The sequence below is a fragment of the Gottfriedia luciferensis genome (assembly GCF_001712755.1).
In the GTDB taxonomy this organism is placed as follows: Bacteria; Bacillota; Bacilli; order Bacillales; family Bacillaceae_G; genus Gottfriedia; species Gottfriedia luciferensis_B.
This window is the reverse complement of sequence record NZ_MDKC01000013.1, coordinates 57,672-115,342: the sequence shown is the minus strand read 5'-3', so window position 1 is coordinate 115,342 and position 57,671 is coordinate 57,672. Positions and strand designations below refer to the sequence as shown.

Here is a 57,671-nt window from a genome sequence, read left to right as displayed (position 1 = left end):
TGGAATTAATGGTGAAAAGATTTCCGCTAAGTGAGCAAGTAGTCTTTGAATCCATGTCATATTTTGCCTAGCAGCTATTTTAGCTTCATCTTTTGAAGTTTCCTCTACCCCAGCTAATTTTACAAATTCATTATAAAAAATAGATACTTCATTACCGATAATTACTTGAAATTGCCCGGCTTGCGTAAAAGTACCTTTAACTATTTTAATTTCTTGAATCATTTTTTCATCAGCTTTTTTAACGTCTTTCAGCACAAAACGCATTCGTGTTGCACAATGAGTTACTGTAGCGATATTTTCTTTACCACCAATGTACTGAAGTAATTGTTTTGCTTCATCACTAAATCGGCTCATGCTATCCCCTCCTCGAGCATCTATTATTTATTTATAAATTTTAAATTTATCCTGTACGTACAAGATTAGTATATTCTTGTACGTACAGGATTGCAAGCGTTTTTTGTAAACGTTCTCAAATCTTAATAATTTCCATGGAAATCGCAAATCAGTTTACTAGTTTAATGAAAACGGTATGATTGCTAACACATACGGATTAAAATTTCATTTATATAAAAATATAAAAGTTGATAAAAAAACCGTTAACCTCTATCTGTTCCCAGGTAGAGCATTAACGGTTTTTAGCTTTTATTACATAGTTTCCTCTGTAAAGTGATCAAATACAATACATCCAGCTCCTTGTGCAACGATATTATACGCTGTTGATGATTTAATGATTTGAACAGGACTGTTTGGGTAATTTTTCAATCTTCCTTGTGCAGTTTCGCATGCTACATCAAAGAATAATGGCTTTGGAACTAATGTACCTCCACAAATTACAATATCAGGGCGTACGATATAAATTAGATTTGTCAGTCCCATTCCAAAGTAATTAGCCGCCTCTTTTATGACCTCTAAACAAAGTGGATCTTCCTTCTCTAAAGCTTCAAGAATTTGATGATAGCTAATATTTTCGACATCGTTTAATTCACCCATCAAAGAAGTAATCTCGCCGCGCTTAACACGTTTGATCACCTCTTCTCGAATCGCAGGTAAACTACTGTACGCTTGTAGACAACCATATGAACCACATGAACAAAGTTTTCCATGAATATCAATGATCATATGTCCAAATGCATCGTCCATTTCGTTCTTGTTACTTATTAATTTACCTTGTTGAATAATTCCACAACGTATTCCCATATCACTCGAAACAAAAACAATATTTTCGTTTTCTTTACTGAAATTTAGTCTGTACTCTGCTAGGGCGGCTAAATTTGTGCCGTTATTTAGGAATACTGGGCAATGATTGGCCTTTTCTAAGTGCCTAACAATATTTAAATCGTCCCATCCATCTGCTAAAAATGATCCCGATTTAATCATTACGCCCTTTTCTTGATCAATTGGGTCTAACACTCCAATGCCTATTCCTAATAATTGGTCTTTATTAATCTTATTTTGATCTAATAATTCTCTTACACTTTTGGTTACAAAATTTAAAGTATATTCTCCAGTACTTACGTTGCTCATTTTTAATTTTTTTGATTCGACAATTGTTAGTTTTAAATCAAGCAGTAGAACTGTTGTAAATAAATTCGTGATTTCGACACCGATTAAATAGAATGCAGTTGGGTTAATTACATACATTGCTGGTCTCCTTCCACCGCTAGAGACCCCTAATCCACTGTCGTATATAAGTCCTTCCTGTACTAATTCATCTAATAACCGAACACAAGTAGTATGCTTATACCCTGTCATTTCAGTTAATGTACTAACTTTAATTGGTCCTAATTTTCGTACTAAGCTATATAAAAGCTTTAAACTTTTGATTTTAGGCGACTGATAGCCTATAAATTGCCTGATCATTGACTCCTCCAAAACCCTAATCATATTTTACTTCCACTTAACTTTTTATATTTTATGAATTAAGTATAGCGATTTATACACTATATTTATAGCTTTTTTATAAAAAAGAACAAACTTTTTACCAAAATGATTTTTAGTCTGTTTACAAGTAAGGATTTATCCTTTAGACTTATGGTGAAAGCACTATTATTAATTAGAATTCTTATCACAATCCCTATCGCTCATTTTAGGAGGAAAAATAAATGCATAAAACTGAACATATTTTAGAAACAAGAGATTTTATATTAAGTAAAACAAACTACCGTCCAACGGTTGGATTAATATTAGGTTCTGGCTTAGGTACTCTTGCAGATGAAATCGAAAACTCTGTTGTAATTCCTTACAGTGAAATTCCTCATTTTGCAAAGTCTGAAGCAGTTGGACACGCAAATGAATTAGTAATCGGTGAATTAAAAGGCCAAGCTGTGGTAGCAATGAAAGGCCGTTTCCATTATTATGAAGGCTTTACTTTAGATGAGGTAACGTTCCCTGTCCGTGTAATGAAAGCACTTGGAGTAGAAAAATTAATCGTAACAAACGCTTGTGGCGCTGTTAACACTAGCTTTAATCCAGGCGATTTAATGTTAATTACAGATCATATTAATTTAGTTGGAACAAATCCTTTAATTGGACCAAATAACCCAGAATTAGGAACTCGCTTCCCTGATGTTTCTGAAGTATATAACAAAGAATTACGTAGCCTTGCATTAAATGTTGCTGCGAAACAAGATCTAAAATTACAACAAGGTGTATATGCTTGGTGGAGTGGCCCTTCATACGAAACACCTGCTGAAATCCGTATGATCCGTACACTTGGTGCTGATTCTGTTGGGATGTCAACAGTTCCGGAAGCAATCGTAGCTGTTCACGGAAGTATGAAAGTTTTAGGAATCTCTTGCCTAACAAACATGGCTTGTGGCATCCTAGACCAACCATTAAACCACGAAGAAGTAATCGAAGTAGCAAGCATGGTTAGAACGAAATTCGTTAACTTAGTTAAGGGCATTTTAGAAGAAATGTAATTTGAAATACGGAGTAACGTGTGAGTAGCTCTGGGGGGAGTTATTACCGGAGAAATATCTCACCGAACTAGTCCGTGCAAAATATGAAATTAGATATGAGTAAAGAGGTCTTTCCTCTTTACTTCTTTTTATTAGGAAGAGGTGTTATTTTGAAAGGCATACTCTATATTATTATCGGTTCTGTTTGTTATGGCGTTTTGTCTACCTTTGTAAAATTGGCTTATGGTGATGGTTTTATTGTAAATGATGTAGTTGGTATGCAAATGTTTGTTGGAGCTATATTGTTATGGTCCATCGTACTTTTTAATAAAAGTAGATCCGCTAAATCAAACAATGAACAATATTTAAAGCCTACAAAGAAGGATGTTTTATTACTTGTTGTATTAGGGTCTACTACTGGTTTAACAGGGATGTTTTATTATTTGGCTTTACAATATATTACTGCATCATTAGCAATCGTGCTGTTGTTCCAATTCACTTGGATTGGCGTTTTATTAGAATCAGTAGTCAATCGAAAACTTCCTGAAAAAAGTAAATTGCTCTCATTGATTCCTCTCGTTATCGGCACGATCTTTGCGACAAATGTTTTAACCGATGGTATTGGTTCATTGAATTGGTTAGGAGTTTTATTTGGGGCGTTGTCCGCGGTTTCGTACAGTACTTTTATATTACTTAGCGGTAGAATCGCTTTAAAAGCAAACCCAATAACAAAAACAGCATTAATGATTACTGGCGGGTTTATAATTTGTGCTATCTTCCTCCCACCTACATTTTTCACAAATTGGCACTTATTTGCAGAACTTTCATTAAAGTACGGACTGATCCTTGGCTTTCTAGGTCCATTTTTCTCTACTTTAATGTTTTCAAAAGGCGTTCCTTTAACTGGTTCTGGTCTTGCCTCTATCTTAGGGGCAGCAGAGTTACCGACAGCTACATTAATGTCAGCGATTGTATTAAAGGAAACGGTTGGAGCTCCACAATATTTTGGCATCATTTTAATTTTAATCGGTATCGTTTTACCTGAATTCCTTAAAAGAAAGTCACTTCAATCAGCATAAAAAAATTATTCTTACATTAAACTCGTAAAAATACATTATGCAACATATATCTGCTAATGCTCCGAATAATTAAATGGATATTTCAAATAATATTTCAGATGGCTCGCAAATCGCTTGCAATTGAAAATCGATTTTTTGGATTTGTCTACAAACAAAGATATTCACAGTAATATCTTTGTTATTTTTATGGAGGTGTTTTTATGAAAGTAAGAGACGTAATGTCAAGTAATGTTGAATGTTGTTCAAATCAAGATTCTTTACAATCAGTAGCAAGTAAAATGGAAAGCTTAAATGTTGGAGCAATTCCAGTTGTTGAAAATGGACAAGTAGTTGGAATGATTACAGATCGTGACTTAGCTTTACGTGGAATTGGTCAAAATGGCAACGCAAATGCTTCTCAAGTAATGTCCAATGACATTGTGACGATTGATTGTAATGCCAGTCTTCAAGAAGCGTCGAGTTTAATGGCACAGCATCAAATTAGAAGATTGCCAGTCGTAGAAAACGGCAACCTTGTTGGAATGCTTTCACTTGGAGATTTAGCTGTACAAGAACAATCAGACGAAAGTGCTGGCGAAGCATTGTCACAAATCTCTCAGAACGATATTAAATAATTAAAAATGAACAAAGGGACCGTATCTACTCGGTCCCTTTTATGATTTCTTATTTATTCATTTGTGAAAGAAAATCTCCGAGGAGACTATCCATATCTTCCTCTTCTATTTCTTCTTCAGCTGCAGAGATTTCATTTTTGCTTGCAACTTCCCAATTAAAGTTATCTAAATCATCATCACGATCGGCTTTTCTTCCAATATTACCTAATTTTGTTGCATTCCGTTCGCTTGTACGTATTTCTGTCTGAACGGGTTCCAATTCTGGCTCTAGCTCATTTATTTCTTCTTGAAGATATAGAGCTTCTTCAATCGCTAGACTATTACTATTTAACGATGTAATCAGAGAAGCAGTTCGAATTGGATTGGATAATAGTTGGTACACAATACTTCCTAATAATGCCTCAGAATGTTCATGTTTTAACCAATCTCTTTGAGCTTTATCTAGGCTTTTAGGAAGTGGAATCGTTATTGTTTGCCTTTGCTTTGATAACGAGTCATTAATTCCGCTTATTACGTACTCAGCAATCTTACTTGAAAAGTTTCGCCTTTCGCTTTGCTTAAGCTGTTGCAAATGTTTTATGATCTGATCAGGCGTATCGGAAGGGATACGAAATGTAATAGGTTGTCCCCTCGTCAATTCTTTTTCCTTCATGGAATCACCTTATTTTACTTTAGACATTTTTTGTTCTTCTTTTTGAGTTTGTTGTGCTTCCCTTTGATTTTGATTTTGATTTGCTTCTCTACGGGATTCTCTTATTCTTTTTATTTCAAAATCGGCAATTAGTTTATAATAAGCATTCGCCATCATCCAGATACTTTCCTTCTCATCTTCAAAGAAATCAATATTATAACCATCTAAGTTGTTATTTAGTGTCTTAAGATAATCCTTTAAGATTAGGGAACCTCCACCGATGAAATAGCATATTTCAGTTTGAGAGTTTTTCTGCCAAATATTTCTTAAATGACGATACTGTTTTTTTGCTAATTCCAATAAAATTCGGTCTACAATATCATGAACGCTTGTCCGACTACCTTTAACATAAATATGATTTCGGTCACTTTTCTTAGTAATAATTTCTACTACATCTCTACGGCTATCGAGTTCAACGCCATGTCTAGAACGAATCTCTTCACGAATTGCTTCTAGTGATTCTGCTACTCCAAGATTAAAGCCTTGAGCTTTATCGTCATCTACCTTCCTATTTCTAATGACAGCGATATCAGTTGATAATCCACCGATGTCTTGAATAAGGATTTTTTTATCAATAAGATCTTTGTTAATTATGTTTAAATGATTATCCATAACTAGATTGATAAAAGCGGCAAATCCTTCAGGGTAAACTTTAACATCTTCAAATTTAATATTAACTTTTAATCCTTGATATCTAGGCGTTACTAAAAACTCTACTTGGTGAACTGAACCTAGTAAACGCGATCGATAACCGACATCCTTCCCTTCCTTTACTTCTCTAAGTGGAAGGCCAGTTCCTAGTACGTATGTTACCTCAATTACATTGTTAGAGTTCTTTACTACTTGTTTATTTTCTTCTCTTGCTGCATCTAATGCTAACGCTGCAAATAACATAATAAGTGTTTGATCTTCTTCAGACTTATTACTTCCAGGATCTAATTCAGTTGCATTACTACTTTTTGTTGCTAAGTTACCTACTCGGTAAACAGTATTATTCTCTTTTAACGTAGGAGAGTGAACGCGAATATGTATTCCATCAACTGGATCTTGGTTGTCTAGTTCCTCTATACCAATGATTGGACGATCTTCTGTATCCCTAGCAATAATATTAGGAATATTAATCTCAGCTTCCATCTTCCCAAAAATTCCTTTGAGTGAATCGTTTCCAACATCAATAGCAGCTATACGAGCATTTACCATATAAATCATCCCTTTCATTATTAATAGATTTATAGTCTTACTTGTAGTTCTACTAAAATCGTATCTAACTTTAGATAACCGGTCAATCATCATTTGTAAGTATTATATAAATGTAAACGAATTGTCATCTTGTATACAAAATCGTAAACACATTATTCGTTTACACAAATGTATACATGTTTACAAATCTGTATACATTTGTGTACAAAAACGTGTACTTGTATACAAAAATGTATACAACTCTCTCTTTTCTAAACTTATTTTAGGACGATTGTTTTCTACCTCTGAGAACTATAAAAATTAGATATTTTAAACCAATAAGATGAGCTATATTAGAGCAAATATTGAAGGTAAGAACACTAAGAGAACTTCTTTGATTAAGTAGTGATTTTTGTTGGTAATATTTTTTTGAACAACATACTGAAATTAAATTCTCAAACTAAATGCAAACATAACTGCCGGCGCCTTTTCCAGAGCCTCAAAATATTAACATGTTTACTATGCTTGTATAGATGTGTGATGTGTAACTCGAGATCGAATATTAAGTGTGCTTCGTTTATTAAAAGGCAATTCTTCATAGTTATAATTATTTTAGATGTTTTTTTAAATTAAATTTTTTTATGAAGAAGTTCATGCTCAGCCAAGAGTACTCGAATCCTTTAGGGAATGCGGTAAAGTTGAGATCCATTTCAGTCTCTGGTTAATGTGACGGTAAGGCTCAAGTCTCCCCCCACAGAAGACACTCATCCTTTATATAAAAAATAATGAAGAAATATTAGATAGGTATCCTTTTTTCGACAGAATGTAAAGTTTACTTTTTTGTGTACAACTGTTTACATAAATGTGTACATGAGTACAGTTATGTCTACATTTCGTTTTCTCTAGAATTATTTTTAAAATGCGTGTTTCCTACTTCTGAGATTTTTTAAGAAATAAAAGTGTACAACTTTGTGGACAAGTATACTTAATCGTATACAATTGTTTACAAAATGTATTCTTGTGTACAAACTTGTGTACAACTCTCTATAAACGGTTTTCCTCTAAAAATTAAAAAACAGGCAGATTACTTCTACCTGTCAGTTTGTGGATAAGTCCCTTGATTAAAAATATCCACATGTGGATTACTTATTTTTATTCTGATTAACTAACCCTTGAATAGGATTTTTCTCAAAGATGATAATTTTTGAATTCTGTAATTTATTGTAATCCTCTTCGGACATAAGCTTTAAATTTAATAAGTCCTCCTTTGTTGTAAATTTTGGATATGACCTTCTTCGTAATGATCCAAATCTTTTTAGATTATAAAATTTCCAACTTAAAAGACCAAAATAAAAAACGATCCACAAAAGGATTGTAAATAAAATAAAAAAACGTATGTCATGATTTGTCATTTTAAAATAGGACTTTATTATATTTATATATCGATTATTGTAATTTGTTAGCGAACTAATGAAAAAAGCAATTACAATTATGCAATAGATCCAAACTACCAATGTTGTAATTGTAATCATTACTTCACTCAGCCAATTTTTCTTTGAATGAACGATTACTCCAGTTTCCTGTTTCCCCTGTCTGGGCTTGTCCATGTTGCATAACCACCTTTTATTCTTGATTTAATTGCTTTAGGTAATGCAAACATTACAATCATTGCATTTAAAACCCAATAAATAACTGGATACCATGCGGCCCACAAGTAATATTTTTTTATGTTATCGTATGTTGAATCTAATCTTATCGACATCCAAAGCTGAATAAGACTCATGAAAACAAGTGAGAAAGAAGAAAAAGTCATCCATATGATTAGTTCTTGTACACTGTTAGCAGTTATTAAATAGTAAATTGTCACGAATACCCAAGAAAATGACCAGATTAAACTAACCCATTGTTCAAGGTAGATCGGCCAGATCCTTCTATGCCGAAAGTCCAATAATAAATGCCAATACCGCATAATTACCTCTTGTCCACCCTGTGCCCAACGAATTCTTTGGTTCCAAATTCCTTTTAAAGTTTCTGGAACTAACATCCAGCAAAGTGCACGAGGTTCATAGCGAATATCCCAAAATCTTTCTTGTAGCTTCCAGGATACTGCGATATCTTCTGTAATCATGTCGCGGTCCCATAATCCTACATCTACAAGTGCTTTTTTTCGAAATGCAACGACTACCCCTGATACCGTCATAATTTTACCGAGCATTCTTTGGGTTCTTTTTATGGCCCCAATGATAGAAGAATATTCTACTATTTGTAATCTACTCAGTAGGGTATCGCGATTTCGAATTCTTGGATTTCCTGTTACGGCACCTAATCTTTCCCCACTATGTAGAAAATGATAAATAAGATACTGTGCAGCTTTAGGCGCTAAAATGGCATCCGAATCTATACAAACTAAAAACTCCCCTTTTGATGCATGGCAAGCAATATGTAGCGCATTTGCTTTCCCCCTATTTTCTCTACAATCAATTGCTTTGACCTCTCGATGTTTATTTGCCATTTTTTCTAAAATTTTAAAGGTTGAATCCTTACTGCCATCGTTTACAGCAATGATTTCTTTTAATGGATAATCGAGTTCCACTAAATATTGAATCGTCTCCTCAATTGTTTCCTCTTCGTTATAACAAGGTATTAAGATGCTAATTAACGGCCAATCAATCCCTTCAAAATTTACATCTTTTCCTTTTTCTCGGTATCGGAAAAATAGACTGGATCCAGCCACCCAAAATAAAGACATAACCAATGGATACCAAAATACAAACTCCGACAAAAGGCTTATGAATTTGTTCAATTTTAATCACCTAATTTACTAAATTCAATCATGCAACTCATATATAAAGACTAGTATCAGCAATTACACATAAATTAACAGTATATTTCTAACCCATATATGTAATTTTTTACTTTCTTACAAAAGTTTTTGTTCTTTTAACATGAAACGATTATAATGGGAATTATGATTGTACTTCTCTAGTACAATTTAATAGATAGAAAATTTAATAGAAAAATCCATAAGTTTTATTGCTTATGGTAGAGGTCGCAAACTCCCCTCTACAAAAAAATAAGGCGAAAAACAATATTTGTCGTATTGTTTTTATTTTTGTTATTCGGGATGCCCTCTTCTTTTTAATCATGCAAAGGAGAGAAGAAATATGAAAAATGAAAAAGCAATCGTTGTATTTAGTGGTGGCCAAGACAGTACTACTTGTTTATTCTGGGCTATGCAAAACTTTGGCGAAGTTGAGGCGGTTACGTTTAACTACAATCAGCGCCATAAACTAGAATTAGATGTAGCTGCAGATATTTGTAAGGAATTAAATATTCCTCACCATATCCTTGATATGTCCTTGTTAAATCAGCTTGCACCAAATGCTTTAACAAGATCAGATATTGATATAACTCACGAAGAAGGAGAGCTTCCTTCTACATTCGTCGATGGACGTAACTTATTATTCCTTTCTTTTGCAGCAGTACTTGCTAAACAAAAAGGAGCAAAGCACATTATTACAGGTGTTTGTGAGACTGACTTTAGCGGATACCCTGACTGCCGAGATATCTTTGTTAAATCATTAAACGTAACTCTTAATCTATCAATGGATTATCCATTTGTTATTCATACTCCACTTATGTGGATCGATAAGGCTGACACATGGAAACTAGCTGATGATTTAGGTGCATTTGAATATGTAAAAAATAAAACATTAACTTGCTATAACGGCATTATTTCTGATGGTTGTGGAGAATGTCCGGCATGTGAGCTTCGTCAGGCTGGTTTAGATCGTTACCTACAATCGAAGGGAGCAGCAAAGAATGTTTGATTTTCGTATCGTAGAAAGACTTCATAAAATTGATGAACATATAAAAAAAGAAGATTTAAAATATCACAATAGACGAGTTCTCGTTAATAAAGAGTTTACCTTTGATGCTGCACATCACTTACATTGCTACGAAGGTAAATGTAAGAATTTACACGGACACACATATAAAGTTATTTTTGGAATTAGTGGTTTTGTTGATGAAATTGGCTTAGTGATCGATTTTGGTGATATTAAACAGATTTGGAAGGAAAAAATTGAAATCTATTTAGATCACCGTTATTTAAATGAGATGCTACCTCCGATGAATACCACAGCCGAAAATATGGTTGTTTGGATTTATGAGCAAATGGAAAATGCACTTAAGGATCATACAAATCCTGCACAAGATATTCGAGTAGAGTTTGTTCGTTTATTTGAAACGCCTACTTGCTACGCAGAAGCTCGTAGGGAGTGGATGATCAATGAGTAAAATTCCGGTACTTGAAATATTCGGACCTACTGTACAAGGTGAAGGGATGGCAATCGGTCAAAAAACGATGTTTATACGTACTGCGGGTTGTGATTACTCCTGTAGTTGGTGCGATTCTTCGTTCACTTGGGATGGTAGTGAAAAAGAAAATATAAAATGGATGACCGCGGAAGAAGTTTGGAAGAATTTAACCAACATAGGCGGCGATACATTCTCTCATATTACAATTTCTGGTGGAAACCCTGCCTTACTTCCATCTTTAGGCCCTGTAGTTGAGTTTTTAAAGGAAAAGAATATGACTTTAGCTCTTGAAACTCAAGGTAGTAAGTGGCAACCATGGTTACCTTCTATTGATGAAGTTACTTTATCGCCTAAACCGCCTAGCAGTGGCATGAATACTGATTTTGATATGCTAGGAAGCATTATTCAAAATTTAGAAAATCATCCAAAGTTTTGCTTAAAAGTTGTTATTTTTGATGAAAAAGATTTAGCTTATGCAGAAACTGTTCATCAAAAATTCCCACATGTTCCGTTCTTTTTACAAGTCGGAAATAGTTGGCTAAATGCAGATGATAGCACCTTATTACAATACATGTTAAAACGTTACGAATGGCTTATAGATGAAGCAATGAAATCAAACGTATTTAAAAATGTAAAAGTTTTACCTCAATTACATGCATTTGTTTGGGGAAATAAGAGAGGAGTTTAACCAAAATGGTAGGAAGATCAAAAGGTTCACTAGAAGAAGTATCATTACTTGGCAGCAACAACACAAAATATTTATTTGAATATGATCCAGGAATATTAGAAACATTTGATAATACTCATCCAGATCGTGATTATTTCGTAAAATTTAATTTCCCAGAATTTACTTCACTTTGTCCAAAAACTGGTCAACCTGATTTTGCGACAATTTATATCAGCTATATACCTGAACAAAAAATGGTTGAAAGTAAATCATTAAAATTATACTTCTTTAGCTTCCGTAATCATGGTGACTTCCATGAGGATTGCATGAATATTATTATGGATGATCTAATCAAATTAATGGATCCTCGTTATATTGAGGTCTGGGGGAAATTCACTCCACGTGGCGGAATTTCAATTGACCCATATTGTAACTATGGTCGACCAGGCACAAAATACGAAAAAATGGCTGAACACCGTATGATGAACCATGATTTATACCCTGAGAAAATAGATAATCGATAAGAACTAAAGGTGCACTGTATAAAATACAGTGTACTTTTTTTATTCAGGTAAATACTATATTCGTTTATAGCACTTAATTTGTTTTTATTTTACAATTAATGGAAAGTAAATAAAAAGTGTGGTGAAACCATTTGTTTAAACTATTACTCATTGAAGATGATTCTTCTTTATTCACTGAGATTAAAGATCGCTTATCTGGATGGTCTTACGAGGTATTTGGAATAACAGATTTTAGTAAGGTAATTCAAGAGTTTACAGAGATAAAACCAGATTTAGTCATCATTGATATACAACTACCAAAATACGATGGTTTCCATTGGTGTCGTATGATTCGTTCCCATTCAAATGTCCCTATTATCTTTCTCTCTTCAAGAGATCACCCCTCGGATATGGTCATGTCGATGCAACTTGGAGCAGATGATTTTATACAAAAGCCATTCCATTTTGATGTACTAATTGCGAAAATCCAGGCTACTCTTAGACGCGTATATAATTACAATACCGAAAAAATTGCTCTTAAAACGTGGTGTGGTGCAACCGTCGACTATGAAAAAAATACCGTATCGAATAAAACTGGTGCAATTGAACTTACAAAGAATGAGATCTATATTTTAAAACTGCTAATTGAACAAAAAAATAAAATCGTAAGTCGTGAGGAATTAATAAATGCACTTTGGGACGATAAACGATTTATTAGTGATAACACTTTAACAGTAAACGTGAATCGATTGCGTAAAAGACTAGATGAAATAGGATTAGGACAATTTATTGAAACAAAGGTTGGCCAAGGTTATATTGCATTAGAAGAGGTCGTTTAATGATAAAAACATTTCTAATTGAGCGATTAAGTTGGATTCTTTTTTTCCTACTAACACAAGTACTCATTGTATTTGTTTCATTTATTGATTCGTCAATTCCTTTAAAATCATTACTTTATATTGTCTTTCTATCACTATTATTGTTTATCATTTTTTTAGTCATTCGATATCCTAAAGAAATAAAATTTTATAAAAGTCTTGTTGAACGTGAGGATAACCTTGATTTGACGGGAATTGAAGAATCTAATAGTCCATTTGAAGAAATTGTTGAAAACAGTTTAACAAATCAAACAAGCTTATTAAAAAAAATAGCTATTCAAAATCAAACTTATTTAGAACAAGAAAAAGATGAACTCCTATCATGGATCCATGAAGTAAAAACACCTTTAACAGCAATGCACTTAATGATTGATCGTATGAATGATGAAAAGTTGAAATCAAATTTAACATATGAATGGCTACGTATTCACCTATTACTAGATCAACAGCTACACAAAAAAAGAATACCTTTTATTGAAAATGATCTTTATATCGAAAAAATTCAGCTTGAAGATGTCATTTATCCAGAGATTAAAACTTTGCAATCATGGTGTATACATAAAGGGATTGGATTTGATATTGAATTAGAGGAGCTAGAAGTATTCAGTGATGCTAAATGGCTATCTTATATAATACGACAGCTATTAACAAATGCCGTGAAATATAGTCCATCTTCAGACATTCGGATTATAAGTAAGCAAAAAAATGAACAAGTTATTCTTGAAATCGAAGACTTTGGTCGTGGTATTCATTCAAAAGATTTGCCACGGATTTTCGAAAAAGGATTTACTTCTACGATTCAGCATCAAGACAATGCCTCTACAGGGATGGGGTTATATTTAGCAAAGAAAGCTGCCCAGTCACTACATATTACTTTCCAAGTAAAGTCTGAGTTAGATAAAGGTTCAATTTTCACGCTAACCTTCCCTAAACGAAATGAATTTGTAAAAATAACAGGCATGTGACAAAATTGTCACATGCTTTTGTTTATTGTTCGGTTAATCAAAGGAAACGGTCTTGGTAACCATTTATACTAACCTTATCGAATGAAAATAAAGGAGTGTACAAATTGAATATTTTAGAGGCAAATAAAATTCATAAAAGTTACGGAAATAAATTTAATAAACAAGAAGTGTTAAGTGGCATTAATATAAACATCGAAAAAGGTGAATTTGTTAGTATTATGGGTCCGTCTGGATCTGGTAAAACAACTTTACTAAACGTTCTTTCCTCGATCGATAAAATTAATAGTGGAACGATTGCAATTGAGGGTAAAGATATAACGGATATGAAAGAAAAACAATTAGCAGAATTTCGTAAATACTATTTGGGATTTATTTTCCAGGAATACAACTTACTAGACACATTAACAGTAAAGGAAAATATACTTCTACCTTTATCAATTACAAAAACGTCACCAAGTGAAGCCAATCAAAAGTTTGATGTTATTGCTAAAGAGCTTGGTATTTATGAATTAAAAGATAAGTATCCTAACGAAATCTCTGGAGGACAAAAACAGCGTGCTTCAGCCGCTAGAGCATTTATTCATGAACCTAGTATTATTTTCGCAGATGAACCTACAGGCGCTTTGGATTCAAAATCTGCTTCAGATTTATTAAATAAACTAAGTGAACTAAATGAGAAAAGAAACGCGACAATTGTAATGGTTACACATGATCCAGTAGCAGCAAGCTTCTGCAATCGCGTTGTCTTTATTAAAGATGGACAAATCTATTCACAACTACACAAAGGCGATGAAACGAGACAGAATTTCTTTAAAGATATTATGAAAACCCAAGGTGTATTAGGTGGTGTTCACCATGAGCATTAATCATTTGATATTCCGAAATTTAAAAAAGAATTTAAAAAACTATTATCTATATGTTTTTGCATTAATTTTTAGTGCTGCCTTATACTTCTCATTTGTTACATTGCAGTATGACCCATCAATGGAAGCAACAAAGGGTTCGATCAAAGGAGCAGCAGCAATTCGCTCAGCGTCGATTTTACTTGTCGCAATCGTTTCGATTTTCCTTTTATATGCAAACATGATTTTTATAAAAAGAAGAAGTAAAGAAATTGGTTTGTTTCAATTAATTGGAATGACTAAAAACAGGATTTTCGGTATTTTAACAGTTGAAAATTGTATTCTATATTTTAGTTCATTGGTTCTTGGGATTTTAGTAGGTTTTTCGATTTCAAGGCTAATCATTATGATTTTATATAAAATCGTCGGAGTAAAAGCGATTGCTACTTTACATTTTTCTTCACAAGCATTAGTGCAGACATTAATTGTTTTTGTCGTAATTTACGCGTTCATTATGTTAATGAATTATGCTTTTATTAAACGACAAACTATTTTATCTTTATTCCGAGTCGTCTCATCGACTGAAGGAAAGCTTAAAAAAATGTCTATATTCGAGATTTCTATTGGAATTTTAGGTATTTTATTAATAATCTCAGGTTATTTTCTATCATCAAAATTATTTGATGGCGATTTTACTACTATGACTGAACTATTTTCGGTCATGATCTATATTTTAGCGTCAGTCATTATTGGAACTTATTTAGTGTATAAAAGTTCGGTTCGTTTTATTTTAAATATCGTTCGTAAAAAGAAAAATGGCTACTTAAATATTAATGATGTTCTCTCTTTATCTTCAATTATGTTTAGAATGAAGTCTAATGCTTTATTATTAACTATTATTACAACTGTTTCAGCACTAGCGATTGGCTTATTATCTTTAAGCTATATATCTTATTATTCTGCAGAAAAAACTGCAGAGAGCCATGTCCCTGCTAACTTTTTCTTAAATAATAATAAGGATTTACAAACTTTCACATCTGCTCTAAATGAAAATGGTATTAAATATAACGAAAAACAGATTGAGGTTATTCAAGTTAATGCAAATATAAACAATATACTAGATACAGAATTAAAAGGCATGATGAAGGATGCTAACAAATTCCCACTAGCGGTAGTAAGCGAAAAATCAGTTAAAGTAAACCTTGCTTCAAATGACGCCTTATTTACTGGATACGATGATATGCTTCAAAAATTTATGACCTTAAAGGATTCAGGGCATATTGAATTAACTAACAGCAAGAAAAAATTTAATCTAAACTATTTAGGTTTAAAACGTGAAAAGATTATACCTTCCTACTTCACAAATGGAGGATTTCCTACTGTCATTGTAGATGATCAAGTATATAAAACATTAAAACAGAATCTTGATTCATCCATTCAAAAAGAATCCACTGTTTACAATGGAATTAATATAAGTGATGAAAAACAAATTGAAAAAGCAAATACGATTTATATGGATCATCAATTTGATAAGAATTATCCTAATGCTTCTCGACTTGAAATCGTTAAAAGTCAGAAAGCAAATATGGGACTTATTATGTTCATCGTCGGATTTTTAGGATTAACGTTCTTAATGACATCTGGATGTATTTTATACTTTAAACAAATGGATGAAAGTGTTGATGAAAAGCCAAATTATACTATTTTACGTAAACTAGGTTTCTCCCGTAGAGACCTATTAAGAGGTATACGTTCTAAGCAATTATTTAATTTCGGTATCCCATTAGTAGTCGGACTAGTTCATAGCTATTTTGCTGTCCAATCTGGGTGGTTCTTATTCGGTACTGAAGTCTGGACACCAATGATCATCGTCATGGTTTTATATGCTGTTTTATACTCGGTCTTTGGTCTTTTATCTGTTCTTTATTATAAAAAAGTAATTAAAGAAGCTCTTTAGACTAACAATCTACCTAATAAATAATAGAAGCTCGAAACTGGGCTTCTATTATTTTTTTACTTATTTTGATTTATAATAGCCTTATACTTACTACTTTAAAGGTGGATCGGGATGACTAAAACCATTGTTGAAAAGCTAAACTTAAAAAAATATAAAAAAGCTACAGTTTTAAATCAACCAAGTGATGCAAATTATTTTGAGGATTTACCACATTTTGATACGGATCTACAAAACCATCCTTACGATCTGATATTTGCTTTTGTACTTGATATGGATTCGCTAAAAGAACTAGTCACAAAGATTATCCAGAATCATTATTTAGATAAAAATGGGTATCTTTTTATTGCCTATCCTAAAAAAGGAAACAAAGTATATTCGACTTATATTCATCGTGATGATTTATTCGAAGGATTAGGTGCGGATGAAAGCGGCTATATTGGTTCAAGTACAATTAAATTTGCTCGTATGGTTGGATTAGATGACGTCTTTACAGTTGTTGGATTAAAAGATGAATCAAAAACAATAGCTGCGAATTCATCGAAAGCAAGTCAATGTGTAGATGATTATATTGATATGATTCCAAATGTTGAAAAGGATTTAGAAGATTCTCCTGAATTACTTACGATCTATAAGTCTCTAACTCCTGGGTATCGTAAAGATTGGGCAAGACACGTCTATAGCGCTAAGCAAGAAGCCACGAAAGCAAAAAGACGTGAAGAAATGAAAATGGTCTTAAGTGCTGGATATAAAACGCTGGATCTATATCGTAGAGATAAAAAGTAGAAGCAAAAAATCCACAAGATTATTTCTTGTGGATTTTGTTTACTTATTAGATTATATATATCTGCTTTAACAACAACGAGTAACTTTACCACCTTTAGAATTAAAACGTGACTCTTGCGCTTCGATAAAGAACTCTTTTCTAGATTGAATTGGTTGATCAGGGTGTTGTGTTTTCATATGTTCAACATATTTCTCATAGCTTGGTACTCCTACTAATAAACTAATAAACTGTTTATAATATTTTTTGAACTCCTCCACTTTATAGTGCATAATTTTTCGGTTCACTTTCTTCGCGTTTAATGTATGGAGTTTCATGTAATTTTATCGGTTTATTAGACAATATATTTATCCAATTTCGAATCGAAGCAATTAGAACTAAAAGCACAATCACCATAAATAATCCGCAAATTGTTGCGTCAATATAGTCATTTAAAATTATTTGATTCATTTGTGCTTTACTAGCTGCTGGTGCAAGGATTTTGCCAGCATCTAAACCATCTTTAAATACTTTAGCATGCGCTAAAAACCCTATTTTTGGTAATGCATGAAACAGCTTTTGCCAACCAGCTGTCATTGTGACGATTAATATCCAAATTGTTGGCACTAATGTAATCCATGCATATGCCTTTTTCCCCATTTTCAGCAAGATCGTTGTGCCTAGCAATAATGCAATCGCTGCAAGCATTTGATTTGCAATACCGAATAACGGCCATAAAGTATTAATGCCTCCAAGTGGATCAATAACACCTTGATAAAGGAAATAACCCCAGCCGAAAACGCAAATAGCTGTCGCAATTAAATTTGCAGGAAGTGAATCCGTCTTTCCAAATGGCTTATACACATTGCCTAGTATATCCTGCGTCATATAACGTCCAATCCTAGTTCCAGCATCAATTGTTGTTAAAATAAATAATGCTTCAAATAAAATAGCAAAATGATACCAAAAAGCCATTAGTGTTTTACCACCGATTACTTTAGAGAAGAGTGCCGCCATGCCGATTGCTAAAGTTGGTGCCCCACCAGTACGAGAAAGAATCGTTTGTTCCCCTACATCCTTTGCTAGTGTAGTCAAATCATTTGGAGCTATTGTAAAGCCCCAGCTTGAAACTACTTGAGCCACCTGATTTACGTCAGTTCCAATTATGGCAGGTGGGCTATTTATAGCAAAATATGCTCCTGGAGTTAATAAACATGCCGCAATCATAGCCATCACTGCTACAAAAGACTCCGTTAACATAGCACCATAACCAATGGCACGTGCATGCGTTTCACGTTCAATCATTTTTGGTGTAGTTCCTGAAGCAACTAATGAGTGGAATCCAGATACAGATCCACAAGCAATTGTTATAAATAAAAACGGAAATAGATTTCCAGCAAATACTGGTCCTGTTCCGTCAATAAATTTTGTAACGGCCGGCATTTGTAAGTCTGGTGCTACAATAATAATGCCAATTGCTAAAGCTAAAATCGTTCCAACCTTTAAAAATGTGCTTAAATAATCACGTGGAGCTAATAATAGCCAAACTGGAAGTACTGATGCTATAAACCCATAACCAATTAACATAAGCGCAATCGTTTCTCCTTTAAACGTAAACATTGCTGCTAATGTTGGACTTTCTGCTACATATTGTCCTGCAAATAATGAAAGTAGTAATAAAATAACACCAATAAAAGACCCTTCTCCTACTCGGCCAGGACGTATGTATCGCATATAAATACCCATGAAAATTGCGATTGGAATAGTTGCTGCAATCGTAAACATTCCCCAAGGACTTCCTGCGAGCGCTTTAACTACAACAAGTGCTAATACAGCTAATAAAATAACCATAATTCCTAATATACCTATTAACGCAATGACCCCAGTTATAGGACCAATCTCTTCTTTAATCATTTCTCCAAGCGATTTACCATTTCTACGTGTCGAAGCAGCTAATATGACAAAATCCTGTACTGCCCCTGCAAATACAACTCCTACGATAATCCAAATCGTTCCGGGTAAATAACCCATTTGCGCAGCTAAAATTGGTCCAACCAGTGGTCCAGCCCCTGCTATCGCTGCAAAATGATGACCAAATAGTACCCACTTATTCGTTGGTACAAAGTCTTTACCATCATTATTAATTTCGGCAGGTGTTTTACGATCTTCGTCAAGTTTAAATACTTTTTCTGCAATAAACTTACTGTAAAAACGATAAGCCACTGCATATGTACAAACTGCCGCAGTGAGGAGCCAAATTGCATTTATTGTTTCCCCTCTTTTTAAAGCTAGTACAGAAAAACAGAAAGCTCCAAGTATTGAAATTAATCCCCAAACTACTATTGATTTTAAAGATTTCACAACAAAGATACCTCCTTTTTCATTTATAAAAGAAAGTATATCACCAATTCAGAATTTTTTGTCAATTAATGGTAAAAAAAGTATAATAACGACATTTTTACTGATTTTCAGTTGGTTTTTCGTCTTAAAAGTAGACGAAAGTTGTATTGAACTTATCTAATCGAAAAATTTCAAGGGAAAAAAACAACTTTAGCTATAGTGAAATTTGAACTAATCATTATAAACAAAAAGAAAACCATCCTAAGCTTAATTGCTAAAGGATGGTTCTCTTTCATTAAATGGGTTATTTAACGTGTTGTATAAAATTAATATCGATCAACTCATTAAGCTTTTGTAGTTCTTTATCTCCTAGTAACGTTTTCCCTTCGTTTAAGGATACTAAAGCACTCTCAATTAAATATTTTCTAGGTGTTTTTGACTGCAACAATTCGTTTTGTAAAAAATCTAGTAACTCATTGTACTTCTGTTGTTCATTACTATTTAATGCTGATTTTTTCATTGTACAAATTATACTACAAAGCTTTTGTTGAAGATTTTCTTCGGTCTTTCTTACTGGTAACCATCTATCTAATAGTTCCAAATTGAATAATTGCTCACCAGATTCCTCAACATCCTCAACAATTTTAATCATACGTTTTACACTATATCGGACGACTTGATCCATACTAATATTCACATCTTTGGCAAGGTCATAGTATCTAACATTATGATGTATAATTCCTAAAAACATAATGGCACTATCTAATAAAAAATCTTTTTTCTCACTACCAAAAATGTCTAAGAATCGAGTATACACCCAATTTAATGTCTTAAAATTACCTTCTCTTATGAACTGTTTAATATCTAAGTCATTTATATAAATTACTTCTTCAAATAGAGAAATCAATTTATTATCTCTATTTGCCTCCATTAATAATGTTATTTGTTTAATAAAAATTTCAATATTTGAAGGGCTCTGTCCGATCAACAACTCATTTCTTTCATGTTCAAGTTTTTTATAAATCATATTAAATAATGCGACTACTAAATCACTTTTAGACGAAAAATAATTATAAAATGTACCTTTAGAAATACCGCTATAGTCTAATATGTCTTGAATAGATGTTGCTTGAAATCCTTTTTCAATAAACAATTCATGAGCTATTTTTACAACATGCTGTTTACGATCATTCATATAATCACCTTGGTTCTAGTTAATTACTGCTTAAAAAACATAGTACATTATTTTAACATTTTTAACTAGTAAATATCTGATTAGATTATTAAAGATTTCTAATGGGTATTATAATTGCATCTAATGAATGAATGGTATATCATATTATCTTATATAGAAGATGGAAACACAGTTCAAAAAATTGAACTAGATGTACAAAGGAGGGGAAATCATGGATCATTCCATGAATAAATCGGTTCGCCCACCATATGGGATTATTACAATCCTAATGATTGGGGCTTTTATTGCGTTCTTAAACAATACTTTACTTAATATTGCTTTACCTTCTATTATGAAGGATTTGGACGTTGAGCCTTCGACTGTTCAATGGCTTTCTACAGGGTATATGTTAGTTAATGGTATTTTAATTCCGACTACTGCTTTTTTGATCCAAAAATATTCTGTTAGACATTTATTTTTAACTGCACTACTTTTATTTAATATCGGTACTTTAACTGCAGGATTTGCACATGTATTTCCTTTATTATTAGCGGGTCGTATGATTCAAGCTTCTGGTTCGGCTATTTTAATGCCATTATTAATGAATGTTATGCTAACTAGCTTCCCTGTTGAAAAACGAGGAACTGCAATGGGCTTCTTTGGTTTAGTTATGATGGGTGCACCAGCAATTGGCCCGACATTATCTGGTTGGATTATTGAACATTATGACTGGAGAATGCTTTTCCATGTTGTTTCACCGATTGCATTAACGATTTTAATTATTGGCTTTTTCTTACTTAAAGATAAAAAAGAGAAATCAAATAGTACGATCGACCTTTTCTCTGTTCTTTTATCAAGTATAGGTTTTGGTGGATTATTGTACGGTTTTAGTACTGCAGGAACAAAAGGATGGGATAGTCCAGAAGCTTACGTTACTTTAATTGTAGGGGTTATTTCATTAATACTATTTATCTTACGTCAATTAAAACTTGATACGCCAATGTTAAACTTCAGAATTTATCGCTACCCTATGTTTGCTTTATCATCAGCGATTTCAATTGTAGTGACAATGGCTATGTTCTCAGCAATGATGCTTTTACCGATTTACACTCAAACGCTTCGCGGCATTAAACCATTTGATGCAGGCTTAATGCTGTTACCAGGTGCATTATTAATGGCAATTATGTCCCCAATTACGGGTAAATTATTTGATAAAATCGGCGGAAGAATACTTGCAGTAACTGGTTTAGCAATTATGACTGTTACTACTTATTTCTTAAGTAAATTAACAATGGATACAACATATACACATATTATTATTTTATACTCATTACGTATGTTCGGTATGTCGATGGTAATGATGCCAGTATCAACAAATGGTTTAAATCAATTACCAAAACGATTCTATCCACATGGTACTGCCATGAATAATACTTTACAGCAAGTATCTGGGGCAATTGGTACTGCTTTACTCGTAACAGTAATGTCGAATCGTACAGAATCTAAAGCGAAAGAGCTTGCTGCTGAAGCGATGAAGCATGTGACTAGTAAACCTACACCTGAAATGCTTGCTCAAATTAAGCAAGAGATCACAATGAAGGCAATGTTAGAGGGAATTAACTTCTCATTTTATGTGACGGTATTCGTTGCCGCAGTTGCACTAGTTCTTGCATTCTTTATTAAACGTTCAACAGCTGCAGAGGAACCTGTAGTGAAAGAAAATACTAATACTAGTACTAACTTTAAGAAAAAGTTAGCAGAGAATTAATACAGTAAGTTTTAGACTAAAAAAGTTCAACCAAATTGGTTGAACTTTTTTATTAGTTCTTATAAATAAAATAATCGAAATCCGCGTGTAGCCCTTGCCCAGTCGTATCCTGACATTGCATTCCAACGAATGCACCTGTAAAGAATCCACCACCCTGAATATAATCATCAGACAGTTTAAATGAATAAAGTTTTACAGGTATTGCTATCCAATCCTCTCCATCAAATGAATAGGAGTATTCGTAAACATTCGTTTTCACATCTACTCGAAGATATACATATTCAACATGTTCTGGAATGATAATTTCGTTTCCTTGAAGAGGCTGATCGAACTTAAAATTATCACATGTTACTAATTCAAGAATTCGACCCTTTCCTTCATTCCAAGTGATTTGACATGAAGTCCAGTTTTGAGTGTTGTAATAATTTACTAAACCAGCTGATTGATGGAATGTATTTGGATTAAATGCTACTTTTGTTTCTGCAGTAAAGTTAAAATGTTGCCAGCGTCTTGCTATAAATGACTGAGTAAATTTAGATGTTAGGGATTCTCTTCCGTAAAGACGTAGATGCCCTGGATTGTCTTTTAAGGATACAATATTCTCTCCTAATGGAATTCTTAAGTTTTGAAAGTGAGGATTTAAGACATCTGAGTTAAAGTCATCCATCTCAGGGTAATCACTTTCCCATTTTACTTCATCTATTTTTGGCCCTTCTATTTCAAGTGATGGACTATTCCCTCCTACGACATACGGCCAATCATTTTTCCACTCAAGCCTTTGAATAGCAGTTTCTCTTCCTAATGGACAGAAACCTCTTGGGTCTAACAACGGTTGACCTTCTCTTGGTAATGGTCTTCCTGTTAAATGCACAAGGAACCATTCATCTGTATGTGTTTGAACAATTGATGCATGTCCTGCTTTTTGAAGGGGAATTCTTGGCGCATGGAATGACGAAATTAACGGGTTTTCCGGGTGTACTTCATATGGCCCCATTAACTGTTTTGACCTAGCAATTGTAGCTTGGTGATCATATTTCGTACCACCTTCTGCCGTTAATAAGTAATAGTAATCATTTATTCTATATAAATGTGGTGCTTCCGTTAGTTTAATATCGGTTCCTTTAAAGATAACCTCTGCTTTTCCGATTAGTTTCTTTTCTTCTACACTGTATTCTTGTAATGAAATGCCATAAAAATGATGATTTCCTACACGATGATCCCAAACCATATTAACTAAATATTTTTTTCCATCCTCATCGTGAAATAATGAAGGATCAAATCCAGTACTATTTAAGTAAACTGGGTCTGACCATTCTCCGTCAATCGTTTCACATGTTGCGAGATAGTTGTGACAATCTTTCCATTGACCTTCAACTACCTTTACATCAGTGTAAATTAACCAGAATTGTCCATCACGATAAGATAATGCAGGAGCCCAAATACCACCCGAATCTGGATTACCTGTCATATTTAATTGACTTAAACGTTTCAAAGGTCTTGATGCTAATCGCCAGTTCTTTAAATCCTTTGAATGATAAATTCCAACTCCTGGAAACCATTCAAATGTTGAAACTGCAATATAATAATCTTCCCCAACTCGGCAAATACTTGGATCGGGATTAAATCCCTGTAAAATTGGATTACTGATTTTAGCCATTTTATACTCCTCCATATGCATCTATATAGTTCAATACATTACTTTTTAGTAAGCACCTTTGATAAAGTCAGAAACATTTTTTTGATAGAAAAGCTCTAATTGATCTAATTCCGCTTTCGAAAAAGATTGTATATTCATTGCTTCTAAGTTGCCATCCACTTGGCGTTGGTTTCTAAATCCAGGAATTACACATGTAATTTCCTTTTGATCTAAAATCCATCTAAGTGCTGCACCTGCCATCGAAGACCTTCCTTCAGCAATCCAGTTAATTCGATTTGCCAATTCTACTCCTTTTTTAAAGCCCAAGCCTGCAAATGTTTCTCCGATATTAAAGGCCGCTCCATTTTCATTAAAGTTTCGGTGATCATCTTCCTCAAAAATATGATCAGCCTTATACTTTCCAGATAAGAGTCCACTGGCTAGTGGTAATCTTACAAGAACACCAACTCCACGCTTATAAGCCTCGGGAAGTAATTCTTCTAATGGCTTTTGTCTAAAAATATTAAAGATAACCTGTAAGCTTTTCACATTTGGGTTTTCTAAGCAAATCATTCCTTCTTCAACCGTTTCAACGCTAACCCCGTAATGGCGGATTTTCCCTTCGCTTTTTAAACGGTCAAGTACATCAAATACTTGTCCATCCTTTAAAATTTCAGTTGCTGGACAATGCACTTGATATAAATCAATCACATCTCGATTTAATCGTTTTAGACTATCCTCGCAATAAGACTTAACCGCTTCATATGAGTAATTTTCCGGTGAAAAGATATCACCTTTTCGACAAAATTTTGTTCCTATATAAATTTTATCTTCAAGTCCTTTTGTGGCTTTAGCCAATAGTTCTTCGCTATGACCATCACCATATACATCTGCAGTATCAAAAAAATTTACACCTTGGTCGATTGCGTGTCGTAATGATTTTAAAGCTTCAGTATTATCTGTTTTGCCCCATGCTCCACCAATTGCCCAAGTTCCAAAACTTACCTCACTAATCATTAAACCTGTATTACCAAGTTCTCGATAATTCAAGTAAAACTCCCCCTCTAGTGCTAATTTTTAGCGTCTTATACTAGTTTCTAAATTCAGATAACATTCTATTTAGTTCCTTTGTGCTGGAATAAATTTGCTTATAAATAGAATAAAGCTTCTCATATTGTTTAACATTTTCACTTACTGGTTTATATGAAGTGATTGGCTTTATGAACTCTTCTGCACAAGCCTCTAATGATTCAAACCAATTACATCCATAAGCAGCAAGCATCGCCGCACCCATCCCAGGACCTTGCTCGCTTGAAAGTTTAATAATTGTCGCATTAAAAATATCTGCTTGCATTTGAAGCCAAATAGGATTTTTTGCACCGCCACCAATTGAAATAATTGAATCAATCCTTTTACCGTTATTTCGGAAAATTTCAATTGACTCGTTCAATGAAAAAGTAATACCTTCCATGACGGCCCTCGTAAAGTCACTTCTCTTATGTGCTGCATCCATACCGATAAAACACCCTCTAATAATTGAATCCGCATGTGGTGTTCTTTCACCAACCAAATACGGAGTAAACATTAAACCATTTGAGCCAATTGAAACAAGGTCAACATCCTCTAATAGTTGTTCGAAATTCACACCTTCAGCAAAAGTATCTTTAAACCAACTTAATGAATATCCTGCGGCAAGCGTTACACCCATTGAATAGAAAGCATCTTCTTTACTATGGTTAAAATAATGAACCTTACCTTTGAAGTCTTGTTCTCCATGCTCTTCATAAGAAAGAACAACTCCTGAAGTACCAATACTACATAGCGTATTGCCTTCTTTTAAAATACCTGAGCCAATTGCGCCACAAGCATTATCGGCTCCGCCTGCAAATACTTTCACTTCACGGCTAAGTCCTGTCAAAATAGAAACTTCTTCTGTAATTGTTCCAACACAATCATGAGACTCGACAATTGGTGGGCAAAGATGTAAAGGAATATCGAATTTAGTACATAATTCTTCACTCCACTGCTTTTCTTTCACGTTTAAAAGTAATGTTCCGGTAGCATCTGAGTATTCAGTATGAATTTCTCCAGTCAGACGATAACGAAGATAGTCTTTAGGCAATAAAAATACTGCTGCCTGATTATAGATCTCTGGTTCAAATTCCTTTACCCATAAAAGTTTTGGTAAAGTAAATCCTTCAAGTGCTGGATTTTTCGTTATTTCAAGTAAACGTTCTTTGCCAACTATTTCATTGATCTTTTCACATTGCTTAGTCGTTCTTGTGTCATTCCATAAAATTGCATTACGAAGGATTTCATTTTCTTTATTCAATAACACTAGACCATGCATTTGACCTGAGAAGCTAATCCCTTGTATATCATTCGGATGACCTTTAAAGTCTCTAACTAGTTCGGCAAGTCCATCGATTGTTTTTTCAACCCATTCTTCTGGTCTTTGTTCACTATATCCGGATTTTTCTTGTATTAATGGATAGGCACGAGATACTTCTTGGCATACTTCTCCGGACTGATTAACAAGTAAAATTTTTACGGCACTTGTACCTAAATCAATACCTACTACATATTTCATAACAATCATCCTTTTATTGTTTTCTTTAGCGTATCGTATGAGAAAAATGTGCTGGAAATAATGAGTTTCCCAGCACATTTTATGATCAAAAGGTTTTTAAACTGTTGCGAATTCAGAAATCGCTTCTAATAAATATTGGTTTAGCACTGATTTAAGACGTTCTTCACGACCAGATTTATTTTGGATATCACCTAAATTTAATGCATATGCTTCAAGTGTATGGAAACTTGCTTTATTTTCTACGATTTCTTTACCAATACCATAAGTGAAGCTGCTATAACGATCTTCAATAAAGCTTTCAAATACTTTATCTTCAATTAGTTTATTAGCTACTAATGTGCCAATTGCAAAGCTATCCATTCCAGCTATATGTGCATGGAATAAATCTTCTACATCAAATGATCCTCTTCTTACTTTTGCATCAAAGTTCAGGCCGCCTTTTCCTAAGCCACCATTTTTTAAGATTTCATACATTGCTAATGTAGTAGAGTATAGATCTGTAGGGAACTCATCTGTATCCCAACCAATTAACTTATCACCTTGGTTTGCATCAACTGAACCAAGCATTCCGTTAATTCGAGCAACACGTAATTCATGCTCAAATGTATGACCAGCAAGTGTTGCATGATTTGCTTCAATATTGAATTTAAACTGTTTCTCTAAACCATTAGCTTGTAAAAACGCTAGTCCAGTTGCCACATCAAAGTCATATTGATGCTTTGTTGGTTCTTTTGGTTTTGGTTCAATTAAGAACTGACCATCGAATCCAATTTCTTTTGCATAATCTACAGCCATATGGAAGAAACGCGCAAGGTTGTCTTGCTCAAGCTTCATATCAGTATTCATAAGCGTGTCATAACCTTCACGCCCACCCCAGAATACATAGTTAATTGCACCAAGCTCTTTTGCAATTTCTAATCCTTTTTTCACTTTTGCAGCTGAATATGCAAATACGTCCGCGTTATTAGATGTAGCGGCTCCATTTACATAGCGAGGATGAGTAAACATATTTGCCGTATTCCAAAGCAATTTTGTTTTACTTGTTTTCATATATTCTTTTATCATTTCTACAATGACATCTAAGTTTTTATAAGTTTCACCTAATGTATTTCCTTCAGGCGCAACATCTGAATCATGAAAGCAGAAGAAAGGAACATCTAACTTTTCATAGAACTCAAATGATGCTTCTACACGTGCCTTAGCTAGATCCATTCCCGTTAAATGATTCCAAGGACGTTGCATTGTACCTGCTCCAAATGGATCTGAACCATCTGCAGTAAATGTATGCCAGTAGGCAACTGAAAAACGAAGTAAATCCTCCATTTTTTGACCGTTAATTATTCTTTGAGGATCATAATATTTAAATGAAAATGGATTTTTTGATTTAGGACCTTCGAATTTAATTTTGTTAATATTAGTAAAGTAACTCATGTTTAATTCCTCCTAAAATAGTAGTTTTGTATTTTATGACTTATGTGAAACGACAATCCATGCGCGCAATACTTTCATGTCTTTTGGCTCAATTCCTTGTAATCCCGTCAATTCTCCATTTACTTCAAGATTAGGAGCGTTAGTTACCCATGTGTAGGGCTCAGGGCATAAAAAGCCGCTTCTCGCATCTTTGTTATAAACAACCCAATGTTTAAAACTTTGGTCAACGGTATAATTAATCTCAATTCCTGTTGATTTGTTTGTTATTTGTGCCGTTTGTAGGCCACTGTTATTAGGGTTAGATAGAAAAACATCATCTAACTCTAGCCCGTACAGGCTCATTCCTTCATTCAACTCATATTTGTACTCAATATCTTCTAATTCCCCCGTTGGTAAAAATCGATCATTTAGTTTCCAACGTTTATCCACTGGAAGCTTGAAGATTGAAGTTTCTTCAGGGAATACAAAGCTAGTATGATATCCAAAGCCAAACGGTAAAACTTCACTACTTTTATTAATAATTTCTGCTTTTTTAGCGAATAAATTATCATTTAAAATAAAGCTCATCCTTATCACAAAATGATGCGGGAATTGAGCCATTACATCTTCATGCTTACTTGAATCAAACTCAGTAATAATTTTTACTGTTTGCTCATTAACCTCTACACTCGAGATATTCCACTCCCTTGTGTGAACGAAACCATGAATGTGATTTTGCTTGTCCATTTCATTGATTTCAAATTGATATGTTCTTTTGCCAAATCGAAACTTTCCTTGATCGATTCGATTTGGAGGAAACAGGATTGGAGTACCGTAAAGAACTGGGTTATTCAAATACTCCTCGGTTGAGTTAGGGACCCTTAAAAGCTCAGTATTTGATTTTTTATGAACCATGGAAATTAAGTTTGATCCCCATCCGGGAATAATGATGATCTCCAATTCACTATTACCTGCTTTAATCGCTGGTTCATTTAAAAAAGAGATTTCCTCAACATAAGTATTCATCTAGATTCCCCGTTCTAAGATAATTTCTACACTTAGACTTTACTAATCTTACCTTGTCTTTGGTCTATTCGATTAAAGCTATACATACCACAGAACATGAAAATCCAAGCAATTGATATGACACTAAAGAATGGAATTAGCCCTGGTTGGTACAGCAACAAAAATAGTATAGCGATTAGACTAACTAGCATTAGTAAAGTAATGTGAAAATGAAAAACACTTAAAAAGAATGCATTTTTTAAATAGTCTTTAAGTTTAAATTCGTAATGTACATATAGTGGGAAAATATAAAGGAAAACCATTAAATAAACTGCCACTATGATTAATAAAGGGATGATTAAGATAAACTGGAGCATCCCTTCAATCGTTCGAATGTAAAATACATCAAACGCTAGGAAGATGCCACTACAAATGAATACCAAACCAAGTTTATTGGAACTTTTAAATTCATTTAGGAAGACAGTTAAGAAAGTTCTCCAAATCGGAAGATCCGTTTCTTTTATGATCCATTTACGAACAATTGTAAATAGGGCTACTGTAGCAGGGAAAAAACCAAATATGACTAGTCCTGCAATTGTAAAGAGGAACCATAGCAGATTGACATATGCTAATTTCATAACCCACTCACATAGCGTAAACAATTTCCCCATTGTTTTTCCGAGTATCATTTAATCACCCTCCTTTACAAATTCATCTTAGCTTTATCTAATGCAGTTAACCTTTTACTGATCCAGAAGCAATTCCTTCTACAATTCGATTACTTAATATAAGGAAGGCAATTAGGATTGGTAGTATACTAATAACTAACGTAGCTCCAATTGCTCCCCAATCAGTCGTATACTGCCCAATAAAGTTTTGAATACCAACCGTGAGTGTTTTAAATTGATCTGAACTTATAAATGTATTAACAAAGACAAACTCATTCCAGTTGTAAATCATATTAATAATTGCTGCTGTAGCAATAACTGGTGAAGTCATTGGTAAAGTAATCTTAAAAAATATATGGTTAATTGATGCCCCATCCATAATCGCTGCTTCTTCTACCTCTCTAGGGAGAGCTTCGTAAAAACCAATTAAAATCATAATCGTAATTGGTAAGTTAAAGGCTGTGTACGTAAGGATTACCGAGAGTGGATTATCAATTAAATTTATTTTTGTAAAAGTATTAAATAAAGGAATCAGTGTAGAATGGACTGGAATCATTAAACCTACCATAAATAATCCCAAAACCCATTTACTTGCTTTCCAATTCATTCTTGTAATCGCGAAGGTTACCATACTTGCTAATACAACCGTTAAAATAACGGCTGCGATTGTGTAAGTCACACTGTTAAAGAAATACTGACTAATATTTCCCTCAATCCAAACTTTCGTATAATTCTCCCACTTTGGGCTTTCAGGTAAAGAAAAAGGTGACATATTGAAAACTTCTTGGTTATTTTTTAATGAAAAAAGAAATAGCCATATGATCGGAAATATTTGAAAAATCGCTACGATTATAAGGAAAAGATACATAAAACCGTAAGCAACTTTACTAAAAACACTATTTTTGCTACGGTCAGTTTTCTTTTCAGTTACAATGGCTTGAGATCCTGTAGCTCTTACCGTATCCACTTAAAATCCCCCTTTCTTTTAGTAAATGTCATTATTTGATTCAGTAAACTTACGAATAACCCAAGTAACTACTAAACAAATAACTAATAAGAAAAATCCAATTGCACTTGCATATCCAAAGTCAAAGCCTTTGAATGCTTTTTGGTACATATAGGAAGCCATTACTTCACTTGCACCATTAGGGCCTCCACCTGTCATAACATAAATTAAATCAAAATATTTAAGTGATCCAGCGACGGCAAGAACAATCGTCACTTTCACAACATTCATGATTAATGGTAATTTTATTTTTAATGCGATTTGAAGTGGTGTTGCCCCGTCAATTCTTGCGGCCTCGATTAGAGAGTCCGGAATATTTTTAAGAGCTGCATAGTAAATCAGAATATAAAAACCTGCGTACTGCCAAATAATTGGAATAATAATCGCATACAATGCTAAGTTTGTTTCTGCTAACCAGGCAGGTGGATTATGAACGCCTAGAGAAACAAGTAAGCTATTTAAAATACCGTTAGTAGGATGATAAATTTTAAGCCAAAGCTGTGCAATTGCAACAGATGCAAGCAGCATCGGAATAAGATATATTTTTCTTAGAAGGTCTGCACCTTTAATTTTTCCAGCAAGTATAAATGAGATGAACAAGTAACCAATTAAACTAACGGCTGAAAATGCTGCCAATAAAAAGGAGTGGAAAGCACTTTTCCAAAATAGAGGATCATGTAATAAGTGGGAGTAATTCTTTAAACCTATGAACTCCTTTTCCCCAATTCCATTCCATTTCATTAAGCCAAAGTATCCAGTTTGTACGATTGGAACGTAAATCAAAGCAAGGATCAGAAAAAGAGCTGGTGTAATATACAAGGCGATTATTTTTTTATTTGACATAGCTTTATTCACTTCGATTCAACTCCTTCCCCTATATTTAAAAATCAAGGGCATACTACAATGAATCCATATGCCCTTTTCTTTAGTACATCAGAAATTATTTATCTTCTGCCTTTAATGCTTCTTCATGTTGTTTAGCAAAGTCTTTTGGTTTTACTTCATTTCCAAATAAAGATTGGATTAAGTTTAAGTGAGTTTCTGCTACAGAAGCACTCATTTGAACGTCAGCAAATAGTGTTAAGTTACTAGCTTTATTTAACTCATTTAACACATCAATATATAATGGTGGTAAATTTACTTTTGAAGTATCAACCTTAGTTGCTGGGATTACACCCGCTTTTTCTACAGATTGCTCTCCCCACTTCTCTACAAAGAATTTAACAAAGTCTTTAGCTTCAGCTTTAACTTTTGAATGCTCTGCTACGAATAAACCTACTCCAGGGCCACCAACCCAGCTGTTAATATTTCCTTTTCCGCCTTCATAAGTAGGGAATTTAAAGAAGCCTACATTGTCACGGAAATCTTTTGGAATTTCTTCATTTGTCGTAAAGTTTGGAAGCTCCCATGTTCCCATTAAGTACATAGCTGCATTTCCATTTAAGAATTCAGATTTACCTTCATCATTTGATAACCCATTAAAACCTTTATTAAATGCATTTTCTTTAACTAGGTTTTGAACCTCTGTTGCCGCTGATACAAGTGCAGGATCTTCGAATGTTCCTGTACGGTTAATTGCTTTATTAAGTACATCAGCTCCACCAATTCTGTCCGCTAAATACATATACCAAAGTGAACCTGTCCAACGATCTTTATTACCTAAAGCGATTGGAGCAACTCCATTTTTAGCAAGTGTTTTAACAACGTTTTGGAATTCGCTGTAAGTTTGTGGTACTTGAAGGTTATATTTTTCAAAAATTGCTTTATTGTAATAAATTGGAGCGATGTTTAGTTCTAGAGGTAATCCATATGTTTTTCCATCGATTGCATATGCTTCTGTTGTTCCACTTACAAAAGAATCTTTTAATCCGTTATTTAACACATCATCTAAATCAGCGAAAAGGCCACCTTTTACAAATGGTTTCATATATCCTGCTGCCCATGTAAACCCAACATCAGGAAGTTCATTAGAAGAAGAAAGAACTTTAATCTTATTCTTGTATTGCTCATTTTCAAGAACTTCTACTTCGATTTTTACATCCTTATGTTCAGCCTCATATTGCTTAATAATGTCAGATACAATTAAGTTTTGTTGCTTAGAACTACCAGCTGGCCAAAGATGCATAAACTTGATCACTTTTTTGGAACCGCTTTCAGTTGACGCGTTATTAGATTTACCACAGCCAGTTAAAGCAACCATTAGAATAAGAACTAGTGCTAACATTAATGAAGACGCTTTCTTAAACATGTCTAACCCCCATTTTTTGAATTTTTCGTTACAAGTAAATTCTAGCACTAAAAAAAAAACGCGGTAAGGTAACCACGATTGGATAAAATTCCACTATTTTTGGATTAGTGAATCATCAAGTTCCGACACTTTTCTAAATTTACTAGGGGTAATACCCTCGTAATCCTTAAAGATCTTAATGAAATATTTAGCTGTCTGATAGCCTACTTCTAGGGCAATTTCTTCAATTTGTAAATCTGTTGTCAGTAAACGATTTTTTGCAATTTGTATTCTCTTTCTAGTTAAATACTCACTAAATGTTAATCCCACTTGCTCTTTAAATAACACACTAAAATAGCTCGCATTTAGATAAACCGCATCTGCTACATCCTTTAATGAAATTTGATTGCTTATATTTTCATTAATAAATGTCTTAGCTGCCTTAATTGAATTAGAGCGGTTATTAACTTGATCTAGCTTTAATAATTTCTGATCAGTTACTTTTTCCATATACTCAATCCGTTCAATATTTGCTTCCTTTTCTAGTGCTTGCTCAATAGCCTCTATTAATTTTTGTTTGCTTACTGGTTTTAATAAGTAATTTACAACCCCTAGGCGAATAGCCTCCTGGGCATACTCAAAGTCAGGATGTCCAGAGATAATAATTGAAACAAACTTATGTCCTTTATCCTTTAGCTTTTTTAAAAGTTCTAAACCATTCATTTCAGGCATACAAATATCAGTTACTAATAGATGGATTTTTGTTCTGCTCAACTGCTCAAATGTTTCTTGGCCATTTGCAGCACTAAGAATTTCAAATTTACCATTTGACCATTTCTCTAATGTTTTTTTTAATCCTTGTCTAGTCGCTTGTTCATCATCAACAATTAGAATCACTTTTGTATCCAAATTATTCTCCTCCTTTGTCTGGAACTTCGAATAATACAGTTGTGCCTTTACCGATCTCACTTTCTAAACGAAGGCCACTTAAGTCATATCCTTCGTAATATAATTTGATTCTTTTATTTACATTAGTTAGCGCCATACCCATCCCCTTAAAGGACGATACATTATCATTTTTAATTGCTAAATTAAGGGCATTAAGAGATTCTCTATTAATCCCCGGTCCATTGTCCTTAACAGTCACTAATAAATTAGATGAGTCATTAATCCGTTTAATCTTCACTAAAACACACCCTCGTTCCCGACTACTTTCAATACCATGCATAATAGCGTTCTCAACTAAGGGTTGGATTAGCAGTTTAGGTATTTTAATAGCTAATAGATTTGACTCAACAGATATCTCCCATAACAACCGTTCTCCTAATCTCATTTTCATAATTTGTAAGTAACGTTCAATTTGGTCGAGAGCAGCTTGTATAGTTACCCATTCACTACTGTTTGCATTGCCAATTGTATAACGAAATAATCCAGACATTGCAATCACTATTTCTGCTAAATCCTCCTCACCTCTATCATCTAAAGACCAGTAAAGTGCATTTAGCGTATTATAAAGGAAGTGCGGATCAATTTGGGCTTGTAGTGCCTTCAACTCAGTTTGACTACGAAGTAATTCCTTTTCATAAACGACCTGTATTAAATGATTCGTATTTTCTACCATCTGGTTATATGTTCTATTTAATTCAATAATTTCTAATGAAGCTGCGCTTTCCTTGTTAATTTTCAACTCATCCATTTTCGCATTCTTCATTGTATTTGTAAGTTTCTTTATCGGTCTTGTGATCATTGTTGCTAGAATAATTGATGAAATGACAAAAATGATAAGTCCAATCGCACCAGATAAAAGGGTTGCTTTTCTTACCGGTGTTACCCGTTCATTTAAAAAGCTTGTAGGTTTTAGAATAACAAGGGTCCAACCTGTTTTTGCAGATGGTTGCGTAACAATCATATATTGCTTTTTATTTACTTTTATCGATTCATATCCTTCTAATAAAAACTTTTGGATATCAATACCGTAATTATCCGTTATCGGAGCTAAATCCCTATCCAGAAGCATCATATAATCCTTCTCTCCAGGAGATAAATTACTTTCTTCAACCTGAAAGTAACTATTAAGAATTCTTACGACTAAGTATCCTCCATTTGAAAACCATCGATCCATTAAACTTACCCTTCTTATTGCATAAGAATAGTTACTATTATTAGGATCTTTTCCTACCCACACTAATCTTCCTTTCTCGGTTTCTGCTTCCTTTACCCATTTCTCATCGATTACACTAGATAAATTTTTTTCACCGAATGGAAAAATGCGATTACCTTCCGAAGAATATAATTCAAAAGAAGAGATTCCATTTGAATAAGCTAATGAGTTATTTATGACTCTAATTAGCGATTGTCTTTTTGCAAAATCAACACTTTCCCCGTTTTTCAATCCGAGTAATATTTGTTGAACTGTTTCATTGGTCATTAATTGATTTGATAAAGTGTCAATTTGTTTATACAAAGTTTCCATTCTTCCATTTGCTTCAACAGCCGTTTGTTGGATTTGCTTCTCTGTTGTATCTTTCATTAAAGTTCCAACTTGGTTATATACCATAATAGATACAATGGATAAAACAATCACCATAACAATCAAGAAGACAGCCAATATTTGATTTCGTAAAGTGTTTAATTTTCTTAACCGTAATCTTATTTTGACGATTGTAATCACCTTTTCAGTAGTAAGTTAATGTAAGGGGTTTCTTTAAAAATTATCATACTATATTTATTATTAGTCTGAATATTAAAAACACCCATCTAGTAATAACTACCATATAGTTTAAGGGCACTATTTGGATAATGGTAAATCGTTCAAACAAAAAATCAACACGAAAAAGAGGAACCTAAACATTTGATGTTGAGGCTCCCCTTTTCATTTAGTTACTATTTATCCCTTCCCTGTGCTTTTGACTTTTCTCACTCATTAACTTGTTCACTTTACTCCATTCTGCTTCCTGAAGAGTCCTCCATAAAATTTTCCCGCTTGCGGTAGTTGGTAATTTTTCAATAAACTCGACATATCTTGGGTATTTATAGTTAGCCATATGCTCTTTAGACCAATCGATAATGTCATCCTCACTTACTTTTCCTGAATAAATAGGATTGAGGATCACGTATGCCTTCACTGTTTCGCCCCTTTTTTCATCAGGCTTACTAACAACACAAGCTTGTTGAATGGCCGGATGTTTATATAGCAAGTTCTCCACTTCGGTTGGCCAAACTTTAAAGCCTGAAGCGTTAATCATCCTTTTAACACGGTCAACGATAAAATAGTAACCTTCATCATCAAACCGACCGATATCTCCTGTACGGAAAAATAGTTTACCGTCTATTTCAATAAAGGCGTCTTTTGTTTCTTCTGGTCGGTTAAAGTAGCCTTTAAATACTTGTGGTCCATTAACAACAATCTCACCAACCTCACCGACACCTAACTGTTTCATTGTTACCGGCTCGATAATTCTGGCGTCTACGTCAAATGATGGAATTCCTAGACATTGAAGTTTTGGTCGATCTGGCGGATTAAAATGTGTCTGAGCAATTGTTTCTGATAAACCATACCCTTCTACGAACTTTAAACCTGTTAATTTGAATAGCTGCTCACCTACTGCTTCTGGAAGTGGAGCTCCACCACCTGCAATATTTACAAGGGACTTGATATCTTCTGTATTTAAATTTGGATTTGCTAAAAAGTCAATCAGCATTGTACTAATATTTACCCAGTGGGTACATTGATAGTTTTCAATTAGTTTACACGCATGGTATCGATTCCATCTTGTTAGCAATACCATACTTGAACCAGTAAGAATCGGTGTATGCATTCCATGAACCATTCCTGTTACATGGAATAGAGGTAAAGTTGAAAAACTAACGGCATTTGCAGAAATATTCATCCAAACGGCAGATCCTACTACATTTGCTTGTACCGTTTTATGTGTATGTATACAACCTTTAGGTAAACCTGTTGTTCCTGAAGTATATGGAAGAACTGCAACATCTTCTGAATTGCCTTCATATAATGACGGGGTAAGCTGTGTTTGTATTGCATCCTCCCAATAAAATAGATTTTCGTTTTGATAGATTTTCTTTGATTCAGTTATTTCAGCCGTTAAATCGGAAACTAAAGGAATGGTTGGTAAATATTCAGAGTAAACTGCAACTACTAAATTCTCTAATCCAGTTGTAGCTTGTAAAGGTTCAATTTGAGGGGATAGTTCTTGGCCAATGATCGCGGTTTTAATTTCACAATCATTTATGTAGAATTCAAGTTCATCTGTGGTGTTCATTGGGTTAATTGGTACTACAATTCCTCTTACTCTTAATATTGCATAAAAGGCGATGACATATTGAGGTGAGTTTTGCATATAAAGCATTACACGTTCACCAGGGGATATTTCTAACCTATGCTCAAGATACCCTGCTAGATAATCAACCTCTTCAAGAAGCTGCTTATACGTTTTTGAAGCACCATAATACTCTATTGCGGTTTTATTTGGATATCTTTTTGCCGAAACGACTAAATTATCATAAAGTGTTGTCTCAGGTAAAGTTAAAGATTTAGATACCCTTTTTGGCCAATACGCAAAATGTGAAGTACTCATAATTTTTCCCTCCGCTTATGTATCTTTTTTTATATTAAGTTTTAATACTTACAGCTCTTTCTTGTATGCATGATATTTTAGTCATTAACAAAGAAAATTTAGGGCAAGTATTCAAATAGGATGCCTAATTAATGAATAACGCTCAAACGCTTATAATTCATTCAATATAAATACTAACTTTGAAATTATTTGAAAGTAAGTTTGCAAAAAGAGGCAATTGCTAAGTTTAGTGTGGAAAGAAAAATGGAATGGGAAGTCATTATCATAATCAACTTTAGACCTTATTATAATGGAAAAGCTTAAATGAATAAATAGTTTTTTGAAAATTAAAAAAGCTATTTGATTTAACCGAGATATTTAATTTGAGTATCTAAAATTTTTTAAGTAAAATTACATACAATTACTTACTGTACCACTTATCTATGTTTCAATTAATAACAAGTGAGGTGTTAGCATATGAGAATTGGAATTATCGGTTTAGGAGATATAGCTACGAAGGCCTACCTACCGGTCCTTTCTGAAAAAGAAAAGATCGATTTAGTGCTATGTACAAGAAGTAATGAGACACTAGACCATTTATCAAATAAATATCGAATCAGTGAAACGGTTAATACTGTAGATGAATTGTTAGAAAAGAATATTGATGCAGCATTTGTTAGTACAGCTACTGAGGCTCATTTTATGATAACGAAAAAGTTATTATTAAAGGTATAAACGTTTATATTGATAAACCTATTTCGATGAATTTCAAAGAAACTGAACAAATTGTAAATCTAGCCAGAGAGCAAGGAAAAATAGCAATGGTTGGATTTAATAGACGATTTATCCCTAGAGTAAAAGAGCTTACTATGCATGGAAAGGCTAGCTTAATAATCATGCAAAAAAATAGATTTAACTTTCCTGAATATACTAGAAGATTTGTTGTAGAGGATTTTATCCATGTGGTGGATACACTGAGGTATTTAATGTCCACTAATGTAGTTGATTTAAAAGTCAATTTCTTAAAAAAAGATAATATACTCGAACACCTAGTCATTCATCTTATAGGTGAGGGATGCACGGCAATTGGAATAATGAACAGAAACAATGGTGTTACGGAAGAAATGATTGAATATATGACACCACAAAATAAATATGTAGTGAGTAGTTTAGTTGAAACCACTCATTATCATAATAAAGAAATCAATATTACAAAGTTTGGTGATTGGGAACCAACCTTATATAAACGTGGGTTTTACCAAATTGTTGATCACTTTCTTGACTGTATAGAACAGCATAAAACGCCAGACCCTTCAATAAATGATTCCTTAATCACTCATGAAATTTGCGAAAGAATCGTTCAGTATATAGATTCTAATGTAGATTAAATAAAAAACCCGAATAGTAGACTTGAGAGGTCTAATTATTCGGGTTTTATTAATTATTTATTCTTGTTCAGCCATTGCATCCTTTGGAGTACCGAATAAATATGTTAGAACGAAACCACCAGCATAACCAGCAAGTAATCCGATCACATATTTTAGCCACATTCCGTGTGCAATTAGTGGAACTAACGCTAAGCCTGAAGGACCAATTGCAATTGCTCCAACATTACCAAACATTCCAATTACTGCACCTCCAATACCACCACCGATACATGCAGTGATAAACGGACGACCAAGAGGTAATGTAACACCATAAATTAATGGTTCACCAATACCTAAAATACCTACTGGAAGAGCACCTTTAATCATATTTGATAATGATTTATTCTTTTTGCAACGTAACCATAATGCTAATGCTGCTCCAACTTGTCCAGCACCTGCCATTGCAAGAATTGGTAATAATTCTGTAGCACCAGTTGTATTAATTAACTCGATATGAATTGGTGTTAATACTTGATGTAAACCTAACATTACTAATGGTAAGAATCCCAGACCTAATATAAATCCTGCAAAAATACCGCCTTTTGCAATAATCCAGTTAATTGAGCCAATTAAATTATCAGAAATAAATCCTGCGAAAGGCATGATGAAGAAAATTGTAAGCAAACCTACTACTAATAAAGCGATCATTGGTGTAATAATAATATCTAAAGAATCTGGAATAACTTTACGTAATTGTTTTTCTAAAACTGATAATAAATAGACTGCAAGTAGTACACCAATAATACCACCTTGACCTGGAGCTAATGGATCACCATTAAAGATATTTTTAATTGGTTGATCAGGAAGCATACCTGTTAAAAGTGTTACCCCACCAATTACTCCACCAAGGGATGGTGTCGCCCCGAATTCCTTCGCTGCGTTAATACCAACATAAATCGCTAAATAAGCAAAAATTGCGTTTTTAATTACATTTAAAACTGTAACATATTGTGACCAAGTTGCTGCATCAAGGTTTTGAGCAGTAATATTATTTGATAAAATCGAAGCAATACCAGCAATTAAACCTGCACCAACGAATGCTGGAATTAATGGAATAAAGATATTACCGACTTTTCGTAAGAAATTTTTAAAAGGTGTGTTATTTTTCTTTTTTAATTCAGCTTTAAGATCTGAGCCCTTTTCTTTTAAAGCAGCTGATGAAGTTCCTTGTTTTCCTGATGAGCTGTTTTTCAGATGACCAAATTGTTCTGCAACTTTAGTTACTGTACCAGGACCTAAAATGATTTGGTAAGTCTCATCATCAACAGTTCCCAAAACCCCGTTAATTTTTTTAACTTGATCTTCATTGATTAAATTACGATCAGCAACATTAACACGAAGTCTAGTCATACAGTTTGTAAATGACACTACATTATCAGTACCGCCGATTGCATCAGCGATTTCAGAAGCTAATCTTTGATATTTATCCATCTTCTACTCCCCCAACAATTTTTATTTTTGTATTGCTTTTCGAACAAATCCTTCTGATTTTTTCAATTGTTCAATTGCTTGCTCATAACTAAATCCAGTAAGAATCATAACGATTGCTACTTTTGGACTTTGATTTGAATTTGTTAAATACTCTTCTGCAATTTCATACGTACAAGAAGTTGCTTCCATTACAATACGCTTTGAACGCTCAACTAGTTTTACATTTGTTGATTGAACATCAACCATTAGGTTACCGTATACTTTTCCAATACCAACCATTGATGCTGTAGATAACATATTGCATACTAACTTTTGAGAAGTACCTGCCTTTAATCTAGTTGAACCAGTTAACACTTCAGGTCCATTAACAACTTCAATTGCTATTTCTGCCTCTTGACCAATTTTTGAGCCCTTGTTACAACTAACCGCTACAGTCGAAGCACCAATTTCTTTGGCATATTTTAAACCACCAATAACATAAGGAGTACGACCACTTGCTGCAATTCCGACTACAATATCATTTTTATTTAACTTAATTTCCTTTAAATCGTGGGTTGCAAGTTCTTCGCTATCCTCAGCACCTTCAACTGCTTTTATAAAAGCTTTTTCTCCACCCGCTATTAACCCTACTACCTCTTCTGGGCTTGTTCCAAATGTAGGAGGACATTCAACTGCGTCTAAAAGTCCTATGCGGCCACTTGTACCTGCACCAATATAAATCAAGCGACCCCCACTTTTGAAAGCAGTTACAATTTTTTCAACAGCTTTAGAAATATTAGGAATCTCATTTCGAACGGCAGCGGAAACTTTAGCATCCTCTTCGTTCATTACGGTTAAAAATTCTTCTATAGACATTTCATCTAGATTCATTGTTTTTTCATTTCTTGTTTCGGTTGTTAAATTCTCAAGCATGTTTGCTTCACCTCAAGTAATTTTTTATGACTAAATTTAATTTCATACATATTATAACTATTTTTGAAATAAAATTTCAACATTAAAATTCATAAGGAAAAAATTTCATATTATTATTTCGTATTTTTGTTCAAATAAATATCACATTCTTAAAACGGCTACTAACAATTTTTCTTTTAAAAGATGCATAAATCTATAATTTATACATTAATTTGTCTGGCAAAAAAGTTTAAGCTCAATTTACAATTTCAAAACATAATTACTAAACTATTGTGGTATTTTAAACCTATGTATTTAAAATATGTTTGTTAAATCTGATGACAACTTAACTAAAATACAATTGATTTTACAAATGAAAAGACAACATCCTCCATATGATTAAGGATATTTATGTCACTTAACTAGGGGTATACAATGAAAAAGCTTATGCAGTTTTATAAAAATTTCTCGTTAGTGGAGAAAAGCGCACTTCTCTGCTTTCTCTTACCTCCAGTAGGTATTTCTTTGCTATTGATCATCGGGCTTCGTACACTCTATACTCAATGGTTTACTAATAAACGGTTTATTTATTCGTTTAGTTCGTACTTTTTCTTATGCCTACTTATATCTACTATTGGTGCTGCTCTATTATTTAGAAATATATTGTTTTTATTGGTCAGTATCATGATTCTTGGTTACTGGGGAATATATTGTAGGATTTTAGTAACTGAGAAAGGTCAATTATTTCAGAGATTTCGCATGATCATCATTTTTGGAGGCGTATATAGTTGTGTGATTGGATGGATATCCAAATGGTTCTTTATTCCTAAAATTGTAGGTTATTTATTAGGGACAGTGCTTTACGGAGAAGTGGAGCCTAAGAATTTTAACCGTCTAATTGGTTGTGCATATAATCCCAATTTTACTGTTTTTATTTTATTAATCGCTATTTCTTTTCTCTTTGCCAGTCTACTTTCTAGTCTAGAAAGGAAACATTATATTAGCTTAGCGTGGCAGCTTCCGATCCAACTATTACTTAGTTATGGAATTTATCTTACAGGTTCAAGAGCTGGCTTTGCGACGATGATTCTGATTTATTTACTTTTTATCTTCCGACTTAATCGAATCTTTTTCTTTGTTTGTACAATCTTCGGACTATTCTTTTCGAAATGGTTGCTCTATATAATGCCAAGGGCCGATTCAGTTATTCAAGCAGGGCACAAAAGGTTGGACATTTGGAAAAACGCATATACCATATGGAAAAATCACCCTTTCTTTGGTGTGACACCGATCGGATTCGGTCAAGAATATGTCATACAATATGGTCACTTCATCCCCCATGCACATAATTTACTGCTAGGTATGTTTGCGGAATACGGAACATTAGGAGGATTGGCTTTTATAACATTAATTAGTATAAATATTGTAAAATGCATTCACCTATTCTTATTTGAGCGCAGTAAAAAATGTTTTTTTAACAGTTTTTTACTCGGCCTACCAATTATTTTGTTTACAGGGGTATTTGATGAGCCGGTGTTTTCTCCACAAATCGGTTTCCTTACAGTCATACTGCTTGGGTGTTGGGATCGATATTCGAAACGTATGCAATTCAATATCGAGATTTCAGTAATTCAAGGAAAATTTATTAGCGTTTATGGGAGCACGGCAAGGTTAGTTGTAAGTTCATACATGATTTTGCATTATTTAAAATCGAAGTTTATTAGTAACAAGTACTAAAAAGACCCCTACAACTAGATAGGGGTCTCTTTTGTTCATTTATGATATTTTTTTCGTAATTTGTACTTCCACTGCCACATTTTGTTTTGTTAAGAATAAATTTAAAATAATTGCAGTTAATGAACCCGTCACAATTCCATTTTGCATTAACATTTTTAAAAAGTCAGGTAGTTGGTCGAACATTTGTGGAAGGGTTGCTGAACCTAACCCTACTGCTATACTACAAGCCGCGATTAATAGGTTTTCACCTTTACCTAAATCGACTTCTGAAAGAATTGATATTCCGGCAGCTGCAACAGATCCGAACATAACAATCATTGCGCCTCCAAGAACGGCATTTGGAATAACGGTCGTTAAAGCTGCAAGTTTAGGTAGTAATCCAAGAACAACCATGATACTTCCAGCAGCATAAATAACTTCCCTAGATTTAACTTTTGTAAGTGAGATTAAACCAACATTTTGTGAAAATGCTGTGTACGGAAATGCATTAAAAATACCACCAAGCATAATTGCAAGACCTTCTGAACGCAACCCATTTACGATTTGATCCTGTTTTACCTTTTGGTTGGTCGCTTTTCCTACTGCGAAATAGACTCCAGTTGATTCAACCATACTAACGATACAAACGATAATCATCGTGATAATAGCTGTAATACTGATTTTTGGTGCTCCGAAATAGAATGGTTGAGCGATACTAAACCACGATGCTTCCGATACGCTTGAAAAGTGAACGATTCCCATTGCATAGCCGGCAATTGTTCCTACAACCAAACCAACAAGTACGGAAATTGTTCGTAAAAACCCTTTAGCCCATCTGTTAATGACTAAAATTACGATAAGTGTAAGAAGTGCTAGTAATAAATTGTGTATTTGACCGAAGTCTGGACTCCCTTGTCCACCTGCTGCATTATTCATAGCTACTGGAATTAGAGAAAGTCCAATGATCGTTACGACTGACCCCGTTACAATTGTAGGGAAAAATTTTAATAACTTGCCATAAAAAGGAGCAGCTAATACAACAAAGATCCCAGAAATAATGATTGCACCATAAGCTGTCGGTAAGTTTGAAGAGGATGCAATTGCAATAATCGGACCTACCGCCGTAAAAGTACATCCTAAAACGACTGGCAATCTGCTACCAATGTATTTAGTCCCCATGCTTTGAAGGATTGTTGCGATACCGCAAGTAAATAAATCTGCTGCTATTAGATAAGCGATCTGAGTTGGCGTAAGTTTAAGCGCGCCACCTATTATAAGAGGCACAACAACTGCACCTGCATACATAGCCATGACGTGTTGAAAACCTAATGTAAATGCTTTTTGTTTAGTTAACAATTTGATTCTCTCCCTTGTCATTGCTTTAATTTATCTATATTGATTGGCATACAGTTAGTACTCTTTATAATACAAAAAAGGACAGGTTCCACTTGAGTATGTTTCTCTCAAGTGAAACCTGTCCTTCTGGGTTTTTATCCCTAATGGTGTAGCACGTGTAGTGCCCACATCGCTCGGACCAGCCATTTTACTTATACAATAATGCGGAACCCTAGATGTGCTTTCACTCATAGTCGGTCGATTATATTGGTCGTCCGGTAGAAACTTATGGGCCATATCCCCATGATTATATGAGTTATTTATATATTTGTACCTTGATTATGTTACACATGCTATTCAATATTTTCAAGTAGAAAATGCAAAGAAAAGGTGCTCCATTAGAAAAAAACTAATGGAACACCTTCTATTATGTTCTACGCATATAAGCTTTTACAGTTAGTGGTGCAAAAATTGCTACAATTACAGCAGCTCCAATAAGCGAAATGATTAAATCTGAACCTGCAGTTCCTGTGTTCGTTAGATTCCTTACAGCAGTGATCAGATGAGAGATTGGGTTTATTTTTACAAACCATTGAAGCCAATTTGGCATTGTATCGACTGGTACAAAGGCATTTGAAAGGAATGTTAATGGAAATAGTGCTAGCATAGAAATCCCTTGTACACTTGACGCTGTACGTGCAATTACTCCAAAAAAGGCAAAAATCCAGCTAATCGCCCATGAACATACAATTACAAGTAGTCCAGCTAAAACGACATAGCCTAAGCCACCTTCAGGGCGATATCCCATTATATACCCCATTGTGAAAGTAAGGACAGTAGCGATTGTATAACGTATCGTATCCGCCAATAAAGCTCCTGCCAGTGGTGCAATACGTGCAATCGGTAGCGATTTGAATCGATCGAATACACCTTTATCCATATCTTCACGCAATTGTACACCTGTAACAATCGAAGTAGTAATGACAGTCTGTACTAAGATTCCTGGTATGATTACCGGCAAATAACTCTTAACATCCCCAGAGATTGCTCCACCAAAGATATAAGTAAACATAAGTGTAAAAATAATAGGTTGTAATGTAACATCAAATAATTGTTCTGGTGTACGTTTTATTTTTAATAGACCACGATAAGCCATCGTAAAAGAATTTTTTACTGATTGACTAAAGCTGGTTTTATTTTTTAATTCACGATAAGCAGCTGGTTTTATTGAAGTGTTCATACCCTTACTCCCTCCATTTCTTTTGTTTTACCTGACTCCTTTGATCCATCATCATCTACGCTGTTACCAGTAATCGTAAGGAATACTTCATCAAGTGTTGGCTTTTGCACACTCATTTCAGTTAAATGGATACCTTCATCACGTAAGGCGATTAGTAGGTCGGTTACTCGGTCAGCATCCGCCATAGGTGCAGTAATTTTTCCTTCTACTAATGTGATATTGGATTTTACTTTTAGCACTCGTTCTACTGTTTGACGCGCCTTTTGAACATCTTTTATATCTTGAATTTTTAATTGTAATGATGAACTACCAACTGAAGCTTTCAATTCATCAACAGTACCTTCCGCAACTACATGACCACGATCTATTACTGCGATTCGATCTGCTAGTTCATCCGCCTCTTGAAGATATTGTGTTGTTAATAAAACTGTAGAACCTTCTTTTACTAAACGACGAATAGTATCCCACATTTGATTTCTTGTACGAGGGTCTAAACCAGTTGTCGGCTCATCTAAGAAGATAAGTGGTGGCTGTGCAATTAAACTTGCTGCTAAATCTAATCTACGACGCATTCCACCTGAGAAGTTTTTCAATGGGCGTTTTGCTGCTTCCGTTAAGCCAAATTCCTCTAATAAATCAGCTGCTTTCTTTCGCGATTCCGCTCTACCTAGACCTAGTAATCTTGAGAAGATAATAAGATTCTCTGTAGCACTTAGTGACTCATCTACTGAGGCATATTGACCAGTAACTCCAATTAATTGACGCACAATTTGAGCCTCTTTTAAAACATCATGCCCGAATATGCGTGCAGTACCTGCGTCTTGTCTAAGTAGCGTAGCCAGCATTCGAATTGTGGTTGTTTTCCCTGCACCATTTGGACCAAGTACACCGTAAATACTTCCAGCACGAACGTTTAAATCTACTCCATCAACCGCACGATTTTCACCAAATATTTTAACTAAACCACTCGCTTCTACGGCCAAATCTCCATTATTTGGGGTAATTATTTTTTTATTTAAATATTCCAATTTACTTCCTCCTTTACGACTTATTACAAGATGAATATATCGACTAATTATGAATTAAGTATGAACTTTAAATAAAAATTTTCTTTACGAATAGTTACAACCTAGGGGATACAATGTCCAATAAAAAAACTTCCCTTATCTAAATTAAGGGAAGTTTAAATTTAGTCATGTACTATAGTCTGATTTAGTAGTAAGAACTCTGAATCTATATCATGTAAAAAAGGAGTCACTTCACCTAAACTATATAGATGTAACTGATGCATTGCTCGTGTACATGCAGTATAAAATAGTCTTCGGAGGTGCTCATCTCCATAAACTTGAGCTGATGCATCATAAATAATCACTGCATCGAATTCAATTCCTTTTGCCAAATATGCAGGAATAATGACTACACCTTGTTCATATTCAACTGAGTTTCTCTTCACATGTTTGATTCCTTCTACATCTTTTAATGCTTCATATGCCTCAGAGCTTTCTTCAGCAGATTTACAAATGACAGCAATTGTATTAAATTCACTTTTCTTTAAGTCCTCGATTTTAGATGCAATATGGCTGTGCAAATCTTCTCGGTTAGATAACTGTGTTAACACGGGCTTATCCCCAACTCGTTCAAAAGGTGTAATTAAATTGCCACCAGGTATGAGTCTACGTGTGAACTCTACAATTGGTTTTGTTGATCTGTAACTACGAGTCAGATTGATTACTTTTGTTTCATTTGGCCCATATAAACCTTTAAGGACATTAAAATCTCCCATTTCACTGGCATGCGCAAAGATAGCCTGATTAAAGTCACCTAAAACGGTCATCTTTGCAGAAGGAAATAATCTCTTCAAAAATTCAAATTGGAAAGGAGAATAATCTTGAGCTTCATCTACAAGTACAAATTTAATTGTAACATTTGATTGGAATCCTTGAACCAACTCTTTTAAAAGTAAATACGGTGTAGCATCCTCGTAAAACAATTTGCCTTCATCTAACATATTTAAAGTTAACTGACAGATGTCCTCCCAATTCTCAGGAGTATCCCCTTCAATCCATTGTTCAATTTGAGTTGGATTGGAAAATAACTGTTTATAGACACCCTTTATGTCAATGAAACGCAATCCACGAACCCACTCGCGTAATGGCTTTAGTTTTTTACGTACGACCATTCGACCTAATACCTTAGTTTCTTGTTCGTAATCATCGAATGAATCCTCTTTAGCTTGTTTTTTCTGTAAGTACTTATATGCTTTTTGATAATCATCTTTACTGAGTAACTCGATTTCATCCTGTACCCATGTTTTTTTCAGCTCTTGCTTTTCCATTTCATTGATTTGTTTGTTTAACCATTCCGTCAGCTTCTCTAATCGGTTGTTAAATTTTAAAGAAGTGTCTGTGCTATAAAATCTTTCATATATTTGTTTAGCTGTAACCACTGGTTTGCCCCTAAATTTAAATCCCCTAAAGACCATTCCGGATAACTCCAATGATTGTCTGTATGCCTTAATCGTCTCAAAGAAACGAGTTGAAGCTTTAAAGCGTATACTTGAAGTTCTAGTCTTATAGGTAGGATCATCTATTGCAGTTAGCACATATTCTAATTGCTCATAATTATCCTCAACTTGGAACGCATCACTTAGTCTATGAACTAAATATTCTTGGAATGTAACTTGTTGCATATTTTCTTCGCCTAATTCGGGTAAAACTCTCGATACGTAGTTATTAAACATTGCGTTAGGTGAAAATAAGATAATTTGATCTGCTTTTATCCAGTTTCTATATTTGTAGAGCAAATATGCAATCCTTTGTAAAGCTGCAGATGTCTTTCCGCTACCAGCCGCCCCTTGAACAATCAGTAATCTACCTTTGTCATAACGAATAATCTGATTTTGTTCTTTTTGAATGCTGGCTACTATGCTTCTCATGTGCTTATTTGTACCTTTGCCTAGCACATGCTGCAATATCTCATCACCTATAGTAAGACTTGTATCGAACATTGATTCAATTACACCGTTTCGTATAATGTATTGCCATTTTTGGTCTAATACGCCATTCACTTTCCCCCCAGGTGTATCATACTCTGCAGGACCTGGTGGATAATCATAGTAAACACTTGAAACTGGGGCCCTCCAATCATAAACCAAAATATTCTCTCCAGTTTCATCCATTAGTGTTGAAACACCAATATAAATACGCTCCGTTTCAGACAAACCTTCTTCTGTAAAGTTAATGCGACCAAAATAAGGAACCTCTTTCATTCGACGAAGTGCTGATAATCGGTTTGAAGATTGCTTATGATTAATTTGGCCGATCGCCAAAAGTTGAGATTGTTGTCTTAAACTAATAACCGTCTCTAAATAGTCATCAAAGCTATCTGTATTAACTTTAACCTCATCCCAAAAGTTTTTACGAACATTGATTACTTCGTTTCTACGTTGGGCTGTTTCGTCTGTTAATTTACTAATTTTGTCCGTAATTAGATCTAATACAGTATTTACTCTTACTTGTTCTTTTTGAAGTTCGTTGTTCATTTCATGCACTCCTTTAAAAGATAAAAATGGGGGTTGACTCAAGAGGATTTGTATAGTAAAATTAAAGTAGGGAAAATATGTCCTCTATATAATTTGTAATATATATACTGTATTAATCTACCACGTTTTTATCTTTTAGGCAATAGTCCTCGTTTAAAATCATCCTTATTTCATCTCAATTACTAATTTTCGTACATTCAAAAAGCAAAAAGACCTACCCAAAAATGATCATTTAATCACTTATAGTAAGGTCATCCTTATTATTTATTAATTTCTTCTGTACATACTACAATTAATTACCTTTTATCAAATTTTACTTCTTTATTAAAATACCTCATATTATTTATCATCTTTCCTAAATACAAATTCTCCATTCACAATAGTAGCTTGAACATTAAACTTACGATCAATTAAGACGATATTTGCTTTTTTCCCACACTCTATGCTTCCAACTTTATGATCAATATTAAGTAATTTTGCTTGGTTAAGACTGACCATCGGTAAAATAGATTCTAAAGGCACCCCTAAAACATCTTTCACATTTTTTAAACATTCCATTAAATTAGTCGTGCTTCCAGCTAATGAGCCTGTTTCTACTGTTCGAGCAATTTTATTTTCCACTTTAACATCTAATGTACCAAGCGTATAGGATCCATCTGGTAAATCAGCAGCTGCCATTGAATCACTTATTAAAATTATCTGTTCTGTTCCTTTTGCTTTGTATAAAAGCTTAATTGCTCCCGGGTGGACATGCTGTAAATCTGCTATACATTCACAATAACACTGATCATTTGTTAGAACGGCACCAAGACACCCAGGATCACGATGATTAAATCCCCTCATGCCGTTAAAAGTGTGAACAGAAATTTTTGCCCCATGTTCAATTGCTTTATTCGTTGTATCATAGTCAGCATTTGTATGACCCATAGACACGTGAATTCCTTTATTTGTTATCAATTTAATAGCTTCCTCTGCTAGCTCTTTTTCTGGAGCTATTGTGATCACTTTAACCGTATTATTGGAAATTTTTATGAGCTCAATTAATTCATCAATATTTAGTTCACGAATATACTTGACCGGATGAGCACCACGATGCTCAGTTGTAATATACGGGCCTTCTACATACGATCCAATGATTTCCGCTCCTTCTGTCTGTCCCATCCCTTCACTTACGATCTTTACAGCTTTTTTAATTTTATCGAAATCATGAGTCAGTGTAGTTGGTAGAAATCCCGTAACTCCATGGCGTGCAAGTGACATAGACATTTCTTGTAATGAATGAATACTACCATCCATCGTGTCATTTCCAGCAATTCCATGAATATGTAAATCAATCATGCCCGGAATGGCTACAAAACTAGAATAATCTAAAATTTCACAGGTAGGTTTATTCGTTGTTACGCCATTTATTTTTCCGTTGTTAATCAGAATATAGCCAGCTTCAATTACTTTATCGGGTGTATAAACTTTTTCTACCTTAATTGCTTTCATAACACTTCCTCCTCTATTGTTTGCAGGAATACTTTTTCCTAAAGGACAATAGGCAACACCAAAATAGGATGCTGCCTGTTTGCTTAAATCTTATACGTGTAAGTAGTTTAATTTTTTTAAAGTTAAATAACATGCTCCATACAGCCCGGCATCATTCCCAAGAATCGAAGGAAATACGAGAGTTTCTTGATGATAAATCGGCATGGTTTCCTTTTTAATTTCAGAGTTGATGTCTTGAATAAATCGGTCTCCCTGCTCAGCAATTCCTCCTCCGATAATAATTGCCTCAGGGTTCAAAAGATGAACTATATTTGAGAGACCTATGCTTATATAATTGATAAAATTTTTATATACGGCAGTAGCAATTGAATCTCCTTCTTCTACTAGAGCCAAGATTTCTTCTCCAGAGATTTTCTTTATAACTTCACTATTCTTGTTCTTTTCATCAATAAAATCACTTACTAAAGCTGAGGTAGAAGCATATCTTTCAAAGCATCCTCTCCGTCCACAACCGCAAGAACGTCCGTTATTAATAATGACGGTATGACCTAGTTCACCAGCTAAATAACGAGATCCGCTTACAATCTTCCCATCTATGATAATGGTGCTTCCAATACCTGTTCCTAATGTTAGAAAAACTACATCTTTCTTTCCTTGTATTGCGCCTTTCCACATTTCACCGATGCAAGCACTTTTCACATCATTTTCTACACTAACGGGTAATTTAAATAAATTGAAAAGTATTTCTCCAAGCTTCATTCCTGAATAGTCTGGTATATTGTTGGAAAATAAAATTTCACCTGTTTCATGATTTACAAGACCACACGAGGAGATTCCGATTCCTGCTATTAAAAAATCATTTTGGAGCTTTTTTATTTTCTCAGCTAAAAGTTCAGGAAGCAGCTTTTGTATATTACTTTTAGGTGTTGGTACCTTATCTTTGTAAACTAAATGCCCATCACGATTTATTAGTCCAAATTTGATAAATGTACCACCGATATCAAAACAAACTATATTTTCCACCATAATCGCCCCCTGTTAACTCCTTCACTTTAATGAGATTAAAGTAATGTTGAACTTTTGTTAATTCAACTGATCCAGTCCGCTCTGAGGCAGCATTAGATATCCCGCAGGCACATGACCACTTTAAAATAGCTTCAATTGAATAGCCTTTCGAATGCGCAAAGGCAAAGCCTGCAAGCATGCTATCTCCTGATCCAACTTGGTGCACATCTGTCAAAGTTGGAATGATTGCCTGCAGTGTGACGTTCTCGCTAATTAAAATAGCACCTTCTTTTCCTAAAGAAAGTAAAACGTATTGGGTACCCTTTTGGCATATTTCCCTAGCGTGCAAAATCATATCTTCTATTGATAATTGGTTTAACCCGATTAACTTGCAAAACTCTTCTCTGTTCGGCTTAATTAAAAAAGGCTTTCCCTTTACACCTTGGGCTAGAGATTCTCCACTTGAATCTAAAAGAAAATATTTCCCTTTTTGTTTTGTTTTTTCTATTAGGTCTCTATAAAAATCAGAACCGATTCCATAAGGCAAGCTGCCAGAACCTACAATATAGTTATTTGATTCTAGAATGGTATCGAAATTTTTCAAAAATTCTTCTCTTTCATTCTCCGATATCTCAGGTCCTTGTTCAAGAATTTCTGTATGACCTTCTTTAGATTCAATTGCTAAACAAAATCTCGTCTCTCCTCTTATTTCTACAAAATGATTAATTAAATTGTAATTTTGGAGCTGACCAGCTATCCACTCGCCACTTTTTCCACCTAAAAATCCGGTACAAGTAACTTTAACTCCCAGTTGAGATAATACACGTGAAACGTTAAGTCCTTTTCCACCAGCTGTTTTATCTACAGCTGTAACACGATTAACGTCATCTAAGTGTAAGACGGGAAGATTATATCGAATATCAATGGCTGGGTTTAATGTAATTGTAGCAATCATTTTTCTAACCCCGATTCATACTACCGCACATTTTAATCTTATCAGCAACGACTAACTTCATTTCTCTTACTGCATCTTTAAAATAATATCTAGGGTCATTGGCATCTGGATGTTCATTCAAATAACCACGCAATCCATTAGCAAAAGCTATTTTTAATTCAGTAGCAATATTTACTTTACATATGCCGTTTTTTATCGTCTGTTGTACTAATTCATCAGGTAAGCCCGAAGCTCCATGAAGAACTAGTGGAATATCAACTTCTCTTTGGATTGCACTTAATCGTTCAATATCTAATTTTGGTTCTCCTTTATAAAGACCATGAGCTGTTCCAATGGCAACAGCTAACGAATCGATTCCTGTTCTTGAAACGAACTCTTTCGCTTGTGACGGATTTGTATAAATTTGATCCTTTTCATCCACTTCAAGATCATCTTCTACCCCGCTTAGTCGGCCAAGCTCCGCCTCCACAGCAACTCCAAATGAAGAAGCATAATCAACTACTTCACGAACGATTCGAATATTTTCTTCAAAATCATGATGAGAGGCATCAATCATGACTGAGTGAACTCCACTATCAATTAAAGCTTTTATATCATTAATTTTTTCATGGTGATCTAAATGAAAACAAATTGGAATATCGTATCTTTTTTTTGCGGCCTCCATCATACTAATTAGAAATTCTTCTCCCATATAACTTACTGTACTTGGAGTAGCTGCGATCAAAACCGGTGAACGTAGCTCTTGAGCTGTTTCTAAAACTGTTTTCATTGTTTCTAAGTTATGAATATTAAATGCCGGAACTGCGTAGCCTTTAGATTGTGCCTCTAAAAGAATCGTACTTCTTGAAGTAATCAAAATAAATCTCCTCCATTCTTCATCTCATTAGTAAAAGGGTGAATCGTAACTCCTTTAACAACTCTGTTAACAACTCCTAATGGGGAAGGGTTATCTGGAGAAAAGCCGAGATTAATAGATTTATACATGGCAAAGGTTTGTGCGTATAAGATAAAAGGGAAAGTTAGAAAAATATCTTCACTAATTTTAGGAAGATCCACATGATAGAAAAGATCACTATATTCTTTGGCAACCTGATCCTTTAAAGATGAAATTGCTACTACTTTTCCTCGATTGGTTTCTTTGTAAATCTCTTCTAAAATATCGAGATCGTACTGTCTTGTATAATGGTTACAAGATAAAAATACAAATACAACGGTATCCTTATCTAAAATGGACTTAGGGCCATGTCTAAAACCTAATGAAGTATCAAAAGTAGACGGAATTGTCCCGCCTGTTAACTCCAACAATTTTAAAGATGCTTCTCTTGCCAATCCTTCAAAAACTCCTGAGCCTAAATAAACAACTTTTTGAAAAGATGAATTCGCCAGCTGTTTAATACTTTGCTCGCTACTGCTAATAATTGATTGACCAGCATGCATAAGTTCATCAACTTTCTTCTCCCACGTATGAATCTGATCAATATTGAAAAGCAGTAAAGCTGAGAAAAGCATCGTCGTAAAACTACTCGTCATTGCAAATCCTTGGTCGTTTGCTTCTTCTGGCATATAGATGACCAAATGATTATGATCATTTTTCTTCTTTTGAGCCAGTAGTCCATCTTGGTTACATGTAAAAACGATTCCATAAAAATCATCTATCACTTGTTCTCCTAATTGAATAGCAGCCAAACTCTCTGGACTATTTCCTGAACGAGCAAATGAAATCATGATTGTTGGAATGTCCTTGCTTAAATAAGAATATGGATTTGACACAATATTTGTCGTAGCAATACTCTCTACTACAATTTTTTTGTTGTTAACGATTTGTTTTAAATAAGGAAGGACTGTGTCACCAACAAATGCAGAGGTACCTGCACCAGTTAAAATAATTCGTAACTGATCGTGTTTGTTTTCAATGCTATTTAAAAATGTAAGAATTCGGTCTCTACTAAATAAAAGAATATCCTTCGTTTCGTTCCATAATCTAGGTTGCTGGGCTATTTCTTTTGCTGTATGGCTCGCGCCAACATTCATTCTTTCATATTCACTCGATTTTAATAGCTCCATATTTACTTCCTCCTATTTTAACTGTTAGTGTCATCATTACCAGTTAGGTTAAATAGATACTTCTGTATCTATTTTTAGTGTGTAGAAAAATCCATTAAAAGCTGGTTTTCAGACTGATTGCAAGCGAGCGGTGATGGCCAGTCTGAAGTGTCTACTTCAACTCTACTGTATAAGTAAATTTATCCCCTCTTGCAATAGAAATTGTATACTCAATTACTTTGCTCTGATCATAAGTTACTCGTTTAAGCATTAGACATGGTGCACCTTCGATAATGTTTAGCATTTCTGACTCCACTTTATTTGCACTAACAGCCATAAAGCTTTCTAAAGCTCTAGAAATATTCACATTATATTGAGTTCTGAAGATTTCATACATTGGTGTATTTTGCAATTCTTCACTTGAAAGATTTTTAAAATCCTTTACAGGTACATAAGAGGTTTCATATAACATCGGTTCTTGATCTGCAAGTCTTAACCGAACAATCTTAAATACCTCTTCTTCTACCGATAGATCCATGACCTTTGCTACTTTACTGTCACAATTTATTTTTTCAAAAGAAACGACTGTTGTCGTTGGGATTTTCCCTGCTTTTTTCATTTCTTCTGTAAAACTATAAAATTTTACAAGACTTTGGTTATACGTTCTTTCTGAAACGTATGTCCCCTTGCCATGAACTTTATAAATATAGCCTTGTTTTTCAAGTTCTTGCATCGTCTGCCTTACCGTTGTTCGGCTAACTTGATACGTATCACATAATTCTCGTTCAGATGGTAGCTGATCGTTTTCAGCTAGTTCGCCTGATTCAATTTTTTCTAATAAAATATCCATTAATTGATAATAAAGAGGAAGTCGGGAATCCTTTTCTACCATGATTAGCTCCTTTAGTGGTATCTTTGTCATAACCAGTTAAATATACATCTATTATACATAATATTGAAAAAGATACCACACTATGTCGCAATAGAAATTTCTACAAAACTCTCTCTTCTGTCATTCTTAATTTTTTTTCATAGTCATCTAGTGAAACCATCGTTCCTGACACTCTTGATTCTTCTGCAGCATAAGCGATCATATGACTTTTAGCTGATACGATAGCTGATGTTAAGCTGCCTTTGTCCTTCTTAGTAACACGTTGAATGAAATCAGCCATAATACTTGTATCGGCTCCCATATGGCCACCATCTACAGTTGATGGCTTAATTAATTCCTTCTTACCTGAAAAATAATTAACTTCAATTTCGTTTTTAGCATCATTTCCTATTATTTCGCCTTTTGTTCCCATAATTTTAAAGTTACGGAATGTTTCATTTGTAAATGCCGTCATAGTAAATGCAACTGTTACGTCATTTTCAAATAATAAATTAACTACTTGATGGTCAACAACATCATTGTCACAGTGATATACGCAACGTCCATATGGTCCCTCTTGAATTGCCTTAAGTCTACTATCAAGACTTGAACTTGCTGAAATAACATTTGCTGGCCAAACATCACGGTCATGTAAATACCATTTAGCTGCTGAATAAGGACATTCCTTTTCTACCTTACAACCATCCAAACAGCGATGAGTTGAGCCTTCTGGTGCGTTTTCTTTTTTAAAGTAAGTTAAACTCCCATATGAAGATACACTCTTGCATTCTGTACCAACCAGCCATGCAAGCATATCCATATCGTGGCAACTTTTTTGTAAGAGCATTGAGCTAGATTCAGACGAATTACGCCAGTTTCCACGTACAAAACTATGAGCTTGATGAAAGTAACCTACATTCTCATTCCACTGGATTGATATGATATCGCCAATTACTTTTCGATCAACAACTTCTTTTAGTGCTTGATAAAATGGCGCATATCTCATAACATGACAAACTGTTAATAATGTATTATGCCTTTCTGCCGCTTCAGCTATTTCTAACGTCTCAATTGGTTCCGGTGACATCGGTTTTTCTAATAAAATACTATATCCTTTTTCAATTGCCTTCATAACTGGCTTATAATGATTACGATCTGGACTACAAATTAATAATGCCTCACATAGCTGTTCTTTTTCTAATAACTCAGTCCAGTCTTCAAATCTCATATTTTCAGGGATATTGTGAGCTTCCGCAAACTTTTCTCTTTTTTCTTTATTTGGCTCAGCTACAGCAATGAATTGTATTTCATGTGGATACTGTAAAGCATATGAACCGTATGCGTAAAATCCTCTACTTCCCGCTCCTATTAATGCCGCTTTCATAATTAGTTTCCTCCAAGCTTTGTAAGATTTTTATTTACTTCCCGTAACTGCAATTCCTTCAATAAATTGTTTTTGTAAAATCATAAATAAAATAAGCATTGGTAAAATGGCTAAAAATGACCCTGCCATTAAAACTGGATAATTGGTTAAGTATTGTCCTTGTAGTGAAGACAAACCTACAGATAACGTCATTGATTCTGGTGAGCTGTTAACAATCATTGGCCACATTAATTCATTCCAGCTCCATAGCGTTGTAAATATACCTAAAGCAACTAAACCTGGCTTAGCTAATGGAAGCATGATTTTCCAATAAATTTGGAAATGATTACAGCCATCTAATCTAGCAGCTTCTTCTAATTCCTTTGGTAACCCCATAAAAAATTGTCTTAACAGGAATGTACCAAATGCGCTAAATAAACCTGGAACGACTACCGCTTGTAAAGTGTTTAACCAGCCTAATTTCACCATGAGCATATATTGTGGCAATAAAAAGACTTGCCCAGGTACCATTAAAACAGATAATGCGATTAAAAAAAGAATGTTTCTTCCTGGAAATTCAATTCTTGCAAAAGCGTACGCAGCTAA

General features: G+C 34.1%; 50 protein-coding genes, 1 pseudogene and 1 riboswitch (2 of these 52 cut by a window edge). Of the genes and pseudogenes, 16 read left to right on the top strand and 35 right to left on the bottom strand.

The window, feature by feature from the left end; genetic code table 11:
- Positions 1-354: the beginning of a PTS system trehalose-specific EIIBC component gene (gene treP, locus BED47_RS10830; RefSeq protein WP_025568338.1), read on the bottom strand. The gene continues 1,065 nt to the left of window position 1, outside the view; only the first 354 of its 1,419 coding nucleotides appear in the window; its start codon is at positions 352-354; its stop codon lies off the left edge, out of view.
- Positions 355-645: 291 nt separating this feature from the next.
- Positions 646-1,860, bottom strand: a complete 1,215-nt coding sequence (locus tag BED47_RS10825; RefSeq protein ID WP_069033687.1) for an ROK family transcriptional regulator — start codon at positions 1,858-1,860, stop codon at positions 646-648.
- Positions 1,861-2,102: 242 nt separating this feature from the next.
- Here BED47_RS10825 and BED47_RS10820 point away from each other — a divergent pair, with 242 nt between their 5' ends.
- The 3 genes from BED47_RS10820 (at position 2,103) to BED47_RS10810 (ending at position 4,593) form a co-directional block, all read left to right on the top strand.
- Positions 2,103-2,921 carry a purine-nucleoside phosphorylase gene (locus tag BED47_RS10820; protein ID WP_025568336.1) on the top strand — a complete coding sequence of 273 codons (819 nt, stop codon included), beginning with the start codon at positions 2,103-2,105 and terminating at the stop codon, positions 2,919-2,921.
- A 149-nt stretch (positions 2,922-3,070) separates the two neighbouring features.
- Complete coding sequence (locus BED47_RS10815; RefSeq protein ID WP_025568335.1) at positions 3,071-3,979, top strand: EamA family transporter; 909 nt, start codon at positions 3,071-3,073, stop codon at positions 3,977-3,979.
- A 200-nt stretch (positions 3,980-4,179) separates the two neighbouring features.
- Positions 4,180-4,593, top strand: a complete 414-nt coding sequence (locus BED47_RS10810; protein ID WP_025568334.1) for a CBS domain-containing protein — start codon at positions 4,180-4,182, stop codon at positions 4,591-4,593.
- A gap of 49 nt (positions 4,594-4,642) precedes the next feature.
- Here the strand turns inward: BED47_RS10810 and BED47_RS10805 are convergent, their stop codons facing one another.
- The 4 genes from BED47_RS10805 to pgaC form a co-directional block, all read right to left on the bottom strand.
- A complete protein-coding gene (locus BED47_RS10805) occupies positions 4,643-5,245 on the bottom strand; it encodes a hypothetical protein (RefSeq protein ID WP_069033686.1) in 603 nt (200 codons plus the stop codon).
- 9 nt (positions 5,246-5,254) lie between these two features.
- Positions 5,255-6,484 (bottom strand): ParM/StbA family protein, encoded by a 1,230-nt coding sequence (locus tag BED47_RS10800; protein WP_025568332.1) that lies wholly within the window; start codon positions 6,482-6,484, stop codon positions 5,255-5,257.
- 1,121 nt (positions 6,485-7,605) lie between these two features.
- A complete protein-coding gene (locus BED47_RS10795) occupies positions 7,606-8,070 on the bottom strand; it encodes a hypothetical protein (protein ID WP_025568331.1) in 465 nt (154 codons plus the stop codon).
- Positions 8,031-9,266: a poly-beta-1,6-N-acetyl-D-glucosamine synthase gene (pgaC, locus tag BED47_RS10790; RefSeq protein WP_069033685.1), complete on the bottom strand. Its 1,236-nt coding sequence runs from the start codon at positions 9,264-9,266 to the stop codon at positions 8,031-8,033. The genes BED47_RS10795 and pgaC overlap by 40 nt, the downstream gene beginning before the upstream one ends.
- Before the next feature lie 289 nt (positions 9,267-9,555).
- Here pgaC and queC point away from each other — a divergent pair, with 289 nt between their 5' ends.
- The 9 genes from queC (at position 9,556) to BED47_RS10745 (ending at position 17,378) form a co-directional block, all read left to right on the top strand.
- The gene (queC, locus tag BED47_RS10785; RefSeq protein WP_353615549.1) at positions 9,556-10,293 is read left to right on the top strand and encodes a 7-cyano-7-deazaguanine synthase QueC; all 738 of its coding nucleotides are present in this window, start codon (positions 9,556-9,558) and stop codon (positions 10,291-10,293) included.
- Positions 10,286-10,762 carry a 6-carboxytetrahydropterin synthase QueD gene (gene queD, locus BED47_RS10780; protein WP_025568328.1) on the top strand — a complete coding sequence of 159 codons (477 nt, stop codon included), beginning with the start codon at positions 10,286-10,288 and terminating at the stop codon, positions 10,760-10,762. Before queC ends, queD begins: the two co-directional genes overlap by 8 nt.
- Positions 10,755-11,471, top strand: a complete 717-nt coding sequence (gene queE / locus BED47_RS10775; protein ID WP_025568327.1) for a 7-carboxy-7-deazaguanine synthase QueE — start codon at positions 10,755-10,757, stop codon at positions 11,469-11,471. Before queD ends, queE begins: the two co-directional genes overlap by 8 nt.
- A gap of 5 nt (positions 11,472-11,476) precedes the next feature.
- A complete protein-coding gene (gene queF / locus BED47_RS10770) occupies positions 11,477-11,974 on the top strand; it encodes a preQ(1) synthase (RefSeq protein WP_025568326.1) in 498 nt (165 codons plus the stop codon).
- A 131-nt stretch (positions 11,975-12,105) separates the two neighbouring features.
- Positions 12,106-12,792 carry a response regulator transcription factor gene (locus BED47_RS10765; RefSeq protein WP_025568325.1) on the top strand — a complete coding sequence of 229 codons (687 nt, stop codon included), beginning with the start codon at positions 12,106-12,108 and terminating at the stop codon, positions 12,790-12,792.
- The gene (locus tag BED47_RS10760) at positions 12,792-13,796 is read left to right on the top strand and encodes a sensor histidine kinase (RefSeq protein WP_069033684.1); all 1,005 of its coding nucleotides are present in this window, start codon (positions 12,792-12,794) and stop codon (positions 13,794-13,796) included. Before BED47_RS10765 ends, BED47_RS10760 begins: the two co-directional genes overlap by 1 nt.
- Before the next feature lie 104 nt (positions 13,797-13,900).
- On the top strand, positions 13,901-14,662 hold the full coding sequence (locus tag BED47_RS10755; RefSeq protein ID WP_069033683.1) for an ABC transporter ATP-binding protein: 762 nt from the start codon (positions 13,901-13,903) through the stop codon (positions 14,660-14,662).
- Entirely contained in the window at positions 14,652-16,595 is a 1,944-nt protein-coding gene (locus BED47_RS10750; protein ID WP_069033682.1) for an FtsX-like permease family protein, read from the top strand. Before BED47_RS10755 ends, BED47_RS10750 begins: the two co-directional genes overlap by 11 nt.
- Before the next feature lie 111 nt (positions 16,596-16,706).
- On the top strand, positions 16,707-17,378 hold the full coding sequence (locus tag BED47_RS10745) for a YdeI/OmpD-associated family protein (protein WP_069033681.1): 672 nt from the start codon (positions 16,707-16,709) through the stop codon (positions 17,376-17,378).
- 66 nt (positions 17,379-17,444) lie between these two features.
- On the opposite strand, the gene BED47_RS10740 is transcribed toward BED47_RS10745, so the two are convergent.
- From BED47_RS10740 to BED47_RS10730, 3 genes are all read right to left on the bottom strand, one after another.
- Positions 17,445-17,648 (bottom strand): YbdD/YjiX family protein, encoded by a 204-nt coding sequence (locus tag BED47_RS10740; RefSeq protein ID WP_069033680.1) that lies wholly within the window; start codon positions 17,646-17,648, stop codon positions 17,445-17,447.
- A complete protein-coding gene (locus BED47_RS10735; RefSeq protein WP_069033679.1) occupies positions 17,638-19,716 on the bottom strand; it encodes a carbon starvation CstA family protein in 2,079 nt (692 codons plus the stop codon). Before BED47_RS10735 ends, BED47_RS10740 begins: the two co-directional genes overlap by 11 nt.
- A gap of 283 nt (positions 19,717-19,999) precedes the next feature.
- Positions 20,000-20,890 (bottom strand): TetR/AcrR family transcriptional regulator, encoded by an 891-nt coding sequence (locus BED47_RS10730; RefSeq protein ID WP_069033678.1) that lies wholly within the window; start codon positions 20,888-20,890, stop codon positions 20,000-20,002.
- A gap of 211 nt (positions 20,891-21,101) precedes the next feature.
- Here BED47_RS10730 and BED47_RS10725 point away from each other — a divergent pair, with 211 nt between their 5' ends.
- Positions 21,102-22,637 carry a DHA2 family efflux MFS transporter permease subunit gene (locus tag BED47_RS10725; protein WP_069033677.1) on the top strand — a complete coding sequence of 512 codons (1,536 nt, stop codon included), beginning with the start codon at positions 21,102-21,104 and terminating at the stop codon, positions 22,635-22,637.
- A gap of 52 nt (positions 22,638-22,689) precedes the next feature.
- Here BED47_RS10725 and BED47_RS10720 read toward each other — a convergent pair whose 3' ends face one another.
- From BED47_RS10720 to BED47_RS10665, 12 genes are all read right to left on the bottom strand, one after another.
- Entirely contained in the window at positions 22,690-24,294 is a 1,605-nt protein-coding gene (locus BED47_RS10720; protein ID WP_069033676.1) for a glycoside hydrolase family 43 protein, read from the bottom strand.
- A gap of 45 nt (positions 24,295-24,339) precedes the next feature.
- On the bottom strand, positions 24,340-25,323 hold the full coding sequence (locus BED47_RS10715; RefSeq protein WP_069033675.1) for an aldo/keto reductase: 984 nt from the start codon (positions 25,321-25,323) through the stop codon (positions 24,340-24,342).
- Between the two features lie 40 nt (positions 25,324-25,363).
- Positions 25,364-26,863 carry a xylulokinase gene (gene xylB / locus BED47_RS10710; RefSeq protein WP_069033674.1) on the bottom strand — a complete coding sequence of 500 codons (1,500 nt, stop codon included), beginning with the start codon at positions 26,861-26,863 and terminating at the stop codon, positions 25,364-25,366.
- Positions 26,864-26,959: 96 nt separating this feature from the next.
- The gene (gene xylA, locus BED47_RS10705) at positions 26,960-28,294 is read right to left on the bottom strand and encodes a xylose isomerase (RefSeq protein WP_069033673.1); all 1,335 of its coding nucleotides are present in this window, start codon (positions 28,292-28,294) and stop codon (positions 26,960-26,962) included.
- 33 nt (positions 28,295-28,327) lie between these two features.
- A complete protein-coding gene (locus tag BED47_RS10700; protein WP_069033672.1) occupies positions 28,328-29,299 on the bottom strand; it encodes an aldose 1-epimerase in 972 nt (323 codons plus the stop codon).
- Positions 29,300-29,331: 32 nt separating this feature from the next.
- Positions 29,332-29,967: a YesL family protein gene (locus BED47_RS10695; protein WP_069033671.1), complete on the bottom strand. Its 636-nt coding sequence runs from the start codon at positions 29,965-29,967 to the stop codon at positions 29,332-29,334.
- A 46-nt stretch (positions 29,968-30,013) separates the two neighbouring features.
- Positions 30,014-30,880: a carbohydrate ABC transporter permease gene (locus BED47_RS10690; protein WP_069033829.1), complete on the bottom strand. Its 867-nt coding sequence runs from the start codon at positions 30,878-30,880 to the stop codon at positions 30,014-30,016.
- Positions 30,881-30,931: 51 nt separating this feature from the next.
- A complete protein-coding gene (locus tag BED47_RS10685; protein WP_069033670.1) occupies positions 30,932-31,807 on the bottom strand; it encodes a carbohydrate ABC transporter permease in 876 nt (291 codons plus the stop codon).
- 85 nt (positions 31,808-31,892) lie between these two features.
- On the bottom strand, positions 31,893-33,200 hold the full coding sequence (locus BED47_RS10680; protein WP_069033669.1) for an extracellular solute-binding protein: 1,308 nt from the start codon (positions 33,198-33,200) through the stop codon (positions 31,893-31,895).
- A gap of 93 nt (positions 33,201-33,293) precedes the next feature.
- Positions 33,294-34,088 carry a response regulator transcription factor gene (locus tag BED47_RS10675; RefSeq protein ID WP_069033668.1) on the bottom strand — a complete coding sequence of 265 codons (795 nt, stop codon included), beginning with the start codon at positions 34,086-34,088 and terminating at the stop codon, positions 33,294-33,296.
- Between the two features lies 1 nt (position 34,089).
- Positions 34,090-35,709 (bottom strand): cache domain-containing sensor histidine kinase, encoded by a 1,620-nt coding sequence (locus BED47_RS10670; RefSeq protein ID WP_254664588.1) that lies wholly within the window; start codon positions 35,707-35,709, stop codon positions 34,090-34,092.
- 346 nt (positions 35,710-36,055) lie between these two features.
- A complete protein-coding gene (locus BED47_RS10665; RefSeq protein ID WP_069033667.1) occupies positions 36,056-37,777 on the bottom strand; it encodes a long-chain fatty acid--CoA ligase in 1,722 nt (573 codons plus the stop codon).
- A gap of 456 nt (positions 37,778-38,233) precedes the next feature.
- On the opposite strand from BED47_RS10665, the pseudogene BED47_RS24165 reads away from it, so the two are divergent.
- Both BED47_RS24165 and BED47_RS10660 read left to right on the top strand, forming a co-directional pair.
- Positions 38,234-38,529, top strand: a pseudogene (locus tag BED47_RS24165) (Gfo/Idh/MocA family protein); the annotation flags it as partial.
- Positions 38,518-39,144, top strand: a complete 627-nt coding sequence (locus BED47_RS10660; RefSeq protein WP_254664586.1) for a hypothetical protein — start codon at positions 38,518-38,520, stop codon at positions 39,142-39,144. The pseudogene BED47_RS24165 and the gene BED47_RS10660, both read left to right, overlap by 12 nt.
- Before the next feature lie 57 nt (positions 39,145-39,201).
- On the opposite strand, the gene BED47_RS10655 is transcribed toward BED47_RS10660, so the two are convergent.
- Together BED47_RS10655 and murQ are read right to left on the bottom strand one after the other, a co-directional pair.
- Positions 39,202-40,614: a PTS transporter subunit EIIC gene (locus BED47_RS10655; RefSeq protein WP_025568619.1), complete on the bottom strand. Its 1,413-nt coding sequence runs from the start codon at positions 40,612-40,614 to the stop codon at positions 39,202-39,204.
- Positions 40,615-40,635: 21 nt separating this feature from the next.
- Complete coding sequence (gene murQ / locus BED47_RS10650; protein ID WP_069033666.1) at positions 40,636-41,526, bottom strand: N-acetylmuramic acid 6-phosphate etherase; 891 nt, start codon at positions 41,524-41,526, stop codon at positions 40,636-40,638.
- A 414-nt stretch (positions 41,527-41,940) separates the two neighbouring features.
- On the opposite strand from murQ, the gene BED47_RS10645 reads away from it, so the two are divergent.
- Positions 41,941-43,242, top strand: coding sequence for an O-antigen ligase family protein (locus tag BED47_RS10645; protein WP_069033665.1), 1,302 nt, complete (start codon positions 41,941-41,943; stop codon positions 43,240-43,242).
- Positions 43,243-43,281: 39 nt separating this feature from the next.
- On the opposite strand, the gene BED47_RS10640 is transcribed toward BED47_RS10645, so the two are convergent.
- The 12 genes from BED47_RS10640 to BED47_RS10585 form a co-directional block, all read right to left on the bottom strand.
- Complete coding sequence (locus BED47_RS10640; RefSeq protein ID WP_069033664.1) at positions 43,282-44,577, bottom strand: nucleobase:cation symporter-2 family protein; 1,296 nt, start codon at positions 44,575-44,577, stop codon at positions 43,282-43,284.
- A 210-nt stretch (positions 44,578-44,787) separates the two neighbouring features.
- Positions 44,788-44,891: riboswitch (purine riboswitch) on the bottom strand.
- Positions 44,892-44,983: 92 nt separating this feature from the next.
- A complete protein-coding gene (locus tag BED47_RS10635) occupies positions 44,984-45,796 on the bottom strand; it encodes an ABC transporter permease (RefSeq protein ID WP_069033663.1) in 813 nt (270 codons plus the stop codon).
- Entirely contained in the window at positions 45,793-46,824 is a 1,032-nt protein-coding gene (locus tag BED47_RS10630) for a daunorubicin resistance protein DrrA family ABC transporter ATP-binding protein (protein WP_025568624.1), read from the bottom strand. The genes BED47_RS10635 and BED47_RS10630 overlap by 4 nt, the downstream gene beginning before the upstream one ends.
- A 161-nt stretch (positions 46,825-46,985) precedes the next feature.
- A complete protein-coding gene (gene helD, locus BED47_RS10625) occupies positions 46,986-49,337 on the bottom strand; it encodes an RNA polymerase recycling motor HelD (RefSeq protein ID WP_025568625.1) in 2,352 nt (783 codons plus the stop codon).
- A 339-nt stretch (positions 49,338-49,676) separates the two neighbouring features.
- Positions 49,677-50,828, bottom strand: coding sequence for an N-acetylglucosamine-6-phosphate deacetylase (gene nagA, locus BED47_RS10620; protein ID WP_069033662.1), 1,152 nt, complete (start codon positions 50,826-50,828; stop codon positions 49,677-49,679).
- A 90-nt stretch (positions 50,829-50,918) separates the two neighbouring features.
- A complete protein-coding gene (locus tag BED47_RS10615) occupies positions 50,919-51,854 on the bottom strand; it encodes an ROK family protein (protein WP_084006862.1) in 936 nt (311 codons plus the stop codon).
- Positions 51,829-52,788: a 1-phosphofructokinase gene (gene pfkB, locus BED47_RS10610; RefSeq protein WP_069033660.1), complete on the bottom strand. Its 960-nt coding sequence runs from the start codon at positions 52,786-52,788 to the stop codon at positions 51,829-51,831. The genes BED47_RS10615 and pfkB overlap by 26 nt, the downstream gene beginning before the upstream one ends.
- A gap of 4 nt (positions 52,789-52,792) precedes the next feature.
- A complete protein-coding gene (locus BED47_RS10605; protein WP_069033659.1) occupies positions 52,793-53,644 on the bottom strand; it encodes a tagatose-bisphosphate aldolase subunit GatY in 852 nt (283 codons plus the stop codon).
- Positions 53,641-54,852: an SIS domain-containing protein gene (locus tag BED47_RS10600; protein WP_069033658.1), complete on the bottom strand. Its 1,212-nt coding sequence runs from the start codon at positions 54,850-54,852 to the stop codon at positions 53,641-53,643. Before BED47_RS10600 ends, BED47_RS10605 begins: the two co-directional genes overlap by 4 nt.
- A 151-nt stretch (positions 54,853-55,003) precedes the next feature.
- Positions 55,004-55,723, bottom strand: a complete 720-nt coding sequence (locus BED47_RS10595) for a GntR family transcriptional regulator (protein WP_069033657.1) — start codon at positions 55,721-55,723, stop codon at positions 55,004-55,006.
- A gap of 100 nt (positions 55,724-55,823) precedes the next feature.
- Positions 55,824-57,089 carry a Gfo/Idh/MocA family protein gene (locus BED47_RS10590; RefSeq protein ID WP_069033656.1) on the bottom strand — a complete coding sequence of 422 codons (1,266 nt, stop codon included), beginning with the start codon at positions 57,087-57,089 and terminating at the stop codon, positions 55,824-55,826.
- Between the two features lie 27 nt (positions 57,090-57,116).
- On the bottom strand, positions 57,117-57,671 hold the 3' portion of the coding sequence (locus BED47_RS10585; RefSeq protein WP_084006881.1) for a carbohydrate ABC transporter permease. 204 nt of this gene lie beyond the right edge of the window; only the last 555 of its 759 coding nucleotides appear in the window; the start codon falls outside the window, past its right edge — the gene reads right to left on this strand; its stop codon occupies positions 57,117-57,119.

Excerpts from the sequence above, each read along its gene's own strand:
- BED47_RS10720 (WP_069033676.1), bottom strand. The coding sequence starts at position 24,294 with ATGGCTAAAATCAGTAATCCAATTTTACAGGGATTTAATCCCGATCCA.
- BED47_RS10730 (WP_069033678.1), bottom strand. The coding sequence starts at position 20,890 with ATGAATGATCGTAAACAGCATGTTGTAAAAATAGCTCATGAATTGTTT.
- BED47_RS10805 (WP_069033686.1), bottom strand. The coding sequence starts at position 5,245 with ATGAAGGAAAAAGAATTGACGAGGGGACAACCTATTACATTTCGTATC.
- BED47_RS10670 (WP_254664588.1), bottom strand. The coding sequence starts at position 35,709 with ATGAAAGATACAACAGAGAAGCAAATCCAACAAACGGCTGTTGAAGCA.
- BED47_RS10635 (WP_069033663.1), bottom strand. The coding sequence starts at position 45,796 with ATGAACACTTCAATAAAACCAGCTGCTTATCGTGAATTAAAAAATAAA.
- BED47_RS10660 (WP_254664586.1), top strand. The coding sequence starts at position 38,518 with ATGAATTTCAAAGAAACTGAACAAATTGTAAATCTAGCCAGAGAGCAA.
- BED47_RS10665 (WP_069033667.1), bottom strand. The coding sequence starts at position 37,777 with ATGAGTACTTCACATTTTGCGTATTGGCCAAAAAGGGTATCTAAATCT.
- murQ (WP_069033666.1), bottom strand. The coding sequence starts at position 41,526 with ATGCTTGAGAATTTAACAACCGAAACAAGAAATGAAAAAACAATGAAT.
- BED47_RS10820 (WP_025568336.1), top strand. The coding sequence starts at position 2,103 with ATGCATAAAACTGAACATATTTTAGAAACAAGAGATTTTATATTAAGT.
- BED47_RS10750 (WP_069033682.1), top strand. The coding sequence starts at position 14,652 with ATGAGCATTAATCATTTGATATTCCGAAATTTAAAAAAGAATTTAAAA.
- nagA (WP_069033662.1), bottom strand. The coding sequence starts at position 50,828 with ATGAAAGCAATTAAGGTAGAAAAAGTTTATACACCCGATAAAGTAATT.
- BED47_RS10595 (WP_069033657.1), bottom strand. The coding sequence starts at position 55,723 with ATGGTAGAAAAGGATTCCCGACTTCCTCTTTATTATCAATTAATGGAT.
- BED47_RS10695 (WP_069033671.1), bottom strand. The coding sequence starts at position 29,967 with ATGATACTCGGAAAAACAATGGGGAAATTGTTTACGCTATGTGAGTGG.
- BED47_RS10600 (WP_069033658.1), bottom strand. The coding sequence starts at position 54,852 with ATGGAGCTATTAAAATCGAGTGAATATGAAAGAATGAATGTTGGCGCG.
- xylA (WP_069033673.1), bottom strand. The coding sequence starts at position 28,294 with ATGAGTTACTTTACTAATATTAACAAAATTAAATTCGAAGGTCCTAAA.
- queE (WP_025568327.1), top strand. The coding sequence starts at position 10,755 with ATGAGTAAAATTCCGGTACTTGAAATATTCGGACCTACTGTACAAGGT.
- BED47_RS10800 (WP_025568332.1), bottom strand. The coding sequence starts at position 6,484 with ATGGTAAATGCTCGTATAGCTGCTATTGATGTTGGAAACGATTCACTC.
- BED47_RS10745 (WP_069033681.1), top strand. The coding sequence starts at position 16,707 with ATGACTAAAACCATTGTTGAAAAGCTAAACTTAAAAAAATATAAAAAA.
- helD (WP_025568625.1), bottom strand. The coding sequence starts at position 49,337 with ATGAACAACGAACTTCAAAAAGAACAAGTAAGAGTAAATACTGTATTA.
- BED47_RS10825 (WP_069033687.1), bottom strand. The coding sequence starts at position 1,860 with ATGATCAGGCAATTTATAGGCTATCAGTCGCCTAAAATCAAAAGTTTA.
- BED47_RS10615 (WP_084006862.1), bottom strand. The coding sequence starts at position 51,854 with ATGGTGGAAAATATAGTTTGTTTTGATATCGGTGGTACATTTATCAAA.
- BED47_RS10680 (WP_069033669.1), bottom strand. The coding sequence starts at position 33,200 with ATGTTTAAGAAAGCGTCTTCATTAATGTTAGCACTAGTTCTTATTCTA.
- BED47_RS10645 (WP_069033665.1), top strand. The coding sequence starts at position 41,941 with ATGAAAAAGCTTATGCAGTTTTATAAAAATTTCTCGTTAGTGGAGAAA.
- pfkB (WP_069033660.1), bottom strand. The coding sequence starts at position 52,788 with ATGATTGCTACAATTACATTAAACCCAGCCATTGATATTCGATATAAT.
- BED47_RS10810 (WP_025568334.1), top strand. The coding sequence starts at position 4,180 with ATGAAAGTAAGAGACGTAATGTCAAGTAATGTTGAATGTTGTTCAAAT.
- queD (WP_025568328.1), top strand. The coding sequence starts at position 10,286 with ATGTTTGATTTTCGTATCGTAGAAAGACTTCATAAAATTGATGAACAT.
- BED47_RS10795 (WP_025568331.1), bottom strand. The coding sequence starts at position 8,070 with ATGGACAAGCCCAGACAGGGGAAACAGGAAACTGGAGTAATCGTTCAT.
- BED47_RS10760 (WP_069033684.1), top strand. The coding sequence starts at position 12,792 with ATGATAAAAACATTTCTAATTGAGCGATTAAGTTGGATTCTTTTTTTC.
- queF (WP_025568326.1), top strand. The coding sequence starts at position 11,477 with ATGGTAGGAAGATCAAAAGGTTCACTAGAAGAAGTATCATTACTTGGC.
- BED47_RS10725 (WP_069033677.1), top strand. The coding sequence starts at position 21,102 with ATGGATCATTCCATGAATAAATCGGTTCGCCCACCATATGGGATTATT.
- xylB (WP_069033674.1), bottom strand. The coding sequence starts at position 26,863 with ATGAAATATGTAGTAGGTATTGATTTAGGTACAAGTGCCGTAAAAATT.
- BED47_RS10740 (WP_069033680.1), bottom strand. The coding sequence starts at position 17,648 with ATGCACTATAAAGTGGAGGAGTTCAAAAAATATTATAAACAGTTTATT.
- BED47_RS10700 (WP_069033672.1), bottom strand. The coding sequence starts at position 29,299 with ATGAATACTTATGTTGAGGAAATCTCTTTTTTAAATGAACCAGCGATT.
- BED47_RS10655 (WP_025568619.1), bottom strand. The coding sequence starts at position 40,614 with ATGGATAAATATCAAAGATTAGCTTCTGAAATCGCTGATGCAATCGGC.